This window comes from Pseudomonas sp. GW821-FHT02H09, from assembly GCF_059421425.1.
In genome coordinates, this window is the sequence record NZ_JBWKVA010000005.1 from 1 (window position 1) to 57671 (window position 57671).

Genomic DNA, 57671 nt, shown 5'->3' on the forward strand with positions numbered 1-57671 from the left:
ACTCAGCAGTGAAACGATGCATCGCCGATGGTAGTGTGGGGTTTCCCCATGTGAGAGTAGGTCATCGTCAAGATTAAATTCCAAAACCCCTGTCTGCGTGAGCAGACAGGGGTTTTGTTTTTGGGTTGAAGCAAAAAAAGCCCGCTGCGGGGATGACCCGCAGCGGGCTTTTTCATGTTCAGGCAAACAGTTTGAGCACGTTGTTCATCGAGTCATCGGCAAAGCCCTGAACGAAGTCCTTGAAGCCAGGCAAGGCATCGACGCCGCCTTGAGTCGGTTCGGCAATGATGGTCCAGGTCGCTCGGGATTTGCTCTTGCCCAGCGGCTCGACGGTCATGGCGGCCCACAGGTTGGCGACGCCCAAGGTGTTGTAGATCGTCGTCCAGGTCATGCTCAGTGCCTGATCGTCCCGCGAGTTGAGTTGCTCGACCACCAGATTACCGTCCTTGAAGAACTTCTTGCGCAGCGAGGTCACGCCTTCACCGGTCATCTCGATGTGCGACAACGCGGGGATGAATTTATCGAAGCCGGCGAAGTTGCCGACCACGTCCCACACACGCGGTGCGTCGGCAGGAACCTCTACCGAGGACACAACGTGGCAGCCATGGGGATTTTTGATCAGGGTGTCAGGTTGCAGAATAGTCATGGTGTGCTCCAGTTTGGTTGGGGGTGATGAATCAGATGAAGTCGATTTCTTTCAGGTAATCGCAGCCCTTGCGCAGCAGCGCAGGGGATTTTTGCGGGTAGTGCTCGCCCATCAACCGGACGCCGGCCTGGGCGTTATCGTGGCCGATCATCGAAATGTCGCCGATGTCTTCCTCGAATCCGTTTAGATAAAAACCCAGCACACCGAACAGCGCGTTTTCGCTGTCGACCCGGCCCAGTTGCTGTTGCCAGTCGGCGACGCTGACCATGCGGAACTCACGGCCGGCCTCGCGAAAGGACGCCACGTATGCGTCCCAGCTCAGCGGCTCGGGGTTGTGCAGGTTGAACACAGCCTGCTCGGGCTGATAGCGGCTGGCATGAAAGGCGATGAAACGGGCGAGAAAATCCACCGGCATCAAGTCGAAGTTCAGGGCGAACTCTGGCACCTGCCCCAGTTGAATCGAGCCTTTGAGCATCAGCATCAGGCGGTTTTTGTGGGGTTGGCAGACACCGGTGAGGCTGTTGAAACTGATGTTGCCCGGCCGATAGAGATTGACCCGAACCCCTCGCTCGCGAGCGCGTTCGAGAATCCGTTCGCCGACCCACTTGGACAGGTTGTAGCCGTTCTTGATGTAAATCGGCGGCGTCTGCGCAGCAGGCTGTTCGAGGACCCGGCCATTGGCGTCGATGGTGCTGGAGGCCGAGAGCGTGGAGACGAAATTGAAGACCTTCTTGCTGCGCCCTTCGCACAATCGCAGGCATTCGAAAATCGGCTCGACGTTGTCCCGGGCCAGCGACTCGTAATCCATGACGTGATTGACGTTGGCGGCGTTGTGCACCAAGGCGCCGAACTCCCGGTCGAGCCGTTCGTAAACCTCGGGCGCAAGCCCCAGCTCAGGCCGGGTGATATCCGCCGCGTAGACTCGTACCCGGCTCATATCCAGATGCTCCAGACGGTTCTCGTGCAAGGAATGGGCAAAACGCTCGGCGGCCGTTTGCCTGGCACCATCACGCACCAGGCACGCCACTTCGGTCGCGCCCCAGGCCAGCAGCGCTTCGACGATGTGTACGCCGACGAAGCTGTTGGCTCCGGTGACGATCACTTTGTGCACGTCGCCCATCCGGCTGACCGGCAAGACCTGCACATCCAGTTCGCGGAAAGCATCGGCCATGGCCTTTTCGCTGAGCACCTCTTCGGTGCCGCTGCCTCTGACCAGTGTCGCCAGCTTGGCAATGGTCGGCACTTCTATGAAGCGGTTGATCGAGATGCTGCGCCCGAATTGTTCGCGTAAACGCAGGAGCATTCGTGACAAGAGAATCGAATGGCCGCCGAGGTTGAAGAAGCTTTCGTCGGTGGAAATATCGCTGGCCGGCAACTCCAGCAGCTCGGCCCAGAGTTCTAGCAACTGTGCTTCGTCGGCTGTCTCGGGCAGTCGGCGCCGGGTGTTTTCGAGGAAGCTGACGGGTAGTTCCAATAGCGCTTTGCGGTCCACTTTGCCGTTGCTGGCGTAAGGCATGCTCGCCAGTTCGGTCCAGGCGGCTGGCTGCATATAGTCCGGCAGAAACTGCACCGCGTGTGCTTTCAACGCTTCGCGGGCCCTGCCCGGCTGGTCTTCCTCAGGTTGGGCCAGGAAGGCCAGAATCCGCCGGTTACTATCGATGACCACCGCAATCTGACGGTACAAATGGCTGTCGCGCAGGCACCGTTCAATCTCTTCCGGCTCGACCCGGAAGCCGCGAATCTTGACCTGATTGTCTCGCCGGCCGCAGAGCTCAATCCCATGGGCAGTCCACTTCGCCATATCGCCGGTGCGGTAGGCGCGCAGGCTTTGGCCGTCGGGCAGGCGCAAGTCCAGGTAGCGTTCGGCGGTCTGCAGCGGGTTATTCAAATACCCCAGGCAGACCCCCGGCCCGACGATGTACAGCTCGCCAACGGTGAGCTCGGAAACGGGCTGGAAGTCTTCATCGAGAATCAGCACCTGACTGTTGGCAATGGGCGCGCCTAGAGTACGGTTGTTGTCGCCGGCCAGGAGTTGCCGCGCGGTGATCAGCACCGTGGCTTCTGTCGGGCCATAGAGGTTGTACAGTCGACATTGTTGCGTCAGGCGTTCGATCACGTAGGGCTCGCAGACGTCGCCGCCGGTCATCACATGATCGAGACCCAACGGCTGGTCGAGCGGCAGAATGCTCAGTAGCGCCGGAGGCAGGAACCCATGGCTGAGCTGCTGGCGGCGGATCAGCTCGACCAATTGCAGCGGGTCGCGACGCTCATCATCGCTGGGTACGATCAACTCGGCGCCCTGGATCAGCGTGGGGAAGATATCGATCAGCGATGAGTCGAAGCTCAGGGACGAAAACTGCAAGACCCGACTGTGTTCGGTCAGCTGTACATAGGTGGCGTACCAGGCGGTGAAGTGGGCCAGATTGCGTTGGCTGAGTAACACCCCTTTGGGATGGCCGGTGGTGCCCGAGGTATACAGCGCCATGCAAGGCGCGTCGCTGTCAGGGCGCCGACGCATCAACGGTAGCGAGAGATCCGCGTTGCAGGCGTCGATGCGGCTGATGTCCAGCCCGGGCATCTCGGTGCTGAGCGCATGCTGACCATCGTGAAGCAGCAGCACCGCACCTGCATTCTCCAGGATGTACTGCTGGCGTTGCAGCGGATGACCCGGCTCAAGGGGCAGATACACTGCGCCACTGCCGAGAATTGCCAGGATACCTGCGTAAAGGGCGCTGGATTTCGGCAGGCAGATACCCACAACCAGCGACTTGTCGACGGAGCCGTATTGCTCCAGCAGCGGCTGTAATCGCTGCTGGATCGCTCGGCTTTGAGCGTACAGGTCGCCATAGCTGAGGGGCGTGCCTGCAATGTTCAGTGCTGGCCGGCTGGTGAACTCCTTGAGGCTCTGTTCGAGCCTTTCGATGATCGGGGTTTGCGCGCGTAGCAACAGGTCCGGTTGGCTGGTGAGATTGAACCGATGCTCGTAGGCCAACCGCTCCAGCGACAGCAGGTTTTCCTGATGCCCATGGCGGTCAGGTTCGAGCGATGTGGTATCCAGGAAATACCCGGCATCGCGGGAGAAGCGACTGACCAGCACGGCAACACTGTCCACCAGCTCGGCAACGGCTCTGATACGCAGCGCCTGGCCGTTGCCTGATGCTTCATCTGCCACCGGTAACCGGGTAATCAGACGCTGGTTAGCGTCCGAGCCATACCCGCAGAGCACTTCGAGTTGCGGTAAGCCTGATTCGCTCGGCGACCCCACACCCAGTCGCAAGCTCAGCTGCGCGCAGTCGCCAAAGTCCCGCAGACGTTGCGCCGGGATCGTCAGGCTGCCGTCGTCGATCAGCAGGTCGGTGGCGCCGACGGGTTGCTCGTTCAGGGCGCGACTGTCTGTCAGACGAGAAAGTGTGTGGCCATGTTGTTCCAGTTCCAGCGCCAAGTCGTTGAAGGCCTGGCTCTGGCCTATGAGCAGAATGTCGAGACGTCTCATGATGTTCTCCTCGGTTAGACCAAATAAGCGCTCAGGGCGTCCTGCACGCACGGCGAATCCAGCAACGAACTGCTGCGGAAAAACCGCACGATATTGGCGACCAGCGGGTGGTGGCGATTGATCGGAAAGGCCAGCCCGCAGACTTCGCTCTTGAGTGCCAGCCTTGCGGCGTCACTGATCTGCAAGTGCTCGATCAACTGAAAGTCGAAGGCTTTCTGGATGTCGTTTGTCAGGTAATGGGTGATGAATACCGGCAGGATGTGCGCGATGCTTTGGCGGTCGGCTTCGGTTGCGCCGTGCCAGTAGATCCGCACCAACCGCGCCCAAAAACCGGAGTGGCGGCCCTCGTCGAGCAGGTGGTCAGCCATCAGTCCCTTGATCGATTGCTTGACTGTGTCGTCCTTGGCGAATGCTGCGACATCGTTGGTCACGGTGTTCTCGGCAATCGCCACGCAGATCAGCTCCACGGCGGCGCGCAGATGTTCTGGAGCCAGCGCCAATGCCGCGGGAATCGCTCGGCTCAGCTCGATTTCACGCGGCAGTTCTATTGGCGCGATGCCGGTCATGGCGATGGTCTGTTGCATGAAGTCCATCGCCACCAACGCGTGGTAGTCCTCATCCACCACCACGGTCATGGCGTCATACCGACAGGCGAACGGAAAGGGCACCGCGAAGCGATTTTTGGCAATGCTGCGCGCGGTTTTGTCGACGATCTCCGTTTCGAAGATCACGACATCGTTGATGAATTTGTAGAGCGTTTGTACCAGAGCAAAATCCCGCTGCTCGGGGCACTCGCGCAAAAAGGTTTCGCCCAGGACCAAGGGTTGGCGGCTCAGTGGATAGATCAGCTTGTCATCGTTCTCGAGCATGCGCCGTGGGCGGGTGCGGATGGTTGCCCGGCCTTCCCAGGCCTCGGCGAAGGATTGGTAGTCGGCGGCGTTCATGCGCTCACCTCGACGGCTGGTTCACGCATGCTCAAGCGTAAGCCGTCCCACAGTGCGATACGGCTTTGCACGGCGGCGATTGCGGCGGTGTAAACGTCCTCTTCGCGTTGCGGGTCGCCATCGACCAGACGCGCGAGGAGTTTTTCCGCGGCTGGGCCATGGTCTTCAGAATCGACCTCGATATGCCGTTCCAGGTAGTAGCGAAAGGTCGGAGCCTGTTCAATTCCAATACCCCAATCGTCGAGGATGCGCTGGAACATTTGCGGGATGACACTTTCTCGACCATGCAGAAATGCCGCGGCGACGCTATGGGCCGGCGCGTGCAGCGCCGTGTGCAGGGTATGCCTGACGAAGCTTGCCCCCGCCGGGTCAACCTCCACACTTTGCAGGGCGGTGTCGTAGGTCACGCCTTCGCGTTGCAGCGCCACGAAGCGTTCGACCGCAACGGTGCTGGCGCCTACTTCGCGCATTGCATCCAGGTACAACTCGAAATGGCTGTAATGACCGTGATCGACTCGATCATCCGTCTCTTCACCCAAGACGATTTCATTGATCAGCCGAGCCGCTTGAGGGTCTTGTGGAGGAAGCCATGGCAGCTGGACGCAGGTGAGTTCCTGTTGCAGACGTTTGGTCAACGACATGAAGTCCCATACGGCGAACACATGGGTTTCCATGAAACGTTGAAGTATCGGCAGCGAGTTTATTTCAGCAAAAATGGGGTGCGCGCTCAGCTCTGCTTTTTTTAGTTGAAGGAGTTCTTTGTTCGCTTTCATAGGGGTGCCTCTAACTTGTTAGTGTGAGTTGGGCTAATGACATTTTTATAAATAGTGTTGAGTCGGGTTTTAACTTTTTAAAGGGCGAACAAGTGCCTCAAGCAAAAGTTGATGGGGTTTTAAGGTCGAGGCTGATTATGCAAGGCAAGGCCCGGGTTGATAGCCTTGTTCGCCATGGCGTGGGCCTGGCTGTAGATTGCGATTCAGCTTCCGATGCCGGTGATGCAGATCATCTGCCGACATGAAGGTGTTGGGCAAGTTCATGTCGGCGGAGAAAAATTAATACACGGATAAGTAGTGAGCAAGTATTTTTTATATTATTTGAATGGTGCAATTTTTCAGGGGCGAGAAGTTCCACTAAAACTATTGGCATTAGTTTTATCGAGATGAAGTTGCTCCTTCCGGCTTATATAAGTCAGAATTAAAATAAATGAGTGAATGCCTCACTCGAAGCAACTTTCTGGTTGGTGAGTTGGAGTTATTTGATGGTGTAGGAGGGGGGCCGGCCGCAGCCCGATCCTTCCCTTCCTGTGGCACGCCTCCTTTTGTTCGTCCATTGCGCGAGGGCTGTGTGGGCAGATTCGCACGCCGCTCGTCCATTTTTAGTCGACAAACCCAGAGTGGGCCCAAATGGATGGCGCTGCTATCACTGACGTATGGGTAGAGGAGGTTTTAAATGCTGGAAGTGGGAGCTGGTGCTCAGCTTCTGGCGACTGCAGAGGTACGCGTCAGCAGGCGGCTGCAAAAGAAGGACTTTTGCAGATTATTCGCTGAGCAGCCCGAGATGAGTGTTGACGATCTGCAAGAGACGCTGCCGCTGGGGCGTGATGAAAAGATGGTTGCCGGCCACCTCGATAAGTTCGAACTCGCGGCGAGTGAACTCACGCCAATTCACCATGCTTTCAACCGGGGCCTGCGGGTCTTCACTGCCACAAATGGCGGTCAACGGCACGTTCAGGCTAAGGTCTGCCGAAGGCTGTGAGTGCAAGAGCGGCGATATAGGCGGGCTATCAGGGCTGCGGCGACCGGAAATGAACAGATGACGGGTCTGCCCAGGACACTGGGCTTCGCTCAGCCTGGCCAGTTCAAAGGCCAAAATGGCGCCGAGTCCATGACCAAACAAGGCATGCGGCTCGGATAGATAGGGTTTGAGTGCCGTGAATGAGTCCGCGAGCAATGGCGACCATTCAGAGTCGGGTGTTTCATCCTGGCGTTCGCCATGGGTGGGAAGTGTGAATGTGAGCAGTTCGATGTGATCGTTCAGACCTCCCGCCCAAGTGCAGAACAGGTCGGAGCCGGCCCCTGCCTGAGAGAAGCAAATCAACCGGATGTCGGTGGGCTGATCGGTGTTGAACACGGTCAGCCACTTGCTGTCTTGAGTGTGCAAAGCCTTCCCCGCGCGCTTCACTGCGGCGCTTTTTTGCCCAGAGGATCAAGACTGTTCAGGTAGCGGGTAATGACTTCGACACCTCGGTTGAGGTGATTCTCGAGTGCTTTTACACACTGCTCGATGTCCCGTTCTTCGGCTTTTCGAAGCAAGTGGCGATGATCGTCCTGGGAGATTTTTCCCAGGCCCATGGCCTCAAGGTTGAAGCGCAGAAAACGCTCCTCTTCGATCAGACCGCTTTCGACCAGATTCAAGAGCCGGCGGTTGCTGGCCTTGCCATACAGGGTCATGTGGAACAGGCGGTTGAGCGTACCGATTTCGGCGTAATCGGTTTCGGTCTCGAGGGTGTCGATATAGCGCGCGGCCAGGGCGAAATCATCGGCGTCGAGCAAGGGAATCGACAACCGTAGGGCTTCGGATTCCAGGAGGATGCGCAGGGCATAAGTTTCTACGGCATCGCCCTCGACCAATGGCGCGACAATGGCACCTTTGTGTGCGATAACGTGCAGCAACGATTGAGCTTCGAGTTGTCGCAGGGCCTCACGCACCGGCATGCGACTCACCCCGAACAGATCGGCCAGGTCTTGCTGGCGAAGTGCGGTTCCACACGGCAAGCGACCATCGAGGATAGCCGAACGCAGGGTTTCCTCAATAACTGAGCGCGCGAGGTGGGCGGGTATTGGCCCGTTAACCGTAATACTGCTCAAAGGGTTCGGCTTCTGTGCCACGACGACGCTACCCTGTTTCTGAAATGGGTGGGAATTATTGGATCCAATGCACACTAGTGACTGCCCGGGTACTTGTCAAACCGCTTGAGGTTCCCCCGCCAGCAGATATTTTGAACGCCCGGTGCGGCAGTTCGGTACATCTTAACAGTAGCCTTCGCAGGTACTACCACCGCACTCGCTGAACGTCATTGATTCCTCACTCAAGCTTAGCGTTCGCGCTGGCTGTACGCCGACGCGATCGCTGCCAGTTCCTGATCGACATCATCGCCATGGCCGCGCCGCTGTTCGTGATGAACGTCTACCACCGCCTCGTACTGAACGTGGGAATGCCGCCATGGACGCTCCGCGTCCACTGTGACGCAGAGCGTCACGGGATGTATCCCCACGCAGAGCATGGGAACAATCGAGCGCCATTCAACAGGTCATATCGTTATGCGCTAACGGTATTTAAATACTTGTTCTTATATCTATAAAGTCAACCTCCTGCGTACAGGCCGACCAATCGGCGCGCCGCACGAAATGAACGAACACGGGACACCTCCGTGAGTTTCTGATCGACGCGCGCCACTGGGCGTGCTTTGCGTGGGAGTGATGTATGTCTGTACTTTCTGTCTCTGCGATTGCCGCGAGCATCGCGCCACAATCCTTCGAAATTCGCCCGTTCAGCGGCGCGGTGGGTGCCGAAATCATCGGTCTTGATCTGGCCCGCCCACTCAACGACCAAGACTTCGCCCGCATTCACCGCGCGCATCTGGATCATCATGTCGTGGTGTTCCGCGACCAGCGCATCAGCCCCGAACAACAGATCGCCTTCAGTCGTCGCTTCGGCGTGTTGCAGATCCACGTGCTCAAGCAGTTCCTGCTGGCTGGCCACCCGGAAATTCTCGTCGTCTCCAACATCATCCAGAACGGTCAATCCATCGGCCTGGGCGACGCCGGCAAATTCTGGCACTCCGATCTCTCCTACAAAGAACTGCCGAGTCTGGGCTCGATGCTGCACGCCCAGGAACTGCCCTCTGAAGGCGGCGACACGCTGTTCGCCGATATGCACAAAGCGTGGGATAACCTGCCGCAAGCGTTGCGCAATGCGGTCGAAGGGCGCTCGGCCGCGCACTCATACACGGCGCGTTACAGCGAAACCAGATTCGAAGGAAGTTGGCGCCCGACCCTGACCCCGGAGCAGCTCGCTCAGGTCTACGAAGTGGTGCATCCAATCGTTCGCACCCACCCGGAAAATGGCCGCAAGGCGTTGTTTGTCAGCGAAGGTTTCACCACTCGCATCGTGGGTCTGCCGGAAGACGAAAGTCGGCAACTGCTCAATGAGCTCTACGCCCACAGCGTGCTGCCCGACAACATTTACCGTCACCAATGGCAGCCCCACGACCTGGTGTTCTGGGACAACCGCTCGTTGATCCACCTCGCCGCCGGTTGCCCAAGCCATCTGCGACGCAAGCTTTATCGCACCACCATCCAGGGCGATGCCCCGTTCTGATTGACCGCATTCCGGAGAGTGACCATGTCCAAACATATTCAAATCGTGCCGCGAATCGGTCGGCTGGCAACCGCCGTCGGCCTGGGGTTGAGCCTGCTCGCCGGTAGCCTTGTCGCACCGACGGCAGCTCATGCCGAAGGCGAGATCCGCATCGCAGAGCAATTCGGCATTGTGTACTTGCTGCTCAACGTCGTGCGCGATCAAAACCTGATCGAGAAACATGGCAAGGAAGAGGGCGTCGACATCAAGGTCGACTGGACCCAGCTGTCCGGCGGCGCGGCGGTCAACGATGCGTTGCTTTCCGGTTCCATCGATATCGCCGGTGCCGGGGTCGGTCCGCTGCTGACCATCTGGGACCGCACCCACGGCAAGCAGAACGTCAAAGCCGTGGCCTCGCTGGGCAACTTCCCGTACTACCTGGTGAGCAACAATCCGAAGGTCAAAACCATCGCCGACTTCACCGAGCAGGATCGCATTGCCGTGCCTGCAGTCGGCGTTTCGGTACAGTCACGCTTTCTGCAATACGCCGCCGCCAAGCAGTGGGGCGATAAGGAATTCAACCGTCTGGACAAGTACACCATCGCCGTTCCGCACCCCGACGCCACCGCGGCGTTGATCGCCGGCGGCACCGAACTGACCGGGCATTTTTCCAACCCGCCATTCCAGGATCAGGCGCTGCAAAACCCCAATGTGCATGTGGTGCTCAATACCTACGACCTGCTCGGTCCGAATTCGCCGACGGTGCTGTTCGCCACCGAGAAATTCCGCAGCGAGAACCCAAAGACCTACAAAGCCTTCATCGAAGCGCTGACCGAAGCCGCCGAGTTCGCCCAGAACGACAAAGGCGCGGCCGCCGACACCTATATCCGCGTGACCAAGGCAAAAATCGACCGCGCCGACTTGCTGAAAATTATCGACAACCCGCAGTTCGAGTTCAGCGTGACGCCGAAAAACACCTACCCGCTGGCTGATTTCCTCTACCGCGTCGGCGCGCTCAAAAACAAACCCGAGTCATGGAAGGACTACTTCTTCCAGGATGCAAAACCGCTGCAAGGGAGCTGACAGAAATGAATGCACCCCTGCAAGGCCACACGGCCAGCAACCCGATTGCAGCAGCTCCTGCGCTGCTTTCGGTCGATAACGTCAGCCTGGAATACCGCACTGCGCAGCGAGTCGTTCGGGCGACTCACCAGGTGAGTTTTGAGATAGATCCGGCAGACCGTTTTGTCTTGCTCGGCCCTTCGGGTTGCGGAAAATCGACCTTGCTCAAAGCGGTCGCCGGGTTCATCCCGCCGTGTGAAGGCCAGATCCGCCTGCAAGGGCAAACGGTCAGCCAACCGGGGCCGGACCGGATCGTAGTGTTCCAGGAATTCGATCAACTGCCTCCCTGGAAAACCGTCAAACAGAACGTCATGTTCCCCTTGCTCGCCTCCAAAACCCTCAAGCGCCGAGAAGCTGAAGAACGGGCGCAGCACTACCTGGACAAGGTCGGTCTGGCGGCATTTGCCGATGCTTACCCGCACACCTTATCCGGCGGCATGAAAGCCCGCGTGGCGATTGCCCGGGCCTTGGCCATGCAGCCGAAAATCCTGCTGATGGACGAACCCTTCGCAGCCCTCGACGCCCTGACCCGACGCAAGATGCAGGAAGAATTGCTGCTGCTCTGGGAAGAGGTGCGCTTCACCTTGCTGTTCGTCACTCACTCCATCGAAGAGGCGCTGGTGGTCGGCAACCGGATCCTGCTGCTGTCGCCACATCCGGGGCGTGTGCGGGCGGAGATCCACAGTCATCAGTACGACTTGCACAGCCTCGGTGGCGTGGAATTCCAGCAATCGGCGCGGCGCATTCATCGGCTGTTGTTCGACGAAAGTCAGACGCCTGAAACCGAACGCGAATTGAATTTCGCCGATATCCGTATCGCTTATTGAGCTTCAAGAGGATCGCCCGATGAGCCATTCATCATCTGTACGCCAGGAATACGAAGTTGTTCTGGAGCCGCTGCTGACAGTCCCGCCGGAGCGTGAACTGCCCCTCGGTCAGCGTCTCTGGCAACAAGGCTGGTTACGCAAAAGCCTGATCCTGATTCTGCTGGCCGTACTCTGGGAGTTGGTCGCGCGTTACCAGAACAACGACCTGCTGCTGCCCAGCTTCCTGCAAACTGGCAGTGCGCTATACGACGGCCTGCTCAGCGGTGAGTTGCTGGGCAAGGTCGGCATTTCACTGGTGGTGCTGCTCAAGGGTTACGTGATCGGCATCGTCCTGGCCTTCGCCTTGACCACTTTGGCGGTGTCGACCCAGTTCGGTCGCGACCTGCTGAGCACCCTGACCTCGATGTTCAATCCGTTGCCGGCCATTGCCCTGTTGCCGCTGGCCCTGCTGTGGTTCGGGTTGGGGCAGAACAGCCTGATATTCGTGCTGGTGCATTCGGTACTGTGGGCGCTGGCGCTGAACACCTATGGCGGATTTCTCGGCGTCTCGGAAACCCTGCGCATGGCCGGCCGAAATTACGGTCTCAAGGGTATCCGCTTCGTGCTGTTCATCCTGATCCCGGCAGCGCTGCCGTCAATCCTCGCCGGGCTGAAAATAGGCTGGGCCTTCGCCTGGCGCACATTGATCGCCGCCGAACTGGTATTTGGCGCCACCAGCGGCAAGGGCGGGCTGGGCTGGTACATCTTTCAGAACCGTAATGAGCTGTATACCGACAAGGTGTTTGCCGGGTTGGCGGTGGTGATTCTGATTGGGTTGCTGGTGGAGAACCTGGTGTTCGATTCGCTGGAGCGGGTGACGGTGAAGCGGTGGGGGATGCAGCGTTAAGTCTATGGTGAGTGTTTGCAGATAATGCACTCACCAATACTCCGGTTTGATTGCTGGTGCTTTACGTGTTGGCACTCGAATCGGGAATTGATGCGCCTGGAGTTCCGCAGGGGTGCCAGCCAGTAGGCCATAGAAGAGGTTATAACCATCGACGAAGAAAGCAGTACGCACAATTCCAATCCCTGGAAACGAAAAAACCGGCCGATGCCGGTTTTTTCACCCCAACTGCCAGCGAACTTAATCTCTGCATACGGGGTTGATTAGTGGGGCCGATGCTAAGTCGAGTTGGAACGGACGTCGATCGTTGTCTGATAAAAAAACTATTGAGGTCCAGTTAAAACATCAACTTCGCGATGCGCGTTTTTTGCATTTGTGGCAGGTGCTCGTCAAGGTAAGGCTGGCTCTACTCTGTTAGCTTGTATTACGGGTCACCCCCTACCGATTCTGCAAAAACACCACATACCCCCTGAACCACTCACTGTCCTTCAAATACCCCGGCGCCTCCCATTCCCCACCCTGGATCAAACCCACCTTGAAGGGTAATCCCAGGCGGTTCAGCCGCGGCAGATAGGCGCTGTAGTTGGGGATGCTGTGGCGACCTTGATAGGTTTGTACCACCACTTCGTCGATCACACCTTTGAGTTGGCCGATTACTTCGGGGTCGGCGTGGCTGCTCCAGTCCATCAGTCCGGTGATGCTCAGGCGGTACTGAGCAGGCAAGCGCTGGCGCAGGTCTCGCAGGAAGCTGACGTATTCATCCAGGTATCGGGTGCGGGCGTCGAAGTCGATCTGGATGCCGACGACCGGATTGCCCGCTTGTTGCCAGCGTTGCACCTGTCCGAGCAGTTGGCTGTAGACCGCTTCAGGCCAGCGCAAGGTGTGGGCGCGATAGACTACCCAGACTTCGCCTTGGGTCAGGCGTGGAATCGCGATGCCCTGGGCGATGAAGCGCGCGCCGCGCTGGGGATAGCGCTGCGATTCGCTGATCTGGCCTTGCAGGATGTACAAGGTCTTGGCCTGGGCCAGCACCGGTTGCGATTTGACGCCGCTCCATAGCCAGAAGGCGTCATGTTCACTGGCGTCGACGGCGGCCGGTGTCGGGCCGGCCCACAACAGCCAGATCGGCAACAGGCAGCACCAAAAATGCTTCATGGTTTACCAGTAGTACTGCAGCGACTTGCCCCATTGGGTGTCGGCAAAACCGCTTTTCAACTGGCGGAACCAGGCTTTGCGCGTCGCCGGGTCAACGTCCTTGCCACCGCAGCTGTTGTAGCCCGACGGTGCAAAGCAATTGATGGCGCGAAACAGTGCATAGGCGCGGTCGTTGTGGGTTGCCTTGGTGTTCCCGATCACGTGTTGATAACCGTCCAGTCGTGAGTAGACCGGGCCGGTGAACCCTGGCGCGGTGCCGCCCAGGGTATCGGCATCAGGCTTGCGGTCCAGCGGCATGCCATCGAGGCCATTGCGCAGAATGAACTCACCGAAGCAGTTCAATCCCATCGGGCTTTTACTGTCCATCTGCAGCTTCAAAGCGGTTTCAGCGATGCTCGGGCAGCCATAGCCGGACTCAGCCTTTTGCGGTGCCCATTCAAAGAGTTTCAGCGATGGGCCGCCGGTGTAGACATAGCCAAGGCTATTGCCGAGTTTGTCTTCAGGCGGTGCAGCGGGGAGCTGTTTTAGATCCTCAGCGAAGGCGGCGTACTGACCGCGTAACAAGTCCTTGTAGAGCAGCACAAACTGAGCCGTATTGCGTTCCACGGGGTCGGTTGCCTGAGTGATTTGCTGGCGCAGCAGGTCGGCATCGGCCACGTGGCGCAACAGGATGTAGCGCACTTGCGTGCTCTTGATCGGCGAGTCGTTGGCAAACACCCTGGCCAGTTGCTGGCTGCGCTCGTAGTTCATCGCCAGGGCCAGTTCCAGCTGTTCGCGTTGCAGTGGTTGCCTGGTCAGCGGCAGCATTTGCAGCCACAAGGTTTCGGCGCCTTTCCAGTCTTTTTTGGCTTCCAGCACCAGCCCACGCAGGGTCTGCTGACTGAAGGCGAGGTAGTCCAGGTGCTGAGGCAAGTCACCGGGCAGCAGTTTTAGCGCGTTGTCCGGATTCTTGTCGACGTACAGCGCAAATGCCGCCTGCAGATAGTCATACAGCGCCGGTTGCTGGGCGAACACGGCTTTTTGTTTTTGCAATGCGTCCAGGGTCAGCCTCGGCTTGGGCTGTTCACGCATCCACATCAGGTCATTGACCGCCAGTAACAGCGGCGTCTGCACTGGCTCGGCGTTGGTCATCAGCAGTTTGGTGTCGACTTCTTCCACCAGCGCATCGAGCGAAACGTTGCGCTGTGTGCCATGGGTTTGCGTCAACTGCCAGGTGTAGTCTTCGGCGAGCTTGTCCGGGGCGGCACCCAACCAGTGCACCCGGCGCAGCAGTCCTTTGGCGGACACGGCGTAGTCACCTTGTGGATAAGTTGTCAGGTAGCTGTCGAATCCGGTTTCGGCCTGTTGCAGGCTGGACTTATCCACATGCTCGAGCGTCGGCATGCCATATTCGTCGAATGCCTGCTGCTGGGCGGTATTGAGTGCGGTACGGGCGGCCATGTAGAGCGCGGTTTCTTTCAGCCAGGGCTGCGGGCTGTTTTTGAGTGCGGCGTAACCCGTCGCGGCATCGGCGAAGCGCCCACTGTAAAAGTCGGCGGCGGCCTGTAGATAAGTCGTGAAGGCCTTGCCTGTCGGAGACTGAATATCACCGGGCAACAGGCTCGTTTGCTGGGCGTTTTCCCAACTGCAAGCGGCGAGCATTTGCATCCGGCTACGGGCCAATGACTGGCGTTCGGCTGCCGGGATGTCGGCCTCGACCACTTGCCGGATAAACGCTGTGGCGCTGCCGTGCGAGTTGCTTCGGCAACGGCTGCCTTCGCCGGACAGGAACGCATCGCCGGCGGCTTCAGTGGTTTGGCGGGGGATCCCGAGTTTTTCCAGCAGCTCGCCCAGCGTCGCGGTGCTGGAGGCGTCGACCTTATCGGTGACTTCGCCCGAGGCTGCCGGATTGAGGCGATACACCGGGAAGGGTACCGGCCCGTAACCTTCGGCCAGGTCGTCATTGCCCAGCGCATTCGGTGTCAGGGGCAATGCGCCTTTGTCCGCCAGCAACAGGCGCAGGTTCACCCGGCTGTCATTGCCAGGGCTCAGGAATGGCAGGCTGCTGCAGGTATCCAGCGTGTTTTTGAACAGCAACCAGTTCGGGTAACAGGAATCATCGGAACTGGCCTGAGCCTGGCTGGAAACAATGGCGCTCAACGCCAGTGTGAGAGACGACAGAAGACCAATACGCATGAATTGTCCTTAATCCTGAAACGCATGAACTCGGGGGTATTAACGCTAGTGCTGCGATCATACAGCGCTGCGATGAAGGCGGATCCGCGGCAACCCGGTTTTCCAGGCAGTGATGGCTATTTGCTTGACGCTTATCATTGCTGTCGTAGACTCCGCCCATCCGTCAGGGAGTTACGGCTATGCGGCGTTTTCGTGGATTGGGTTTCGGATTAATCTGTCTGGGCGGCCTGGTACAGGCGCAAACGCCCGCACTAGACGATCCGCTGCTGGATAAGAGTTCGGCCACTGCGCCGACGTCGATCACCAACGAGGCGCGCGGCGTGTTGCGTGCACGGGATCAGGCGATGCTGGCGAGTGAGCTTTCCGGGCGCATCGTCGAGTTGCCGTTCAGCGAAGGTGAATCTTTCAATAGGGGCGATACCCTTGCCCGCTTCGATTGCTCGGCCTATCAGGCCCAGCTCAATGCCGCTCAGGCCGCCAGTCGTGGTGCCAATGAAGAGTTGGCGCACAATAAACAGCTGGCTTCGCTGAATTCGGTCGGACGCTTTGAAGTGGCGCGAGCCGAAGCAAAACTCGCCGAAACCCAGGCGCAATCCCAAGTCTATCAAGTTCAAGTCAAGCGCTGTAGCGTGGTTGCGCCGTATGACGGGCAGGTCGTCGAGCGCAAGGTCCAACGCTACGAAAGTGTGGCGGCTGGCTCGCCCTTGCTGGAAATCGTCGACAACCGCACGCTGGAAATCCACCTGCTGGTGCCTTCGCGCTGGATGGGAAAACTCAAGCCCGGACAAACCTTCAGCTTCGTACCCGATGAGACCGGCCAGCCACTCAACGCTACGGTCAAACGCCTCGGCGCGCGAATCGATGAAGGCAGCCAGACGCTGCTGTTGGTGGCGACACTGCCCACCGCCAGCGGTTTACTGTCGGGGATGAGTGGCACGGCGCGTTTCGCGGAGCCCAAATGAACGCGCCGGTGGCGGGCACCGCCGAACGGGTCTTTGCCCGGTTTCTGGACCTGGAACGCCAGACCCGTTCCGCTCGCACCACCGAGCAACTGGCCTACAGCCTGGTCAATGACGGTCAGGCGCTGTTTGGCTTTCGCCATGCGGCATTGCTGATTGCCGGTAAAGTGCGCGCGGTGACCGGCGTCAGCAGCGTGGAGCCGAATGCGCCGTTTGTGGCGTTCGTCGAGCAAGCGGTGGGACAGTTGTTCAAGCTCGATCTGCTGAAACAGGCGCGCGTGATACCGGCGGCGCCGTTGACTGAGCAGGTGCAGGCTGACTGGCAAAGTCTTTCTGCTGCGCAGGTGTTCTGGTTGCCGCTGATCGATCACAAGGGGCAGGTTTTCGGCGGCCTGTGGCTGGCGCGCGATATCCCGTGGACCCCTTCCGAACACGTCTTGCTGTCGCAACTCGGTGACACCTATAGCCATGCCTGGCTGGCCTTGCAACCGCGCCAGCCATGGCGCTTGCACTGGACCCGTAAACGTCAGGCGGCTTTGCTGGCGGTGCTGTTGCTTGGCCTGTTGATTCCGGTGCGCCAATCGGTGCTGGCGCCCGCGGAGGTCGTTCCGCTCGGTGGTCGGGTGATCGCAGCACCGCTGGACGGGGTGATCGCCGAGTTTCTGGTCAAGCCGAACCAGACCGTGAAGACCGGCGACCTGCTGCTACGTTTCGAAAGCACCACCCTCAATGCCCAGGCTGACGTGGCCGCCCGGGCCTTGGGCGTTGCCGAGGCCGAGTTGAAGGCCAATGCCCAGCGTGCCTTTGCCGATGCCGAGTCGAGTTCGAAGATCGATCTGTTGGCGGCTCGGGTCGAGCAAAAACGCGCGGAACGCGATTACGCCCGCGAGCTGCTCAAACGCAGTGAGGTCCGCGCCGAGCGCGACGGTATCGCGGTATTTGCCGACGCCGAACGCTGGACCGGTAAACCGGTGCAGACCGGAGAGCGATTGATGGAAATTGCTGACCCGACCCAGGCCGAATTGCGCATTGAACTGGCGGTCGGCGATGCGATTGCCCTGGAGCCCAACGCGCAGATTGCGTTGTTTCTGGACAGTGATCCGTTGCACCGCTATCTGGCCACCCTCGAACGTGCGGCCTATGAGGCGCAGCCCACCGCCGGCGGGCAGCTGGCTTATCGGCTGGACGCTCGCTTCAACGAGGCTGCGCCGCGCATCGGTCTGCGTGGTACGGCGAAGATTTTCGGCGAACGTGCGCCGCTGGCGTTGTACTTGCTGCGCCGTCCGTTGGCCGGGTTACGTCAGAGCGTGGGCCTGTAGATGACACTTCCCAGCCTGCGGGCGGATTTGCAGTTGTCGGCGGCGGCCCCGGCGCTGGATGGTTCGCCACGCTGGACCTTGGCCGACCCGGTGCGCGGACGCTACTTCAAAGTCGGCGCGGCGGCGATGCGTTTGCTGCGGCATTGGTCGTTGGGCGATGCCGAACAAGTGCTGCACGCGGCCAATCGCGAGCCGGGACTGCCTCTTGGCGGTCAGGAGCTGGATGAGTTGCTGGGATTTCTCCGCGCCCATGATTTGATTGTCGCCCTCGACCCGCAACAACGCGCCAGTTATGGCCAGAAAGCCGCCGCCCAGCGTCAGGCTCTATGGCAAATGCTGCTGCATCAATACCTGTTTTTCCGGATTCCGTTGTGGCGCCCGGATGCCTTTCTCAATCGCGCCTGGCCATGGCTGGAGCGTTTCGGACCACGAATGTTGCGCTATGGCTTGCCCGCAACACTGGGGCTTGGGGTGTTTCTGGTCTCACGGGACTGGCAGCGCTTTCTGGCGACCTTCCCGCACCTGTTCAGTCTCGGTGGCGCGCTGGCGTTTGGCGTCGCGCTGTTCTTCGCCAAGCTGTGTCATGAGTTCGGCCATGCGTTTATGGCCAAGCGTGCGGGGTGTCGGGTGCAGAGCATGGGCGTGGCGTTCATGGTCCTGCTGCCACTGTTTTATACCGATGTCAGCGATGCCTGGCGGGTCAATGATCGCCGCGCCCGCTTGTTGATTGGGGCCGGGGGCGTGTTGGCCGAATTGCTCTTGGCCTGTATCGCATTGCTGGCATGGTCGCTATTGCCGGACGGGCCGGCGCGAACCGCAGCGTTCATGCTGGCCAGCGCGACCTGGTTGACGACCCTTGCGGTCAATCTGAACCCTTTTATGCGCTTCGATGGCTATTTTCTGCTCAGCGATCTGTGGGAAGTGGACAACCTCCAGGGCCGGGCATTTGCGTTGTGCCGCTGGCGCCTGCGTGAAGCGCTGTTCGGCTATGGCGTGCAAGCGCCGGAACCCTGGTCGCCGAAGATGCAGCGACGGTTACTGTGGTGGGGGTATTGCTCCTGGTTTTGGCGCGCGGCGTTGTTTTTCGGCATCGCGTTGGCGGTCTATCACCTGTTCTTCAAGCTACTCGGGATCTTTCTGATGCTGGTTGAGTTGGTGTGGTTCATTTTTCTGCCGATCGCGTGCGAGTGGCGTGAATGGTGGACCCGCCGCGAACAGGCCCATGCACCGCGGGCGTTGCTTAGCGCTGTGAGTTTGCTGGCGCTGGTGTTGTTGCTGGTAATGCCTTGGCGCAGTGCGGTCGAGTTACCAGCCATGCTCGAAGCCGGTAGGGTCAGCGCCTTGCACGCGCCGGTGGCGGCGCGGGTCAAACAGGTCAACGTCACGGATGGCCAGCCGGTGTCCCAGGGGGAGGTGTTGATCGAGCTGGAGTCGCCGGATCTGGATTCGCGACAGGCCATTGTTCGCCGTGAAATCGAAATCCTTCAATTGCAAATGCGCCGTCAGGCCGGGCGCAGCGAAACGGCGGCCGATGCCGGCATCGTCGAGCAACGACTGGCCGAGGCCGTGGCCGAGTACCGTGGCCTGGTGGCGCAGCGTGAGCGTTTGCTACTGCGCGCACCCCAGGCCGGCAAGGTGCGCGATCTGTTGTCGCAATTGAGCGTCGGCCGCTGGTTGTCACCCAAGGACCCGCTGGCCAGGGTGGTTGAGGAGGGCGCACGATTGCGCGGTTATCTGGCGGAGGCTGAGTTGTGGCGGGTTACCCCCGCAGACACGGGGCGTTTTATTGCCGATGATCCGATGCATCCGGCCGTTGAAGTCGAGCTGACGGAAGTGGACACCAACGGTGCTGCGTATGTCGATCAGGAGGCGCTGACCTCAGACCATCACGGTCCGATAGCTGTACGTCGCAATGAGAACAATCGCCCGGAACCGGTGCAGGCACAATATGGGGCGCGCCTGAAAACGCTTGATGACACGCAAACGCCCGCTCAGCCGTTGCGCGGTCTGGTCGTGTTGCAAGGGCGCAGCGAGTCGTTGCTGGGTACTGCCTGGCGGCGCCTGGCAGCATTGGGCGTCAGGGAAAGCGGTTTTTAATGCCGGGAATATTCAAGTGGAACGGCCGACGTTGAGCAACGAATCAACCATCTCTGACGGTTTGTCGGCGCGCTAGTCGCGAGTATCTGACGGGCCGTTTGTGCAATCAGCCGAGTGCATTCATTTCGTGGCCCGATCACGCCAGGGCTGAGCGTGGACGTTGCCGCCGTTCACTGTCGAATGTCGTCTGCGTGCAATCGGTCGGGATCAGCGATTTGCAGAGCGCATACTGTGGCGACCTGTCGTAAAGTTGCAGGTGCTTCAGAGCCCATAGGGGGACTTGGGCGGCTTATAATTTATGTGTATTGGCGGGGGAATGGATGGCGGTGCGCAGAGAAACAGAGCTCGGCGACAAGCGTAACGGGCACTCTGTGGTCAGCTTGATCGAAGGTGTGCAGCGCTTGGTGCAATGGGGTCGTGAACACTGGTTGGTACCTATTCTGGCGCTGGCGGCATTCACGCGCTTTTATGATCTGACCGCAGCGGCTATCTGGGGCGACGAAGGCTCCAGCCTGTTGTTAAGCCAGTACTCGCTGGCCGGGATCTGGTTTCACGCCGCTCATGATGTGCATCCGCCGCTGTATTTTATGCTCCTGCATGGCTGGATCGAGCTGTTTGGCGACGGGATTTTCTCGATTCGCAGTTTTAGCGCACTACCCGGGATTGCCACGGTGGCGCTGGGCATCTGGCTGGTGGGGTTGATCGCCACGCGGCGCGCGGCGGTGCTGGCCGGGGTGCTGTTGGCCCTGCTGCCAACAGCGGTGCGCTATAGCCAGGAAGTGCGCATGTATTCGCTGTTGGGCGTCTTGTTGATCGGCGCGACCATCGCGTTAGTGTATTGGGTCAAACAGCCTCAGCGTTCGCGTTACCTGGTGATCTATGCGCTGTTGATGAGCGCGGCCTTTTATACCCATTACTTCACTGCTCTCTGCGTGCTTTCCCATTGGCTGTATCTGCTGGTGATGCGTCTGCAACCCACCGCAGAGTCTCGGCACATTACCCGCCCCGGCTGGTGGCTCGCTAACGTGGCGATCGTTGTGCTCTTTGTGCCCTGGATTCCGGGATTGATCGATCTGCTGCAGCACATAGACCAACTCAAAGCCAATGGTGACGTGGGCTGGGAACTGCCTGTCACGTTCTCTTCGTTACCGTCGATGATTTGGCTGTTTTTGGTCCAGGACGAGGCGGACAACCTGCCGTGGGTGGTATTTGCCTCAATGCCACTGCTGGTTCTGGTCATTGTGGGTATGACGGCCTGGCGTGATCCAACACCCTATAAGCTTCACACTTTGCCGGTGATTTACACCACGCTTCCGCTGCTGGTGGTCTTCTCGGTGTCGTTCGTCTCGCCTGTCTTCATCGAGCGTTACATGACGGCTTATGCCTTGGGCCTGCCGATGGTGTTGGCGATCGCTATCGACCAGTTGCAAAAGCGCTTTCGGATGTTGGCATTCGCCTTGCTCGCGGTGTTTGTCGGCACAGAGCTGGTGGGACTAAAAATCAACGCTACTGTCGACGTGAATGATCAGGTCAGCGTCATGGTCGATTATGTGAACCAGCGTTATGTCGCGGGCGATCGCATCGTCATCAGCGACATGCTCTGGTACATGAGTTACGTCTACTACAACCGAACCGATGCCCAACCGCTGCTCTACACGCCGCCGTTGCGCAATGGAGTTTCCAGCCGGCCAAACGCCTACGGTTTCGGCACGCTGGTGAATCAGGATGCCGACAAAATCTACCTCGACAGCCTGGCAGAGCTGCCCGCTGGGACCGGGCGAGTGTGGTTGATCAGCACCGGTGATCAACCCGATGAATTCGCGCCGCTGCCCCCCACGTGGCACAAGACTCGCGAATTCGAGGCGGGTAACGCCAAAGCGCGGCTGTTTGTGATGGGCAGCCCTGCACAGCGGCTACAGAGCACGCGGGGACCGAGAAATTTCTGACGGTGTTTTGAGGTTTCTTTGATTTTGGCGCCAGATTAACTTTCGGTTTTTCACGGATTACCGGGAAAAACGTTCTGATCTTCATGAAAAAGAACGTGTTGTCCCGGTCACCGTACACCATCCGTTTGATGCCCTTTGTTCGGTTGTTCATTCCTTCCAACTGACCGGTGTGCATTCGCCAACGCCTGCGAGGCGCTCGCCGCATCAATGCCATGGCCGGCGATTCGCCCAATCAACATCACACTTCTTCCGCGGTTTTGCTTCGATTTGATATCAAAAGACCACTAGTCGGAAGTCCCCTTCATGGACTACGCTTTGTCCTACAAAAGGATGTTGATTACGGTGAAGGGATTGCACGACTTCCACTTTATCTCTGGCTTACCGCGCTCAGGGTCCACCCTGCTCTCAGCCATTCTGCTGCAGAACCCGCGTTTTCATGCTGGCATGACCAGCCCGGTCGGCGCGTTGTTTTCCGGCATTCTCGAACAATGCAGTGCCGGCAGCGAATTTGGTGCCGTCATCGACACCCCACTGCGCCGTCGTCTGTTGCACGGTCTGTTCGATTCCTTCTACGCCGATCAGGCAGACACACCCGTCATCTTCGACACCAATCGCCAATGGTGCGCGCGCCTGCCTGCACTACGGGAACTGTTCCCGAAGGCCAAAACCATTGCCTGTGTGCGCAATGTTGCCTGGGTGATGGACAGCCTTGAGCGTCTGTACCGCGCCAATCCGTTCGAGAACACCAAGCTGTTCAATGACGAAATCGAGCGCAATACCGTTTACAGCCGTTGCGAAACCCTGGCTCAGCGCAATCGTCTGGTGGGTTTTGCCTGGACCGCGTTGAAAGAGGCGTATTACGGCGAAAACGCCGACTCGCTGTTGATCGTTGATTACGATTTGCTGAGCCAGGCCCCTGACCGGGTCATGCGGTTGATCTACGACTTCATCGGCGAACCCTGGTTCGAGCACGATTTCAACAACCTCGCCTATGACGCGCCGGAGTTCGATCAGGCGCTCGGCGTATCGGGGCTGCACAAGGTCAAACGCACGGTCGCACTGGAACCCCGGCGCACGATCCTGCCGCCGGACCTGTTCGATAAATACGCAGAATTGTCTTTTTGGCACGATGGCTCCGCCAGCGCCGCCAACGTTATTCGTATGAAAGCCGAAACCGCGATCAGTTGATTACGGCTTTTTTATTTGCGCGCAAATAAAAGTTCGAATCCGGGTGAGCAATATGTGGTGGAGCAAAGGCAAGTCGCAAACATCCCAAGGCGCACGCGTCCTGGCATCGCCAATGATCATGTCGCTGGAACCGCGAATGCTGTTCGACGGCGCAGTGGCGGCCACGGTTGCCGATACTGCCGCCCAAGCCGACGGCCACGCCACGGCGGACACTGCGAAGTCACCGGTTGCCGACCACCCGGTGGCCAGCAAGGACACCCACGGTCAGGCGGACAACATGTCAGCGGCCACACCCGCGCCTGCTGCGACGCCCACCGCCGTGCCCGGTCAGAGCGTGGTGTTCGTCGATTCGCGTATCAAGGACGCCGATAGCCTGCTCAAAGGTGTGGCGCCCGGCACCCAGGTGGTGCAGCTCGACGGGACCAAGGACGGCTTGCAACAGATCGCTGATTATCTGGATACCCACCATGGCGTGAGTACCGTGGAAATCATCGCCCACGGCAATAGCGGCGACTTGTGGCTGGGCGACACTTACCTGGCGGCCGATAACGTGGCGGCTCGCAGCGCGGTGCTGGCGCGCATCGGTAATGACATGAACGTCGGCGGCGACATTCTGATCTACGCCTGCAACACCGCCGCAGGTGACAAGGGCATCAGCTTTGTCGACTCGCTGGCGCAACTCACCGGGCGCGATATCGTTGCGTCGAACAACCGTACCGGTGTGAGCGGTGACTGGGATCTGGAAATCGCCACCGGCACCATCGAGAGCCATAACGTGCTGTCGGCCCAGTCCATGGCTGCGTATCAGTACAGCCTGGCGACACTGACGGTCACCAACAACGGTGACAGTGGGGTTGGCTCATTGCGTCAGGCGCTGAGCGATGCCGTGGTGGGTGACACGGTGACGTTCAGCACCACCATGACGGTCAATCTGAACGCGCAACTGACCATTACCAAGAACGTCACGCTGGAAGGTGACCTGAACCACGACGGCATTGCCGATGTGACCCTCAACGGTCAGTACAAGACCCGGGTGGTTCAGGTTGCTTCCGGGGTCACTGCGACCTTCGACGGGCTGATCATCAAGCAAGGCCTGGTGGCCGGCAATGGTGCTGCCGCCGGTACGGACGGCACGGGGGCCATGGGCGGCGGTATTTTCAACTCCGGCAACCTGACCCTCAAGAACGTCACCGTGACCAGCAACGCCGCTTCGGGCGGCGGTGGTGGTGGCGGGGTTACCTCACCTTACGTCGGTGGCGCGGTCGGTGGCGGCGGCGGCGGTGGCGGTGCATTGGGCGGGCAAGCCGGCGGTCATGGTGGCACCTCCGGTTTCGGCACGGGTGTGTACGCCGGTACGAGTGGTAGTGCCAACACGGGCGGTAACGGTGGCGGGTACAACCCCAACTACATGGGCGGTCGCGGCGGCGGCAGCAGCGGTGGCGCGGGCGGCCTGGGGGCTGCCAACTACAGCAGCGGTGGCGCGGGCGGTACGGCGAACAACGGCACGATTTCCATCGGCGGTGGCGGTGGCGGCTCCGGTTGGGACAAGCCCGGCAGGGCCGGTGCTTCGGCCGCGGGTGGTATCTATAACGCTTCAACCGGCACCTTGACCGTCGTGGGCACCTCGGTGATTTCCAACAACATCGCCGCCGGTGGTGGCGGTGGTGGCGGTGGCGGCCTGGGCGGCTCCGCCGACCCCGGTGGCGCGGCCGGTAAAGGTGTCGGCGCGATCTGGAACAAAGGTACGGTATTGATGACCGCCGCCAACTTTGCGGCGTTGTCCGGTAACGTCGGTGGCAGCGGCTCCGGCGGTCCGGCGCTGGGCGGCGGTAGTACCGGTGCCAGCGTGGCGGCCGTGAACAATATCTTCAACGACGGCGGTACGGTAAACACCGCCTATGTACCGACACCGAGCGCTACCATCGCGGTGGCGAACAGCGCCCTGCACATCGGCCAGACCTCGCTGGTGACCTTTACCTTCACTGAGGCGGTGACCGGTTTCACCAACGCCGACCTGACGGTCACCAACGGTACCCTGAGCGCGGTGAGCAGCAGCGATGGCGGGGTCACCTGGACAGCGACCTTTACCCCAAATTCAAGCGTCACGGGCAGCACCAACCACATCGTCCTGGACAACACCGGCGTGACAAGCGTGTCGCTGGGCGCTGCCGGGGTCGGCACCAGCACGTCCAACAATTACGCCGTCGACACTGTACGGCCGACGGCAACCGTCGTGGTCGGCAGTCCTGCGCTGAACATCGGCGGCACCTCCACGGTGACCTTCACCTTCAGCGAGGCGGTGACGGGCTTCAGCCTGGCCGACATGACGGCATCCAACGGCACCCTGAGCAACCTGACCACCAGCGACAGTATCACCTGGACCGCGACCCTGACACCGACCGCCGGCAACACCAGCAGCGGCAACGTCATTACCCTGAACAACACCCTCTATACCGATACCGCGACCAACGCCGGTACCGGCACGACCACGTCCAACACCTATACGGTCGACACCGTGCGGCCGACCGCGAGTATCGTGGTGGCCAACAATGCGCTGAACATCGGGGCAACGTCCCTGGTGACGATCACCTTCAGCGAGGCGGTGACCGGTTTCACCAATGCCGACCTGACGGTCGCCGACGGCACGCTGAGTGCGGTCAGCAGCAGCGACGGCGGCATCACCTGGACCGCGACCCTGACCCCGACCTCGTCGGTTTCCAACGCCGGCGACGTGATTACCCTGAATAATGCCGGAGTCAGCGACACGGCAGGCAATGCCGGTAGCGGCACGACCAGCTCGAATGCCTATAGCGTCGACACCGTGCGGCCGACCGCGACCATCATCGTTGCCACGACCACCCTGGGCATCGGCCAGACCTCACCAGTGACCATTACCTTCAGCGAAGCGGTGACCGGTTTCACCAACGCCGACCTGACCGTTTCCAACGGTACCCTGAGCGCGGTGAGCAGCAGCGACGGCGGTATTACCTGGACTGCGACCTTCACTCCGACGACCAATATCACCAACGCCAGCAACCACATCACCCTGAACAACACCGGCGTGCTGGACCTGGTGGGCAACGCCGGCAGCGGCACCACCGACTCCAACAACTTTGCCATCGACACCCAGCGCCCGACGGCGACGATCGTGGTCGCGAACAGGGCTTTAGCCATCGGCCAAACCTCGCTGGTGACCATCACCTTCTCCGAGGCGGTGACCGGCTTCACCAACGCCGACCTGACGATTGCCAACGGCACCCTCAGCGCGGTGAGCAGCAGCGACGGCGGCATCACCTGGACCGCGACCTTCACCCCGGCCGCCAGCATCACCGACACCAGCAACCTGATCACCCTGGATAACACCGGGGTCAGCGACTTTGCCGGAAACACCGGCAGCGGCACCACCGATTCCAACAATTTCGCGATCGACACCGCACGCCCGACGGCCACCATCGTGGTCGCCGACAGCACCCTCACGGTCGGCGAAACCTCACTGGTGACCATCACCTTCTCCGAGGCGGTGAGCGGTTTCACCAACGCCGACCTGACGATTGCCAATGGCAGCCTGAGCGCGGTGAGCAGCAGCGACGGCGGTATCACCTGGACCGCCACCTTTACCCCAACTGTCGGTATCGCCGATGCCACCAACCTGATCACCCTGAACAACACCGGGGTCAGCGACCTGTCCGGCAACACCGGCACCGGCACCACCAGCTCGAACAATTACACTATCGACACCGTTCGGCCGACCGCTACCATCGTGGTGGCGGACAACGCCTTGAAGATCGGCGAAACCTCACGGGTGACCATCACCTTCTCCGAGGCGGTGAGCGGCTTCAGCAATGCCGATCTGACGATTGCCAACGGCACCCTGAGCGCGGTGAGCAGTGGCGACGGCGGCATTACCTGGACGGCCACGTTTACACCGACTGCCAGCATTACCGATGCCACCAACATCATTACCCTGGACAACAGTGGCGTCACCAATGGGTCGGGCAATGCCGGCAGCGGCACCACCGATTCGAACAACTTCGCCATCGACACAGTGCGCCCGACGGCGACCATCGTGGTCGCGGACAGCGCCCTGGGAGTCGGTCAGACCTCACTGGTGACCTTCACCTTCTCCGAGGCAGTGAGCGGTTTCACCAACGCCGACCTGACCATCGATAATGGTACCTTGAGCGCGGTCAGCAGCAGCGATGGCGGCATCACCTGGACCGCCACCCTGACCCCGGTGGCAGGCATTACCAATACCAGCAACTTCATCCAGCTGGACAACACAGGGATCCAGGACCTGTCCGGCAACGCCGGCAGCGGCACCACCGACTCCAACAACTACGCGGTCGACAGCCAGCGCCCGACCGCCACTATCGTCCTGGCCGACCCGGCCCTCAAGGCCGGCGAGACTTCGCTGGTGACCATTACCTTTTCCGAGGCGGTGAGCGGCTTCACCAATGCTGACCTGACGATCGCCAACGGCAGCCTGAGCGCAGTCAGCAGCAGCGACGGCGGCATCACCTGGACCGCCACCTTCACTCCGACCGCGGGCATCACCGATCTGAGCAACGTCATCAGCCTGAACAATAGTGGAGTCGCCGACCTGGCGGGCAATGCGGGGACGGGCATCACCAGTTCGAGTAATTACACTGTCGAAACCCAAGTGCCGACCGCCTCCATCGTGATCGCCGATACGGCGTTGAGGGTCGGTGAAACCACGGTGGTGACCGTCACCTTCTCCGAGGCGGTGAGCGGCTTCAGCAACGCCGATCTGACGATTGCCAACGGCACCTTGAGCGCGGTCAGCAGCAGTGATGGTGGCGTGACCTGGACGGCGACTTTCACCCCGACCAGCAACATCACCGACACCAACAACGTGATTACCCTGGATAACAGCGGTGTCACCAACGCATCGGGCAACACCGGCAATGGCACCACTGACTCCAACAACTACGCCATCGACACGGTGCGCCCGACGGCGACCATCGTCGTCGCCGACAGCGCCCTCGCGGCCGGCGAAACCTCACTGGTGACCATCACCTTCTCCGAGGCGGTGAGCGGTTTCACCAACGCCGACCTGACTATCGCCAACGGCACCTTGAGCGCGGTCAGCAGCAGCGATGGCGGCGTCACCTGGACCGCGACCCTGACCCCGGTAGCGGGCGTCACCGATACCAGCAACCTGATCACCCTGACCAACAGTGGCGTCAGTGATCTGGCGGGTAATGCCGGCACCGGGACGACCGACTCAAATAATTACGCGATTGACACGCAGCGGCCCACAGCCACCATTGTGCTTGCTGACACAACGCTGATTGTGGGCGAAACGTCGCTGGTCACCATTACCTTCTCCGAGGCGGTGACCGGCTTCACCAACGCCGACCTGAGTGTGCCCAACGGCACGTTGAGCCCGGTCAGCTCCAGCGATGGCGGTATTACCTGGACGGCGACCTTTACTCCGACGGCCGGTGTTGCCGACGCCACGAACCTGATTACCCTGAGCAACAGCGGGGTGGCCGATCTGGCGGGCAACGCCGGTACCGGCACCACGGATTCCGGCAACTTCACCATCGACACCGTGCGCCCGACGGCGACCATCGTGGTGGCGGACACCGCGCTGAAAGTCGGTGAAACATCGCAGGTCACCATCACTTTCTCGCAAGCGGTGAGCGGTTTCAGCAACGCCGACCTGACAATCGCCAATGGCACACTCAGCGCGGTCAGCTCCGGCGATGGCGGCATCACCTGGACCGCAACGTTCACGCCAACCAATGCCATTACCGACAGCAGCAACCTGATCACGCTGGACAATAGCGGCGTTCAGAGCGCATCTGGCAATACCGGTGTTGGCACTACCGATTCGAACAACTATGCCATCGATACCGAGCGTCCAACCGCGACTATTGTGGTCGTCAATCCGGTGTTGCCAGTGGGTGAGATCTCTCAGGTGATCATCACCTTCAGCGAAGCGGTGAGCGGGTTCAGCAACGCCGACCTGACGATCGCCAATGGCACACTCAGCGCGGTCAGCAGCAGCGATGGTGGCGTGACCTGGACGGCGACCTTCACTCCGAACGCCAACATCAGCGACGCGACCAACCTCATCACCCTCAACAACAGTGGTGTGAGCGACGCTGCCGGTAACGCCGGAGCGGGGACGACCGACTCCAACAACTACGTTGTTGATACCCAGCGTCCGACCGCGACCATTGTGGTCGCCGACAGCGCACTCAAGATCGGTCAGACCACCACCGTGACCATCACCTTCTCCGAGGCGATCAGTGGTTTTACCAACTCAGACCTGAGCGTCGCCAATGGCACGCTGAGCGCGTTGAGCAGCAGCGATGGCGGTGTCACCTGGACGGCGACGCTTACGCCAACCGGCAATGTCACCGATGCCAGCAACCTGATCACCCTGAACAACGGCGGTGTGAGTGACTTGCTCGGCAACGCCGGGAGTGGCACCACCGACTCGAACAATTACACCGTCGATACCGTGCGCCCGACGGCGACCATCGTGATCGCTAACCCGATTCTGGCGGTGGGCGATTCCTCGACAGTGATCATCACCTTCAGCGAAGCGGTAAGCGGCTTGGACAACAGCGACCTGACGGTGACCAACGGCACGCTGAGCGCGTTGAGCAGCAGCGATGGTGGCGTGACCTGGACAGCGACGTTCACCCCGAACGGCAATGTTAGCGACGCGACCAATCTGATCACCCTCAACAATACCGGAGTCAGTGATCTTGCCGGCAATGCCGGGACGGGGAGCACCGACTCCAACAATTTCATCATTGATACTCAGCGTCCGACGGCGACCATTGTCGTGGGCGACAGCGCTCTGCGCATCGGTCAGACGACCACCGTGACCATCACCTTCTCCGAGGCGATCAGTGGCTTTACCAACTCAGACCTGAGTGTCGCCAACGGTACGCTGAGTGCCCTGAGCAGCAGCGATGGCGGTAAGACCTGGACGGCGACGCTGACTCCGACCGGCAATATCTCCAATACCAATAATCTCATCACGTTGAACAACGGCGGTGTGATTGACTCGGTCGGCAACGCCGGGAGTGGCACCACCCAGTCCAACAACTACGCCATCGACACCACACGTCCAACCGTCACCAGCATCGTGGTGGCTAACCCGGCGTTGACGGTGAATCAGACCTCACGGGTGACCATTACTTTCAGCGAAGCGGTCAGCGGCTTCGATCTGACTGACCTGAGCGCGACCAATGGCACCTTGTCCAACCTTTCCAGCAGCGATGGTGGCAAAACCTGGACGGCGACCCTGACGCCAACGGCCAACGTCAACAACGCCAGCAATCTGGTCAGCCTGAACGGCAGTGGTGTGACCGACCTGGCCGGCAACTCGGGCGTAGGCACTACGGATTCCAATAGTTATTCGGTCAACACCATCGCCACCAGTGGCGACCCGCAATTCAGGGTTGATTCTCCAGTGGTGCTTGCGGACCCACCGAATGTGCCGCTGCAACCCATCGTTTTCACCCCGCCTACGGGCAATCTCGGTTCGCCGCTGGCCTTTACGCCATTGTTCGAGCAGCGTACTTCGGGCGATGGTTTACCTCCGGTGGGCAGCATCTTCATCAATAACGGCGCCCTGGCACCAAGTTTCATCGCTCAGGTGTTCAGCAGCGAAAGCGGCGGGAACGGTGCGGCTCAAGGCTTCCTCGGCTTTGGTGGCGGTGATGGCGGGGTGTTCGGCAGTAGCACGCTGTCGAGCCTGTTCAATCAGGATTCAGGCTCGCAAAGCGGCTCGTTCAATGCCTTCGACAGCCATTCAATACAAGGCGGCGATGTCTCACAAGGCTTGCGCGGGGTGTTCGGCGCGCCGACGTTGGGCCAGCAATTGCAGCAAATGAAAGACACCGAGCAACGGCAGATCCTGGATCTGGCCGCGGCCTTGCAACAGGTCGGCATCAGCGAAATGCAGGCCTGAAACAGACTTAATACAGGGCTGGACCCGGGGGTAAGCCAAGGATGAGAAGAAGTCATAAGTTGTTTGGTGTCAGCCTGCTGGCGGTGATGGTCAGCGGATGCGCAATCAAAAGTGAACCGATTGAACGCAGTGTCAGCGAGCAGCGCGCCAAAAGCGATTTGCTCAGCATGTACAAGGATCAGGAGCCATTAAGCGGTCCTTTGACATTGCATCAGGCCATGGCTCGCGCGGTGAAGTACAACCTCGAAGGCCGGTTGAAAATCATGGAAGAGGCCCTGGCCAAGCGCCAACTGGACCTCGCCAGTTTTGACATGCTGCCGCGCATGGCGCTGGATGCCGGGTACGTGGGGCGTAACAACGTCAGCGGCTCCAGCAGCCAGAGTGTGCAGACCGGCACCCAGTCTCTGGAACCCTCGACCTCTCAGGACCGCGACCGCAGGGTGGCCGACCTGACCATGGTCTGGAACGTGCTCGACTTTGGCGTCAGCTACATCAACGCCAAACAGCAGGGCGACCAACGGTTGATCGTTCAGGAGCGTCGGCGCAAGGTGATCAACACCATCGTCCAGGACGTGCGCTCAGCCTACTGGCGTGCGGTAGCCGCCGAACGCCTGCTCAAGCAGATCGACAGCCTGATGGCGCGGGTCGATACGGCTAAGGTCAACAGTCAGAGCATGAGCGAACAGCGCATCGGTGATCCGATACAAGCCTTGGGTTACCAACGCTCGCTGATCGAAGCCACCCGTCAACTGGAGGAACAGCGCCAGGCACTGTCCCTGGCCAAAACCGAACTGGCGACCCTGATCAACCTGCCGATAGGCACCTCCTTGACCCTGGCGACCCCGGACGATTACGACATTCCCGAGTTGAAAGTCGACCTGGCGAGCCTGGAACAGGAAGCCCTGACCAGCCGCCCCGAACTGCGTGAGCAGGACTACCAGACGCGCATCAGCGCCGCAGAAACCCGCAAGGCCATGCTGCGGTTACTGCCAGGGCTTGAGTTCTCGGCTGGCGGGCACTACGACAGCAACTCGTTTTTGGTCAATGACAAGTGGGCCGACTACGGGGTGAAAGTTACCTGGAACCTGTTCAACGTGATTTCCGCTCCGGCGGCCATCGATGTCGCCAAGGCCGGCGAACAAGTCGCCACGGCGCGCCGTCAGGCGATGTCGATTGCCGTGCTGGCGCAGCTCTATGTGGCCAACGCCAACTACCGTGAAGCGCTGCGTCAGTTCAAAACCAACCAACAACTGGCCAGCATCGACGGGCAAATCGTCGGCCAATTGCGCAATCGCCATCAAGCGGCCGGGTTGGGTGAGCTGGACCTGATCCAGGGCGAACTGAACACCCTGCAGGCAGATTTGCGGCGTGACCTGTCTTATGCCGATCTACGCAACGCGTATGGACAGATCTTCGCCAGCGCCGGGCTTGATCCGCTACCGGATCAGGTGCAGTCGACTCAGGTCGAGTCGATTGCCAACGCCTTGGCCAGCCGTGAAGCCGCCTGGGCGGCGGGGGATATAGCGGTACCTGTGGCGGCTCATGTCGAACGACAGTAAGTGAATTTACAGGGGGATCGTCAAGCTCACGTGCATCACCCATTCGACGATAAGTTCGCCATGCCCTTCAACAATTCGATCGGTAGCGGAAAGACGATGGTCGAGCTCTTGTCACCGGCAATCGCACCCAGGGTCTGCATGTAGCGCAACTGCATCGCGCCAGGCTGACGGCCGAGCATTTCGGCGGCTTGCATGAGCTTTTCCGAGGCCTGCAGTTCGCCTTCGGCGTGGATCACCTTGGCCCGCCGTTCCCGTTCGGCTTCGGCCTGTTTGGCGATAGCACGGATCATCGATTCGTTGAGGTCGACGTGCTTGATCTCGACGTTGGCCACTTTGATTCCCCAGGCATCGGTCTGGGCATCGAGTACTTGCTGGACATCGGTGTTCAGGCGTTCGCGTTCGGCCAGCAGTTCGTCCAGTTCATGTTTGCCCAGCACCGCCCGCAACGTGGTTTGCGCCAATTGGCTGGTGGCCATGAGAAAGTCTTCGACCTGGATGATCGCCTTCTGCGGGTCGAGTACCCGGAAGTACAGCACCGCATTGACCTTCACCGAGACGTTGTCGCGGGTAATCACGTCTTGTGGCGGTATGTCGAGCACCACGGTGCGCAGGTCCACCCTGACCATTTGCTGGACCATCGGAATCAACAGAATCAGTCCGGGACCCTTGACCTGCCAGAAACGTCCGAGCTGGAACACCACCCCGCGTTCATATTCGCGCAGGATCCGAAACGTTAATGCGGCCAACAGAATCAACAGCGCAATTAGCGCGCCAAAACCCAATTCCAGACCCATGATCATTCTCCTCGTGGTGTCGCCTGCGCCGCGGTCACTTCCAGTAGCAGCCCTTTGCGTGCCAACACCTGAACCCGTTGTCCGGGTCGCAGTGGCATTGGGCTCAGGACCTGCCAGTTTTCCCCTTGCAGCTGCACCCAGCCGTTGTAAGGGTTATCAGGTTGCACGGCGGTCACCGGCGTGACGCTGCCCACCAGCCCGGCATCGCCGCTGACGACTTTTCGCTGCCGCGCCCTCATCGCCATGCTCGCCAGTGTCACAAACAGCGCGGAACTGACCACGGCCAGGCCGATGATCAAGGGCAGCGGAATGCCATAACCCGGCACATCGGTGTCCATCAGAATCACTGCGCCCACCACAAAAGAGGCAATTCCGCCGAAGCCGATCACCCCGAACGTCGGTAAGAAGGCTTCCGCCACCATGAACGCGATGCCCAGCAAAATCAGCGCTACACCGGCGTAATTCACCGGCAATAACTGCAAGGCATACAACCCGAGCAACAGGCAGATCCCACCCAGCACGCCGCTGACGCCTGTGCCTGGGCTCATGAGTTCGAAAAACAGTCCATAGATGCCGATCATCATCAGGATCAATGCCACGCTGGGATGGGCGATCACCGACAGCAGTTGCGTGCGCCAGTCCGGGTCATGGTTGATCAACGGGGCGTCGAAGGTGTGCAGTTGCACCTCCTGCCCGGCGACGCTAAAGGTCTTGCCATCAAGCTGTTTGAGCAGACCGTTCAGGTCATTCGCCACGTAGTCGACCACCTTGAGCTTCAGCGCCTCCTGAGCCGACAGGCTGACGGCTTCACGCACCGCTTGCTCGGCCCAGTCGACGTTGCGCCCGCGCAATTGCGCCAGGCCACGGATGTAAGCGGCAGCGTCATTGATCTGTTTGTGGGTCAGAGTGTCTGTGGTGTTTTCAGGCTCTGGATTCTTGTCGGTACGTGGTGCCGCCGGTGGGTTTGGTTGCCCGGGCAGGCCACCGATTTGCACCGGCGTCGCAGCACCCAGGTTGGTGCCTGGCGCCATGGCAGCGACATGGCTGGCATAGAGAATATAGGTCCCGGCACTGGCAGCGCGGGCACCGCTGGGGGCGACGAAACTGGCCACTGGCACGGGGCTGGCGAGGATCGCCTTGATAATCGCTCGCATAGAGGTGTCCAGCCCGCCCGGTGTGTCGATGCCCAGCACCACTAATTGCGCGTGCTCATCGACTGCTTTGCTCAAGCCCCGAACCACATAATCGGCGCTGGCCGGGCTGATCACATCGTTCACCGTAAGCACAATCACCGGGTCCACAGCCCACGCCTGCCCGGTCGGTAACCCGATCAGCAACCACAGCAACACCGCCCGCCATCCACGCTTGTTCATATGACCCTCCCGGAGAGTCATGTGCCATAGGGCCGTCATCTATTCGTTGGCCCTGAACTGGAGTTTAGTTGAGCAATGGGCTGAGCGAATTTTGATCAGTTACGTCGGCAAACCGCTCAGAAGTTTGTTGGGTCAAGAGTGGTCGGTACCCGGTGCACGGCCTAGACTCTTTTAAGGGGAATCAAGTTGTTAACCCACCGTCCGCAAGCAGTTGCTCTGGACACCGAGGTGCATCATGCGTATGGCAAGAACCGTGCATTTGAGCCTGGAACAGGCCCATTGCGAATATGACGTCGTGACTCATCCGCACTCGGCGAGCAGCCTGGAAACCGCCCGGGTGGCGGGTATCCCCGCTGAGCGCGTGGCGAAATCAGTGATACTCGACGACCACCACGGCCACTACCTGATGGCCGTCCTGCCCGCCAGCCGCCATCTGGACCTGAGCAAAGTCCGTGGCAGCAGCGAATGGCAAATCACCCGCGAAAGCACGCTGGCCCATCTGTTCAACGACTGCGAACGCGGGGCCGTGCCTGCTCTGGGCGAATCCTATGGCATGGACATGATCATCGACCCAATGTTGACCCGCCAGAAAGACATCTACCTCGAAGCCGGCAACCACAACAACCTGGTCCACCTGAGCATGGACCAGTACCTGAAAATGGTGCCCCATGCCGAAGTGTGCGAGGTGAGTCATTCATGATGATTGGCAGTATTTGTTATGCAATTTCGCGGGCAAGCCTCGTTCCTGCATCGGACCGTATATTTCCTGCAGGAGCGAGGCTTGCCCGCGATCGATTGCGCAGCAGTCGCAGTAAGGTTGTCCGCTAAATCACTGTCTCCCACCCAATCTCATCCCTGGAGCCTCCCATGGAATCACCCACCCACAGCCTGCCATCCCTGTTCAAACAACTCGGCCTGCCCGACGACCCCGCCAGCATTGATGCCTTCATCGCCACCCACTCGCCGCTAAAACCCGAGCTGCACCTGGCTGACGCCTTCTTCTGGACCAAGTGCCAGGCGGATTTTTTGCGCGATGAAGTGCTGGACGACGCCGATTGGGCAGAGGTGGTGGATCAACTGGATGTGCTGCTGAGGAAGGGGCGGGGGGTGTAAAAAAATCTGAGGAAAACAGGCGAAATGTAAAAAAATCTGGTGAGCGGTAAAAAAATCTTGGGTTAAACCGTATTTGTGAGATTTTTCCGGGTTGCTTAAAAACTATCAGCGGACCAGATTTAAGACCTAAATAGAGGTCTTAAATATGCAAAATGTTCTGGCCGATACGGCCGTCAGTGTGTCCGAGCTGAAGAAAAATCCCTCAGCAGTATTGAGCGGGGCTCATGGTGGGCCGGTTGCGGTGCTGAATCACAATCGTGTCATAGGGTATATGGTTCCGGCCGATGTATTCGAGGCCATGATGGAACGGTTGGATGACCTGGAGCTGGCCGAGCTAGTCCGCGCTCGTAGCCATGAAACGCCGATGCCGGTAAGCCTGGATGACTTGTAAGCTTGAATTCCTGCCATCCGCACGCAAGGAGTGGGACAAGTTGGGGCATACCCTACGCGAGCAGTTCAAAAAGAAGCTGGCTGAACGGCTTGAGTTACCTCGGGTCCAGTCGGATTCATTGCACGGGATGCCTGACTGCCACAAGGTCAAGTTAAAGGCCTCTGGCTACAGGCTGGTTTATCAAGTGATTGACGAGCGCGTGGTCGTCTCGGTGGTAGCCGTTGATAAGCGCGAACGTAGCGCTGTGTACGAACGAGCTAAAAAACGCTAAGAAAAGTCAGCGTCGCGCCCGTTTGGTTGCACACCTCGAACCATCCCCCCTATAGTTCGCCCCGTCGCCGCACATCGGCGACAGGATTTGGCGATCCTCTTTCTATGACGCGTTTCAGCGCACCGATTCCATGCTTGTACCTTATTGGGTAGAGGCATGCTGATCTATGGCGGCTGTGCGCGGGAGACCTTCGAGTCTGCCGGGTTTCGTAGATGACCGGTTCGCCAACCTGCGCACAGCTGCCACCCTTTTTCGTTTGGCGACGATGAATGGAGGCTCCCAAAAAACTATCTACGAGATATACCCAATGACTCCATATCGTCCCCTGACATCCAACCCCACCGCCGCCTCCGTTCTAGCCTTCAACACCCTCGCGGCGACTCATCTTCTGCACGAAACAGCCTGTAGCCGTGTGCGCATTGGCACCGATCTGCTGGAAACCCTCACCTCAGTCACCATCCGCGATATCGACGATCAGGATCTTTATCGCTTGGTCAACGCGGCGTTTGTGTCGTTGCGTGATGGCCTGGACATAATGGAAGAAGTGCAGCATCGCCTGACCGCCCAAGCGTTGAAGGCGACCTGACGTTACCTCTGATCGTTCCCACGCTCCCGCGTGGGAATGCAGCCCGTGACGCTCCGCGTCACTGCCGAAGCGGACGCGGAGCGTCCAATGAGGCATTCCCACGCAGAGCGTGGGAACGATCGGTCGGTCTGCTTTACCAATTTGTTTCAAAACTTGACTGAATTTATTCTTCGGGCCATATTGATAGTTAGCAAACTAACAGTATGCGAGTTTCCTTTTGTCAAAAAATCTCGACGCTCTCCAGATGAACATCAGCATTGGCATGGTGGTCGCTTCGCGGCATTGGCGGCGGATCTGTCAGACCACGCTGGTCAACTATGGCGTCTCCGAAGCCTGTGCCGTCCCGTTGTTGATGATCGGGCGCCTGGGTGAGGGCGTGCGTCAGGTAACGGTGGCCCAGGCGGTGGGGATGGAGAGTCCGTCTCTGGTGCGTTTGCTCGATCAGCTGTGCAAGGCCGGCTACGTTTGCCGTACTGAAGATGCCCATGATCGTCGCGCCAAATGCTTGAGCCTGACCCAGAGCGGTCGCGAACTGGTGCAGGCGGTCGAGGCGCAGCTGGCGCGCTTGCGCCGTGAGGTGCTCGAAGGTATCGATCCCGCGGATCTAGAGGCTGCGTTGCGGGTGATCCGCGCGTTTGAATCGGCCACTCATTTACCAGTGACGACGTCTTGAACGGATTTTTTGCCGGCATGCCACCTGCGCGGGACTGGTTTTATGGCGTGCGCACCTTCGCCGCGTCGATGATCGCGCTGTACATCGCCTTGTTGATGCAGATGCCGCGCCCGTATTGGGCGATGGCCACGGTTTATATCGTTTCCAGCCCTTTCGTCGGCCCCACCAGTTCCAAGGCGCTGTACCGCGCCGTCGGTACTTTTCTTGGTGCGGCGGCGGCGTTGTTTTTTGTGCCGATGTTTGTGCAGGCGCCGCTGTTACTGGCGGTGGTGATTGCGCTCTGGACCGGCATTCTGCTGTTCCTTTCCTTGCACCTGCGCACGGCCAACAGCTACGCGCTGATGCTCGCCGGTTACACCTTGCCATTGATCGCCCTGCCGGTTGTGGATAACCCCCTGGCGGTGTGGGACGTCGCAGAAGCGCGAACCGAGGAAATTTTCCTCGGCATCGTCTGCGCTGCGGTGATCGGCAGCATGTTTTGGCCACGGCGCCTGGCGCCGGTATTCGTCGATTCGACGGGCAAGTGGTTTGCCGATGCGGCGACCTACAGCCAGCGCTTTCTGAGCCGTGCGGTGCAACCCGAGGAAGTCAGCGCCCTGCGTTCCTCGATGGTCGCAACCTTCAACAGCCTCGAACCGATGATCGGCCAATTGCCCCACGAGGGCGCGCGGCCGCAAACGGTGCGCAATACCAAAGAGTTGCGCGGACGGATGATTCACCTGTTGCCGGTGGTGGATGCGCTGGACGATGCCTTGTATGCCCTTGAGCGGCGTACGCCAGAGCTTGTGGATAAGTTCGCGGCGCTTTTGCTTGCAACGAATGAATGGCTTGAAAACACCGTCAATGACGCGTCTGTCGAGCGCTGGCAAACGTTGCGCAGTCAGCTCCAAGCCTTGCAACCGAGCCTGGATGCGCTGGACGACCGCCGCCAGTTGTTGTTTTCCAACGCGTTGTATCGCCTCGGCGAGTGGATCGATTTGTGGCAAGACTGCCGCAGCCTACAACAGGCGATTCACAGCGAAAGCCAGGATATCTGGCGCGCGGTCTATCGCCATTGGCGCCTGGGACGGTTGACGCCGTTTCTCGATCACGGGCTGATGCTGTATTCGGTGGCGTCGACCATTACCGCAATCATCGTCGCTTCGGTGTTGTGGATGTTGCTGGGCTGGACCGACGGTGGCAGCGCGGTGATTCTGGCAGCGGTGGCCTGTAGCTTTTTCGCCTCGATGGACGACCCGGCGCCGCAGATTTACCGGTTCTTTTTCTGGACCGCGATGTCAGTGCTGTTCGCCAGCCTTTACCTGTTTTTGATCCTGCCCAATCTGCATGACTTTCCGATGCTGGTGCTGGCGTTCGCCGTGCCGTTTATCTGTGTTGGCACGCTCACGGTGCAGCCGCGTTTTTACCTCGGCATGCTGCTGACCATCGTCAACACCTCATCGTTTATCAGCATCCAGGGCGCTTACGACGCGGATTTCCTGAGCTTCGCCAATTCCAATCTGGCAGGCCCCATCGGGTTGCTGTTCGCGTTCGTCTGGACCCTGATCGCCCGGCCATTTGGCTCGGAGCTGGCGGCCAAACGCCTGACCCGCTTCAACTGGCGCGAAATTGTCAGCCTGACTGAACCGGCGACCCTGGCCGAGCATCGACACATGGGCGTGCTGGTGCTCGACCGGCTGATGCAGCACTTGCCGCGTCTGGCGATGACCGGTCAGGACACCGGCGTCGCCCTGCGCGAAGTGCGGGTGGCGTTGAATCTGCTGGACTTGCTGGCCTACATGCCACGGGTATCGGGTGCGCCGCAAGCCTTGCTGCGCCAGGTGGTGGCCGAGGTCGGCGAGTACTTCAAGGCGTGCCTGAAGGCCGGTGAACGTTTGCCGGCGCCGAGTCCGCTGTTGATGACGCTTGATCGAACACGCCGTTCTCTGAGCAGCCAAGGCTTGCCAGGCGATGGCGAAACCCGTCTGCATTTGTTGCACGCACTGAGCGGTTTGCGGCTGGCGCTGTTGCCGGGCGTGGAATTCGTTGGCGCTGGCGACCTCGAAGAACCGCTTCCCCATGGCATCGATGGAGCGCCTTTATGATCGGTGATCTGGATATCAGCGGGGTGTTCCTGCCCACGTTGCTGGTGCTGATGGGCATTACGTATGTGTTGTACCTGCTGGTGCACGGGTTGCTGACGCGCTTGCACTTTTATCGTCTGGTCTGGCACCGGGCATTGTTCAACGTTGGTCTCTACGCTTTGTTGCTCGGCGCCGTGGACTCACTCAGTCGATACCTGATGACATGAAAAAACCTTTATTGACCCTCGGTCGCGTGGTTCTGACTCTGTTAGTGGTGACCTTTGCCTGTGTCGTGGTCTGGCGCATGGTGATGTATTACATGTTTGCACCGTGGACGCGGGACGGGCATATCCGGGCCGACATCGTGCAGATTGCGCCTGACGTCTCGGGCCTGATCCAGCAAGTGCAAGTGCGCGATAACCAACTGGTGACGCGTGGTCAGGTGTTATTCAGCATCGACCAGGACCGTTTCAAACTGGCCCTGCGCCAGGCCAAGGCTGCCGTCGCCGACCGCCAGGAAACCCTGGCTCAGGCCCAGCGCGAGGCCAAACGCAACGGTGGCCTCGGCAACCTGGTGCCTCGCGAGCAATTGGAAGAAAGCCAGTCTCGGGTCGCCCGTGCGCAATCGGCGCTGGCCGAGGCACAGGTGACGGTGGACAGCGCGCAGCTGAACCTCGACCGATCGGTGATCCGCAGTCCGGTGGACGGCTACATCAATGACCGCGCGCCACGAGCCCAGGAATTCGTCACGGCCGGGCGGCCGGTGTTGTCGGTGGTGGACAGCAATTCCTTCCACATCGACGGTTATTTCGAAGAGACTAAACTCGACGGCATTCATGTAGGCCAGAGCGTCGATATTCGGGTGATCGGCGACCGGGCGCGGCTGCGCGGGCATGTCGAAAGCATCGTCGCCGGTATCGAGGACCGCGACCGCAGCAGCGGCTCTAACCTGCTGCCCAACGTTAACCCGGCCTTCAGCTGGGTGCGGTTGGCGCAGCGGATCCCGGTGCGTATTGCCTTCGATGAAGTGCCGGAGGATTTCCGCATGATCGCCGGGCGTACCGCTACGGTTTCGATTATCGGTGACACGCCCGAGTCGGGAGCCAGGCCATGAAATCGGCGGTGCGCTTGGCAGTGGCCGGGCTCGGCTTACTGCTTTCGGCCTGTCAGGTCGTCGGGCCGGATTATCATCTGCCGGACAATGCGGCAGTGCGCCGCGAAGACCTGCAAGGCGATCTGGCGGGGGCGGACAGTAATGTGGTCTCTGCACCGGTACCGAGCGATTGGTGGCGGCTGTATCAGGATCCGCGTCTGGATGAACTGGTGCGTCAGGCCATGGCGTCGAATACTGACTTGCGGGTGGCGGCGGCCAACCTGTCCCGGGCTCGCGCTCAGGTCGACGAAGCTCAGTCGGCCGGTGGCTGGAGCGGTGGGGTGAAGATGGGCGCGCAGCGCTTGCAGGAGTCCGGCGAGGCGTTTTTGCTGGCCGATAAAGTGCCGGTGACCAACGTCGGCGATATCGGGATCAGCACCTCGTATCAATTCGACTTGTTCGGCACCTTGCAGCGCGGGATCGAAGCGGCCAAGGCCAACGCCGATGCCACCCAAGCGGCAGCGGACACCGCGCGGATCACGTTGGTCGCGGACGTTGTACGGGCTTACACCCAGATCTGCGCCGCCAACGAAGAACGGGAAATCGCCGAACATTCGCTGGACCTGCAAGCTCAAAGCACCACGCTCACTCAGCGTTTGCGTGACGCCGGGCGTGGTGACGAAACCCAGGTCACCCGTTCGCAAACCCAATTCAAATCCCTGCGCGCCGAACTCCCTCGGTACGAGGCGGCACGTCAGGCCGGGCTGTTCCGGTTGTCGATGCTGCTGGCCAAACCGGTGGAGCAATTGCCTGCCGGTACCAACAGCTGCGCGGAGCTGCCGCACATTGCACAATTGTTACCAGTCGGTGACGGCGCGACACTGCTCAAGCGTCGGCCGGACGTGCGCCAGGCTGAACGTCGCCTGGCGGCTGCGACGGCCGGGATCGGCATCGCCACCGGCGAGCTGTACCCGAATATCAGCATCGGTGCGTCCATCGGCACGGTTGGTATTCTGGAAAATCTGGGCAAACCGGCGACCAACCGCTGGGGCTTCGGCCCGTTGCTGAGCTGGACCGTGCCGTCCAATGGCTCTCGTGCACGGATCCGTGAGGCCGAAGCGTCGACCCAGGGCGCCCTGGCGCATTTTGACGGCGTGGTGCTCAACGCCATCCGCGAAACCCAGACCGGTCTGGCGCAGTATTCCGCCGTCCTGCAGCGCCGCGATGCTCTGGCCGATGCCGAGCAATCGGCACAACTGGCGGCGGATCAGACTCACCGCTTCTTCCAGGCCGGCCGTGCGTCGTTTCTGGCTGACCTGCAAGCGACCCGGACTTACACCGATGTCCGCGCCCAGCTGGCCTCGGCCAACACTCAGGTTGCCATCAGCCAGATCGATTTGTTCCTGGCGCTGGGCGGTGGTTGGGAAAGCGGACGAACGCAAGGTTCTGAGCACGCGAAACCCTGAGGCCGTTGCTATGCTTTGAACAGTTGGGTTCGCACACCTCGATTGCGCGAATTCACCGATCAAGGCTTGCGATGGTCATGGGGATTTGAATGATGAAAAGCCCTTATGCTCCCGGCTTCTGGTGCGCCATCGCTGCGGTGGTGCTGCTTTCTGCTACCTATTTCTACGGCATCATGCTGGCCCATCAGATCGACAAGGCGCTGCTTTTTCTCGACAGTGTCATCGCGTTGATCGCCGTACTGTCCATCGTGATGGTCGCCTGGGCCATGTTTCAGGGCCAGCGGGTCAAGAAAAAACAGCTCGAACAAGGCAAAACCCTGGTACTTATCTGGGATACCAAGGTTGCGTTGCGCCGGGTCGAAACGGTGTTTGACCGTTACTTCTGGGGCAGTTACTGGCAACCGGGGCGCACCTTCCAGGAGGTCATGGGAGAACTCACCGGCACACCGCTGGAAAAAAGCCTCGAGGCCCTGAAACACCAATGTCTGGTCCTGGACAAGCAAATCGCTGACGGTCGGCACTGGCTGAACAATGCCCGCGAACTCTCCGACGTCGCCACCGCCATGGCCCGGGAACGCTATCAACTGGATTTCTGCGACCCGCGCTCGGAGTCGCCCAGCGGGGCGGTGATCAATCGGGACTTTGAAGTGCTGGTGTACACCTGGACTGCGCGGCTCAAGAGCTTTGATCATCAACTGGATGAAATTGAAGTTCAGTATTCCTGAGGGAATGAGGGCCCCGAAGATCGCAACCTTCGATAGCTTCTATGGCAAACGAGTACACCCCTGTAGGCGCGGGCGTACGCAAAACCCGGAGCTGGCGTAGGTTGCGATCTTTTTGCGTTTTCAATAGAGCCTCACCAGCTCCCGTAGGGGATGCCGAAGCGTTCGATATAGCGTTTGGAGGCGGCTTTGATGCTGACGTAATACCCTTCGTACATCCCTTGATCCGGCCCCAATGGCTCGATGCCGACCACGGCGCGGTCGGTTTTGTTGGCGTGGAAGCAGTCGTCCCAGACCCAGACCTGAATGATTCCGCCGGGGGCCAGGCCCAGGTTTAAAGATGCGCTGAATCTAGAGGTGTACTCCGGGTATTTGTGACAGCGTCGTGCCGTAGAGTTGCGCATGATTTGTCGGGTTTCTTCCGAGATATCGATCCAGCCGCTGTAGGTTTTTCGCTCGACAATTGATTGCCAGCGCACGTAAATCCGCTTGGGCAGATCGGCGCCGATGACCGGCATGCTTGGGCTGCCCACCCCCACCCAGCCTCGTGCGACCTCAGTTCCGTCTTCGCGTGCACTGCCACCGGCTGTTCCTGCGGCGACATCGTGAAACAGCCGGCCTTGAATATCTTCGACTGAGGAAGTTTCTACCCACACGGTCATATGGGCTGGCTCGGTAAAACCTATGTTCCACCAGCGGGCCTTGGGGTCATTTTCTGCCGAGAGCGGGTCCGGTGTCTGGCATCCGCTCAGAGCTAACAGCGCTAGAAGCAAAAAAGGGTGTTTCATGGCTACAGCATCCATTCCGGTACATGAGGGTGTTGCACCCGCACGGCGTCCGCCGTCGGAGCGTTGACATAGATCAGCTCGAGCTTGCTGGTGCGCGGTCCGGCGAGCAGGCCCGGCGTCCAGTGGGCAGACCTATGGATGTAGCGGTGCCTGAGCAGCTTCTCTTCGGCGGGCGTCATGCTGTAGTCGCCCGAGATAAAACGGTCGCATAGCGTTTGCAGTTCAGAAGGCGGACGTAACCCCGGTCTTTCATTGATCTCTTCAAACTGCACACCGTGCTTTTTCGCCGCCTCGTACATCACCCGCAAATACACCTTCGCCAGCCCGGCGCTGACCTTACGCTGGAGCAATAAGCTGACAAAAACCCTTTTGTGTTTCTGGCCCATACGGTCCTGTGAGTCGGCCGGTAGTAATTCGGGTTCGGGGGTCACAATTCTCAACATGTCCATCGGCCAGCCCTTGGCGTGCCACTGGGCTTGCGCTCGTTGGGCGTCGCGGTAGATCGAGGTAGTTTTCACATCGGAATGCACAGGCACGTCCAGTGCCTGCAGCGGGATGAGCATCACCCGTTCTTCGGCCTCGTCCCGGTAGCCACCGCCGAGGTCCGAATGGGCGCCGGGCAGGCTGATTTCCGTGTGATCCGGGCCCAGGCGGTTCAGGGCGAAGTTGGCACGGTATTCGTCTCGCGCCACCAGATGCAGCACATGGGGAAAGAACTTCGGGTGCAAATGCAGTTTGACCCCCGGCGCGGCCGGGCTGCGCACATAACCCAGGTTGCTCCAGCCGCCCACCGAGGCCACGGTGTCGAACAGCCCGATAAACCCGGTGTGCACGCTTTCGCCGTAGATTTTGCTGAAACCGTTGGCGAAGAGTTTTTTGGGCAGGGCCAGAGTTTCGTACAAGGGGCTGCCGATTCTCGCCATCGACAGGTTCGCGAAGTGCCGCGCGGCGGCGGCGCCGCGGCTGAAGCCGAATATGTCAATGATGAGGGAATGGATCTGGAGCTCGGGGTTTTCATCGTGGAAGTTGAAAAGCCTTTGTTTGACCTCACGAAAGGCTTGAAACACCCGGGCCTCGATACCCGTCTCACCCCGACCCAAAGCCGAGCCCAGCAAGTTGTCTGGCTCACCGGCCGTGGTGCCGATTCCCTCAACGTAAACTTTTTTAAAGGTCAGCTTTTGCTGAATGATTTCCTCGCGGTCAGTTGATAGCTTGTACAGGTCATGCAGCCTTTTCACATTCGTCACCTCATTCCCATAACTCCCGCTCGGATCCTGCATGTACGGCTTGCAACTCCCATCCAGATCCTGCGGGGCGATCGGATGATGAGCGCCACAACGCTGGCCCAGCTCCACGTTGAACGGGTTGTTGCCCGTGCCATCGAAAAACACGCCGATGCGCAAGGTGACGGTGACTTGTCGGCGTTGTTCTTCGGCCTGTTTCTCTTCCCATCGACGATTGCATTCGTCTTCATGGGCCTGTTGCCGGGCCAGCATGGCGGCGTTCTGCTGTTGCGCCGTCTCGGCGCAGAAGGCTCTGTCCTTGGTTCGTTCCGCCCGTTGTGTTGCCAACGCCTGATCACGGCACACGGCGCAATGGTATCCATCGACTTCATTTTTCATTCGGCATCCCTTTTTCAGTCGACCCATCCTTGGGCCGGAAGCCCAATGGCAGGCTTCAAGCTAAAAATGCGCCCCAAACGGTAAGGCCGGATGCCAGTTGCGGATTGATAGTCTGTGGGAAGTGCGCTGAATTCGCTGCACCTGGAGCTGACAGAAAAAACGCACTCTAAAACGAGGTTTGGCATAAATCCGGGCGAGAGGGACCAGGAGCGTCAGTTCTTATCGTCTGAACCAGGCCCGAGCCTTCGGCAGTGACTACAGGGGAAGTGACGGGGAGGGATTTTTCCGACAGTGTTTTGAGGTTGCGTTGATTTTGCGCGCGGCTAACCTTCGCGGGTCGCTGCCAATTCAGTGATCGGGTGTGGCAGCCCGGATACTTCATAAACCCAGAAGGCCGCAGGGCGTTTTTCTGTGCTGGCTGCTTTGTGGCGGCTGTGCGTGGGAGGCTTCGGCCTTTGAGCTCGAAGGCTCACGTCGCAGCGTGGGACCGATCGTCGAATGGTTGGTATTACCTTCAAAGGTTCGGTTGGCCCGTACGGCAAATGCTAATCTCCTATCACTTTTAGCGGAGTCGAGCCGCAACCCGTCAAGGGTTCAGGGAAGACCACCACACTTTCAACAACGGACATTGATCGGGCCAAACATGAACAAATCAGCAGGCGTACTGTTAGGAATCGTTGTCGCGATAGGTGCAATCAGCGCCGGCGGCGGCTGGTACACCGGCACCAAACTGGAAGGGGCGCTGCAAGCCTCGATTTCCGATGCCAACAAAGAGCTGCAAACCGCAATGGTCGGCTCCAACGGTACCGCGACCCTGGAATTGGTATCGCTGGATCGCCAGTTGTTCAGCAGTACCGCGCACTATCGCCTCAAAGGTCAGGGCGAAATGTTCGGTGCGGCCCCTGAAGGCGTTGAATTTCTATTCGTCGACCATATCGAACACGGCCCGCTGCCGTTCTCGCGTCTGATGTCGCTGAAGCTGTACCCGGTCATGGCGACCAGTCGCTACGAGCTGGAGAAGACCCCGTTCACCGAAAAATGGTTCGCCGCCACCAAGGATGCTTCCCCGCTCAAGGGCGTGCTCAACATGGGTTACGACCGTTCTACCAACGGCACGTTCGAACTGTTGCCGCTGGAGCTGGCGCTGGACGACAAATCCAACCTGAAATTCTCCGGTATGAATGTCGATATTTCTGCCAGTGCCCAGGCGCAGAAGGTCAAAGCCAATGGCTACATGGACAGCCTCAACCTGTCGACGGTCGCTGAGGATCAGACTCCGGTTCAGGTCGAGCTCAACGGCCTGACGCTGGCCAGTAATCTTACCAAGAGCAGCTACGGCTTTTATCTGGGCCAGAACACCCTTGAGTTGACCAGCGCCAAGACGACCTTTGGCGAGAAGCAATCGGTGCTGACCCTTAAGAACTCCGAAGCAAAAAGCTCCTCTGACGAGTCCGGCACGAGCCTGGCGGGGCGCGCCGACTACAAAATTGGCGAAATCGCCTACAACGGCAAGGCTGTTGGCACGGCCAACATGGCCTGGAGCATGAAGAACGTCGATATTCCTTCTGCGATGTCGCTGATGCAGGTTTACCAGAACAAGCTGCGACCCTACGAGGCTGCCGCCGCCGCAGCGGCTGCCGCGGGTGAGCAGGCGCCAGAGCTGAAGCTGACCGTTGCCGAGCAGGCTCAGGTCCAGGCTGATCTGGATAAACTGCTGGCCGCCAAACCGCGGATTGCCCTGGAAAACCTCTCGCTCAATACCGCCAACGGTGAAGGCCGCGTGAGCCTGGTCGTCGACCTGACCAAACCGCAATCGATGGAGCTGCCGCCAATGGAAGTGGGCAAGCAGCTTGTTTCGCTATTGGATTTCAATCTGCTGCTGTCCAAGCCGATGATCGCCGACGTGGCCAGTGTGCAAGCGCAGATGGACGGTCAGACCGATGCCAAGACCATTGCCGACCAAGGGGCCACGACCAGTGAAATGGTCAGCAGCATGGCGGTCGGGACTGAACTGGCAAAACTGGACGGCAACAACATCGTCTCCAAGTTGCACTACGCCAACAATCAGGTGGATTTCAACGGCCAGAAAATGACCGTCGAGCAGTTTGTCGGTTTCGTGATGAGCAAGTTCAGCGGCTCTGTCGTCGCTCAATAAGTCGTCTGTCGAGTCAGCAGCAACTGTCTTAAGCACGCAGGTTCAAGTCGAACGCCCGGTCACCGCATCAGCGGATCGACTGGGCGTTTTGCTTTGCAGGGCGAATCTGAAGGAATGTGCGGATTTGTCTTTTCCCCGTAGTCACCATGGAAGACGGCGTCGTAGGAAAGCATGGCTGGGTCATATGGCGCCGGCCGCCAGCCCTCATTCACTGGCAGCGGCTGCTTTGTGCACTCAGAGAACATCATCTCCACTGCCACCTTACGAACAGTCCAGATATAGTCGTCAGGCCGACGACGGCCCCATCAGCGTAAGGTGCTTTGGTATGACCCGATTTGCTCTCAACCCTTGGTTTGCGGCCGTTGCAGCTGCCCTCTGCCTGCAACTGCCCGCGCAAGCCCAGGAACGCTTCACCCTCAGCATTCCCGGTGTATCGGACAACCGCCTGTTCACCCACTCAGCCGCCAGTGACGCCAGAGGCTGCGGTGGACAAAACGCTTCCCCGGCCCTGAGCTGGAATGCAGGCCCTGAAGGCACCCTCAGCTATGCCTTCGTCATGTACGACCCGGACGGCCAGAAAGGCCAGGGTGTCGATCACTGGGTACATTACGGGATCAAGGCCACCACTCACCGTATTGCGCCTGGTGTCGGCGCAAAATCTGCCCTCGAGGGGGTTGGCGGAACCAACAGCAAAAACACCACCACTTACGTCGGCCCCTGCCCACCCGTCGGCGACAGCGCTCACCACTACATCATCCAGCTCTACGCCCTGGACCTGGCCCCGGACGCCTTGCCCGCCGGCCTGACCCGCGCCCAGTTGATGGAGAAGATCAAAGACCATGTGCTGAGCAACAGCAGCGTGGTGCGGCGTTATCGGCGCTGAGGGATCATTTTTCGGCGCGTTGGAGGTGAGCCATGACGCAACGATTTGACGGCATCTCCAAACTGAAAAACTGCCCGACAATGGGCGAGGACATACGCAGAGCCATTGCTGCAAGCCGTAAGGTAGTGCATCCGGTGCAAGCGCAGGATGAGGAGACTGTTGAGTCTGAGCAGGTCGACAGGACCGAAAATGCGAGTGACCTGCCTGCGAAAAAGCCCCGCCTCTGCTGAAGATCAGTCAGAAGGTGTAAACCTTGTTCAGGACAGGGCTGCTTGGCGATCATGCGGCTAATGCTATATAGCTCATGGTACTATGCCGGTGCGGCCACAGGCCGCAATCAGGTAACACGAACTGGCACGAAAGACCCCATCGTACGTGTCCATGCGCGGTGGCCAAACCTCGAAGGCTTCCCGTAGAAGCCGACGGGCGCGGTTTTAGTGAGCGGGTCGGATCTATCTTTCCTGCGTCCAATGACGTACCAACAGAATCAATGTCACCTAAGTAGCTGAGCCAATAATCAACAAGAAGTCAGCGCAGGAGGGACATGAAAGTGAGGTCGATAGTGTCCTGTCGGCCTTGTATCCACCCTCTATTCCTTCTGAGTGCGGGAGTCTATGGCATATGGCATTGCATGCCGTGAGCCAGGACACCTCATGATTAAGGATTGCGGGCGGATGGCGTTCTATCTTAGGGATCACCGTATGTTGAAAAAAATGAACACGGCTCTGCTGGGCCTTGCGATGTCGATGACGCTCGTGCCCGCTCACGCGGCCGAGGCAAAAAAAGTGGATGTGCTACTCATTGGCGGCGGCATCATGAGTTCGACCCTGGGGGTTGGGCTCAATGAACTCGAACCCGGCTGGTCAATGGAAATGGTTGAACGCCTCGATGGCGTCGCCCAGGAAAGCTCGAACGGCTGGAACAATGCCGGTACCGGCCATTCTGCCCTGGCTGAGTTGAACTACACGCCAGAAGACAAGAATGGCAAGGTCGATATCTCCAAGGCCATTGAAATCAATGAGTTCTTCCAGATCACGCGTCAATTCTGGGCATGGCAAGTCAATAACAACGTCCTGAAGAATCCCCATTCCTTCATCAACTCCACGCCGCACATGAGCTTCTTGTGGGGCGATGACAATATCCAGTTCTTGAAGAAGCGCTACGACGCTCTCCAGACCAGTCCGCTGTTCGGGGGCATGCAGTATTCCGAAGACCCGGAACAAATCAAGAAATGGGTTCCGCTGATGATGGAGGGACGTGACCCGAAGCAAAAGGTCGCGGCTACCTGGACCCCAATCGGTACGGATGTCAATTTCGGCGAGATCACACGCCAGTTCGTCGGGTATCTGCAAACCAAGCCTAACTTCAACCTGAAGCTTTCGAGTGAAGTGCAAGACATCACGCGCAATAAAGACGGTTCCTGGCGTGTTTCCTACAAGAACCTGAAAGACGGCTCTGAAACCCAAACTGACGCCAAGTTCGTGTTTATTGGCGCGGGCGGCGGTGCACTGCATCTGCTGCAGAAGTCGGGCATTCCTGAAGCCAAGGAATATGCAGGCTTCCCGGTAGGCGGCTCCTTCCTGGTGACCGATAACCCGGCGATCGCTGAACAGCATATGGCCAAGGCTTATGGCAAGGCTTCCGTTGGCGCACCGCCCATGTCGGTCCCGCACCTGGATACCCGCGTGCTGGATGGCAAGCGCGTGATCCTGTTTGGCCCTTTCGCGACCTTCTCCACGAAGTTCCTGAAAGAAGGCTCCTACTTCGATCTGCTGACGAGCACGACCGCACACAACATCTGGCCTATGACCAAGGTCGGCATCGAGCAATATCCATTGGTTGAATACCTGGCCGGCCAGCTCATGCTGTCGGATGATGACCGCTTCAATGCCCTGAAGGAATACTTCCCCAACGCCAAGAAGGAAGACTGGCGTCTGTGGCAAGCAGGCCAGCGTGTCCAGATCATCAAGCGCGATGAGGAAAAGGGCGGCGTACTGAAACTGGGAACCCAGGTTGTCAGCTCCCAGGACGGCAGCATTGCAGGTTTGCTGGGTGCATCGCCAGGCGCGTCTACCGCGGTTCCGATCATGCTGAACGTGCTTGAGAGCGTGTTCAAGGACAAGGTCGCCACCCCTGCCTGGCAGGAGAAGCTGCATCAGATCATTCCGAGTTACGGTACCAAGCTCAACGATAGCGCCGATCGCGTTCATCAAGAGTGGGCGTATACCAGTCAAGTCCTCCAACTTAATCCCCCACCCGTGATCGATCAGGCGGGTGCTCCACAAAACCTTGCTCCAGCTCAGGCGAAACCTCAGCACGAGAGTAATCCCGCAGCTGATATGGCCCTGTAAAATAAAGCCCCACCAAACACAGTTTGGTGGGGCTTCTACACGGCTGGCACTATTCAAAGACTGGAGGGAAATATTCCTCAGGGCTTTGCGCTCCGGATCTGCGATCCAGGCTCACATTTTTCCAGTGCAGTTCAAAAATCTCACCACGACGCATAGCGGTCGATTTCGCTTTCGATCATGCGCGCGCAGGCTTGGGTGTCGGTTCTGGTTTCGAAGGTTTGGCGTCGGACTGGATAGCCCTTGCGGCGGATTTGCGCTTCCCACTGATACTCGCCGCGATTCCTGATTGTTGCCATTTCGACCATTCCCGCCACGTTCACGTGTGGAAAAATTCTGGCAAAAACGACTTTCAGGACCAGGACAGGTTTCTTTCAGGAGCGCTATCCCCTTGTCATGCAAGGGAAAGAAGATGGTGCACCAGGCGGGATTCGAACCCACGACCCCTGCCTTCGGAGGGCAGTACTCTATCCAGCTGAGCTACTGGTGCAGTGCGGGCGCCATGATACTCATATGCATCGCGGGCGTCCATGCCGCTGAATCGCCTGATTTTTCTGGGCCGCTATACGGCCGTTTGCTACGTTGATCAGAAAATTTCAGCAAAAGCGGCGTTTTCGTTCTTTTTTTCGAACAACCTATTGTCCTTTACCCCCTTTGATCCTAGGATTCGTTTGAGATTTCAAACGCTCTTGTCTGGGTGCTGAACCGCGCGAGTTTCATTATGTGCGCTATTTATGTGCTTCGGCCCGGTGAATGAATTTCCTGACGGCAGCCCTTGAGGCGCCTTTCTACAATCAATAATTCGCTCCGCTCCGCGCGGTGCTGTTAAGGAAAAGCCCACATGCAGCTCAAAGACACCCAGTTGTTCCGCCAGCAAGCCTATATCGATGGCGCTTGGGTCGATGCGGACAATGGTCAGACGATCAAGGTTAACAACCCGGCAACGGGCGAAATTCTGGGTACGGTGCCGAAAATGGGTGCTGCCGAAACCCGTCGTGCCATCGAAGCTGCTGACAAAGCGCTGCCGGCCTGGCGTGCACTGACCGCCAAAGAGCGTGCGAACAAGCTGCGTCGCTGGTTCGAACTGTTGATTGAAAACCAGGACGACCTCGGTCGCCTGATGACCCTCGAGCAAGGCAAGCCATTGGCCGAAGCCAAAGGCGAAATCGTTTACGCCGCGTCGTTCATCGAGTGGTTCGCCGAAGAAGCCAAGCGCATTTACGGTGACGTGATTCCTGGCCACCAGCCGGACAAGCGCCTGATCGTGATCAAGCAGCCGATTGGTGTCACCGCCGCGATCACCCCGTGGAACTTCCCGGCCGCGATGATCACCCGTAAAGCCGGCCCGGCTCTGGCCGCCGGTTGCACCATGGTGATCAAACCTGCTTCGCAAACCCCGTTCTCCGCTCTGGCGCTGGTTGAGCTGGCACACCGTGCCGGTATCCCGAAAGGCGTGCTGAGCGTGGTCACCGGCAGCGCTGGCGATATCGGCGGCGAGCTGACCAGCAACCCGATCGTACGCAAACTGTCCTTCACCGGCTCGACCGAAATCGGTCGTCAGCTGATGGCTGAATGCGCCAAGGACATCAAGAAAGTTTCCCTGGAACTGGGCGGCAACGCGCCGTTCATCGTGTTCGACGATGCCGATCTGGATAAGGCAGTCGAAGGCGCGATCATTTCCAAGTACCGCAACAATGGCCAGACCTGCGTCTGCGCTAACCGTCTGTACATTCAGGATTCGGTCTACGACGCGTTCGCCGAAAAGCTGAAAGTGGCTGTGGCCAAGCTGAAAATCGGTAACGGTCTGGAAGACGGCACCACCACCGGTCCCCTGATCGACGAAAAAGCCGTGGCCAAGGTTCAGGAGCACATTGCTGACGCCCTCAGCAAAGGCGCGACCCTGCTGGCCGGTGGCAAGGTCATGGAAGGTAACTTCTTTGAACCGACCATCCTGACTAACGTGCCGAAAAGTGCCGCTGTGGCGAAGGAAGAAACCTTCGGTCCATTGGCGCCACTGTTCCGCTTCAAAGACGAAGCCGAAGTGATCGCGATGTCCAACGACACCGAGTTCGGTCTGGCCTCGTATTTCTATGCTCGTGACCTGGGTCGTGTGTTCCGTGTGGCTGAAGCCCTGGAATACGGCATGGTCGGCGTCAACACCGGGTTGATCTCCAACGAAGTCGCGCCGTTCGGCGGCATCAAGGCCTCGGGCCTGGGCCGTGAAGGCTCCAAGTACGGCATCGAAGATTACCTGGAAATCAAATACCTCTGCCTGGGCATCTAACCCCGGCAAAGCGTTGAGCGGAGAGGGGCACGAGAGCGCTGTCCCTTTCTGGTTTCAAACGATTTTTCTCTGTGGCCGGGAACGCTGTGGCAGTCGATCATCGCATGCTGCCGTAGTTGCCTCCCCGTCACGTATTCCTTGGACCACGCCGACCGATGAGCGGCGAATGAGGACATTATGAGCAAGACGAACGCTTCCCTGATGAAACGCCGTGAAGCCGCTGTACCACGCGGTGTTGGCCAGATTCACCCGATCTTCGCCGAGTCGGCGAAGAACGCCACCGTGACCGACGTTGAAGGTCGTGAGTTCATCGACTTCGCGGGCGGCATCGCGGTACTCAATACCGGTCACCTGCACCCGAAAGTTATCGCAGCCGTGACCGCGCAGCTGAACAAGCTGACTCACACCTGCTTTCAGGTTCTGGCCTACGAGCCGTACGTGGAACTGTGCGAAAAGATTAACGCCAAGGTTCCGGGTGACTTCGCCAAGAAAACCCTGCTGGTCACCACCGGTTCCGAAGCTGTCGAAAACGCTGTGAAAATCGCTCGTGCCGCTACTGGCCGTGCTGGCGTGATTGCCTTCACCGGCGCTTACCACGGTCGCACCATGATGACCCTGGGCCTGACCGGTAAAGTCGTGCCTTACTCGGCCGGCATGGGTCTGATGCCAGGCGGCATCTTCCGCGCGCTGTACCCGAACGAACTGCATGGCGTGAGCATCGACGATTCGATCGCCAGCATCGAGCGCATCTTCAAGAACGACGCCGAGCCTCGTGACATCGCTGCGATCATCATCGAGCCAGTCCAGGGCGAAGGCGGTTTCTACGTCGCGCCGAAGGCGTTCATGGCCCGTCTGCGTGCCCTGTGCGACCAGCACGGCATTCTGTTGATCGCTGACGAAGTGCAAACCGGCGCAGGCCGTACCGGCACTTTCTTCGCCATGGAACAGATGGGCGTCGCTGCCGACCTGACCACCTTCGCCAAATCCATCGCTGGCGGCTTCCCGTTGGCCGGTGTTTGCGGCAAGGCTGAGTACATGGATGCCATCGCTCCAGGCGGCCTGGGCGGCACCTACGCGGGTAGCCCGATTGCTTGCGCTGCGGCTTTGGCCGTGATGGAAGTGTTCGAAGAAGAGCACCTGCTGGATCGTTGCAAAGCGGTCGGCGAGCGTCTGGTGACTGGCCTGAAGGCCATTCAGGCCAAATACCCGGTCATCGGCGAAGTGCGTGCACTGGGCGCGATGATCGCGGTCGAGCTGTTCGAAAACGGCGACAGCCACAAGCCGAACGCCGCTGCTGTGGCTCAGGTTGTGGCCAAGGCACGCGACAAGGGGCTGATCCTGCTGTCGTGCGGTACTTACGGCAACGTGTTGCGCGTACTGGTGCCTCTGACTTCGCCGGACGAGCAACTGGACAAAGGTCTGGCAATCATTGAAGAGTGCTTCTCTGAGCTCTGATTGCAGTCTGTGATCTGATCGACAAAAAACCCGCTTCGGCGGGTTTTTTTATGGGTTTGTCGGCGCACCCCGGTTTTTGCGCTGTATCGAAGTGCCCGCCTTGGCTAAGGTGCGAGCATTGCCTTTGGAGCGTGCAGATGACTGCGGTTGATTTACCTGCTGTACCACGAGTGTTGATTGCCGAGGCGGACCCTTGGTCTCGTGACCTGCTCAAACAGGTGTTGTTGAACGTGCGCTGCGACGCCAGGCTGGATGTGTGTGCTGACGGGCAAAAGGCGCTGGAGCTTTTGAGCGAAAACCCTTATGACCTGGTGATCGCCGATTGGGAGTTGTCGGGCGTCGATGGCCTTGGCTTGCTGCGTAGCGTGCGTCAGCGTCGGCGTAACCCAGTGCTGCCGTTTATCCTCATGAGCAGCCGCAATGACAGCGCCAGCGTGCGTGAGGTCTTGCCGTTGGCGCCTACGGCTTATTTGACCAAGCCCTTGAACATGGAAAGCCTGAGCCAGCGTCTGCAGGATCTGCTGCTGAGCGCAGGTCAGTCAGTCTCGTGTGAGCCTGCGGCGTTGGCGCCTGGCATGAGCTTGTCGGTTTTTCTTGAGCACCGACGTGAAGTGTCTGATGGCGCGCCATTGCTGGCCGACGTGCAGTTGGCGATCAAACGCAGTCTCAACCCGGACGGGCTGGACCTGAAACGACTGGAAGAGGAAGTCCGCACTGATCCGCAAATTACTGCGGTGCTGATCGCCGCTGCCAATAGTGCTGCGCAGCATCATGGCGACTCTGTGCAGACCCTGTCCCAGGCGTTGCACAGGCTGGGCACAGGACAAAGCATGAACCTGATTCTCGGCCTGGCGCTCAAGCGCAGTGCCCGCCTCAGTGACCCCGCGCTGGTCGATTACGCCGAGCGTTATTGGGAGCTGTCGCTGCACACGGCGCAATACGGTCGTACGCTCGCGCGCTTGCTGGACCTGGATCAGGAGCGCTGCTATTGCGCCGGCATGCTGCATCGCCTGGGTGATCTGGCGTTGCTGCGGTGCTTGCAAGAATGGAAGCAGGCTGGCGGCGAGCTGGATGATCAAGAACAGATCGGCGACGCGCTCGAAGCGTTCGGCGCCGCCTACGGATCGGCACTGCGCACGCGCTGGCGTTTACCGCTGGAGCTGCGCGAGCTGATCGCGGCGGTCTACCAGCTCGGTGGCGGGGTGTATTCGCGCGAAGCGCTGGTAATGAATATCTCGGCACAACTGGCCCGCCTGAGGCCTTCAGAGGGTCTTGAGAATATTGCCAAAAGCAAGACTGCACGCTTGCTCAAGATTGGGCTACCGGAACTTATGCGGCTACGCAAAGGCTAAAAGATCGCAGTCTGCGGCAGCGACGCAGAACCTGTAGGACGAGCCGGGCGAAACTCACCGCGAACTCCTCACCGCCAATGCGCCTGAACAGATCGCCGGGGCGCAAGACTGCACGGCCACTTTGGATGGCGAATTATTCCTTGATGTAGGGGGCAGCCAGGTTCCGCAGGGTGCGCCCGCAAACGGGGCGCACCGATCAACGGTGTCAGGCGGAGGCGGGGCGCAACGAGTAGGTTTTCAACTGGTGGGCGAAGTCGCGCAGCGATTGAATCCCGCTGGCTTCGGCTTCGTGAACCCACTCCTTGATCGCAGCCAGCATGTCATGACCATTGGAACTGGTCTTGACCCAGATCTGTTGCAAGGCGAGGCGTTTCTCGTAAATTACCTTCAGCGCCTGGCTGTGTTCGAGCATGGTCTGAATGCGCAGGTGGTGCTTGTCATCCAGCAGGCTGGTTTCTCGCGAGAGCAGACGTTTGGCCCGGTGGAACTGGTGACGGACCGAGTGATCGACCTTTTCCAGTTCTTGTTTGACCAGCGGTGCGATGACCAATTTGCGGTACTGGGCCATGATCTGGAAGCGATTGTTGAGGATCGCCATGGCAGTGTCCATGTCCAGATGGCCTTTACCTTCGACCCGGTGGGCGATCGGCGCGACCCGCTGAACCTTGGCCAGACGCAGGAAACTGAAGACCTGGATCCAGGCCCAGCCGAGGTCGAACTCCCATTTCTTCACTGACAGTTTGGCGGAGTTAGGGTAGGTGTGATGGTTGTTGTGCAGTTCTTCGCCACCGACCAGGATGCCCCAGGGCACCAGATTGGTCGCCGCGTCGCGACATTCGAAGTTACGGTAGCCGACGGCGTGGCCCAGACCGTTGATGACGCCGGCGGCCCAGACCGGAATCCACATCATCTGGATCGCCCAGACGGTGATGCCGATGGTGCCGAACAGCAGCAGGTCGATGACGCCCATGATCGCCACGCCCAGCAGCGGGTAGCGGGTGTAGAGGTTGCGTTCGATCCAGTCGTCCGGGCAGTTCTTGCCATAGATGCGCAGCGTCTCGGGGTTTTCGGCTTCAGCGCGATACAGCTCGGCGCCCTTGCGCAAAACGGTGGAGAGACCTTTGATCACCGGGCTGTGCGGGTCATCGACGGTTTCGCATTTGGCGTGGTGCTTGCGGTGGATCGCAGTCCACTCGCGGGTGTTCTGCGCCGTGGTCAGCCACAGCCAGAAGCGGAAGAAGTGTTTCAGGCCAGCATTGAGCTCCAGAGAGCGATGGGCTGAATAGCGGTGCAGATAGACCGTGACGCCGACAATGGTCACGTGGGTCATCAACAGGGTGACTGCCACCAGTTGCCAAGGCGACAAGTCGAGAAAACCGTTGTACCACATAGGCTGTATGGCCCTCGATAAAATAAAAAACAGCGAGCGCATTATCCCTCAGCGTACAGATAAAACCAGTCACCCTTTCAGATAAGAGTGGGGGAATGTTTCTTCCGCTATAATCCCTAGCCTTTTGTAGGGATATTGACTGCCTTATGTCAGCTTCTTATCGCGCCGCTCTGCGTGCGGCGCTGCTCTATCTACTGCTGTCTGTTCTCTGGCTGCAGTT

The 57671-nt window shown here is 59.4% G+C and carries 45 protein-coding genes, 1 tRNA gene and 2 pseudogenes (1 of these 48 running past the window's edge); 30 read left to right on the top strand and 18 right to left on the bottom strand.

Annotated elements, in window-relative coordinates; genetic code table 11:
* Window positions 1-178: 178 nt before the first annotated feature.
* The 7 genes from AC07VR_RS07850 to AC07VR_RS07880 all read right to left on the bottom strand — a co-directional run bounded on the left by AC07VR_RS07850 (window position 179) and on the right by AC07VR_RS07880 (window position 8342).
* The gene (locus AC07VR_RS07850; RefSeq protein ID WP_495010932.1) at window positions 179-646 is read right to left on the bottom strand and encodes an SRPBCC family protein; all 468 of its coding nucleotides are present in this window, start codon (window positions 644-646) and stop codon (window positions 179-181) included.
* A gap of 31 nt (window positions 647-677) precedes the next feature.
* Window positions 678-4139, bottom strand: a complete 3462-nt coding sequence (locus AC07VR_RS07855) for a non-ribosomal peptide synthetase (RefSeq protein ID WP_495010933.1) — start codon at window positions 4137-4139, stop codon at window positions 678-680.
* A 14-nt stretch (window positions 4140-4153) separates the two neighbouring features.
* Window positions 4154-5083 carry a diiron oxygenase gene (locus tag AC07VR_RS07860; RefSeq protein ID WP_494995696.1) on the bottom strand — a complete coding sequence of 310 codons (930 nt, stop codon included), beginning with the start codon at window positions 5081-5083 and terminating at the stop codon, window positions 4154-4156.
* Complete coding sequence (locus AC07VR_RS07865; RefSeq protein WP_494995697.1) at window positions 5080-5856, bottom strand: DUF3050 domain-containing protein; 777 nt, start codon at window positions 5854-5856, stop codon at window positions 5080-5082. Before AC07VR_RS07865 ends, AC07VR_RS07860 begins: the two co-directional genes overlap by 4 nt.
* Before the next feature lie 763 nt (window positions 5857-6619).
* Window positions 6620-7243 carry a thioesterase II family protein gene (locus AC07VR_RS07870; protein WP_495010934.1) on the bottom strand — a complete coding sequence of 208 codons (624 nt, stop codon included), beginning with the start codon at window positions 7241-7243 and terminating at the stop codon, window positions 6620-6622.
* A gap of 17 nt (window positions 7244-7260) precedes the next feature.
* Window positions 7261-7971, bottom strand: coding sequence for a GntR family transcriptional regulator (locus AC07VR_RS07875; protein ID WP_494995699.1), 711 nt, complete (start codon window positions 7969-7971; stop codon window positions 7261-7263).
* Window positions 7972-8177: 206 nt separating this feature from the next.
* Window positions 8178-8342 carry a hypothetical protein gene (locus AC07VR_RS07880; RefSeq protein ID WP_495011090.1) on the bottom strand — a complete coding sequence of 55 codons (165 nt, stop codon included), beginning with the start codon at window positions 8340-8342 and terminating at the stop codon, window positions 8178-8180.
* 224 nt (window positions 8343-8566) lie between these two features.
* On the opposite strand from AC07VR_RS07880, the gene AC07VR_RS07885 reads away from it, so the two are divergent.
* From AC07VR_RS07885 to AC07VR_RS07900, 4 genes are read left to right on the top strand one after another with little or no spacing between them, the layout of a single operon-like run.
* Entirely contained in the window at window positions 8567-9463 is an 897-nt protein-coding gene (locus AC07VR_RS07885; protein WP_495010935.1) for a TauD/TfdA dioxygenase family protein, read from the top strand.
* Window positions 9464-9487: 24 nt separating this feature from the next.
* Window positions 9488-10525, top strand: coding sequence for an ABC transporter substrate-binding protein (locus tag AC07VR_RS07890; protein ID WP_495010936.1), 1038 nt, complete (start codon window positions 9488-9490; stop codon window positions 10523-10525).
* Between the two features lie 5 nt (window positions 10526-10530).
* Entirely contained in the window at window positions 10531-11391 is an 861-nt protein-coding gene (locus tag AC07VR_RS07895) for an ABC transporter ATP-binding protein (protein WP_495010937.1), read from the top strand.
* 19 nt (window positions 11392-11410) lie between these two features.
* Window positions 11411-12277 carry an ABC transporter permease gene (locus AC07VR_RS07900; protein ID WP_494995703.1) on the top strand — a complete coding sequence of 289 codons (867 nt, stop codon included), beginning with the start codon at window positions 11411-11413 and terminating at the stop codon, window positions 12275-12277.
* 108 nt (window positions 12278-12385) lie between these two features.
* Here the strand turns inward: AC07VR_RS07900 and AC07VR_RS07905 are convergent.
* The 3 genes and pseudogenes from AC07VR_RS07905 to AC07VR_RS07915 all read right to left on the bottom strand — a co-directional run.
* A pseudogene (locus AC07VR_RS07905) lies at window positions 12386-12448 on the bottom strand (NYN domain-containing protein); the annotation flags it as partial.
* 264 nt (window positions 12449-12712) lie between these two features.
* Window positions 12713-13429 (bottom strand): DUF3142 domain-containing protein, encoded by a 717-nt coding sequence (locus AC07VR_RS07910; protein ID WP_495010938.1) that lies wholly within the window; start codon window positions 13427-13429, stop codon window positions 12713-12715.
* Window positions 13430-13432: 3 nt separating this feature from the next.
* Complete coding sequence (locus AC07VR_RS07915) at window positions 13433-15604, bottom strand: PA5441 family protein (protein WP_495010939.1); 2172 nt, start codon at window positions 15602-15604, stop codon at window positions 13433-13435.
* 179 nt (window positions 15605-15783) lie between these two features.
* Between AC07VR_RS07915 and AC07VR_RS07920 the strand changes: the two genes are divergently transcribed.
* From AC07VR_RS07920 to AC07VR_RS07950, 7 genes are all read left to right on the top strand, one after another.
* On the top strand, window positions 15784-16566 hold the full coding sequence (locus tag AC07VR_RS07920; RefSeq protein WP_494995706.1) for an efflux RND transporter periplasmic adaptor subunit: 783 nt from the start codon (window positions 15784-15786) through the stop codon (window positions 16564-16566).
* On the top strand, window positions 16563-17882 hold the full coding sequence (locus AC07VR_RS07925; RefSeq protein WP_494995707.1) for an efflux RND transporter periplasmic adaptor subunit: 1320 nt from the start codon (window positions 16563-16565) through the stop codon (window positions 17880-17882). The genes AC07VR_RS07920 and AC07VR_RS07925 overlap by 4 nt, the downstream gene beginning before the upstream one ends.
* A complete protein-coding gene (locus AC07VR_RS07930; protein WP_495010940.1) occupies window positions 17883-19979 on the top strand; it encodes an efflux RND transporter periplasmic adaptor subunit in 2097 nt (698 codons plus the stop codon).
* A gap of 320 nt (window positions 19980-20299) precedes the next feature.
* Window positions 20300-21925, top strand: coding sequence for a glycosyltransferase family 39 protein (locus AC07VR_RS07935; RefSeq protein WP_495010941.1), 1626 nt, complete (start codon window positions 20300-20302; stop codon window positions 21923-21925).
* Between the two features lie 303 nt (window positions 21926-22228).
* Window positions 22229-23113 (top strand): sulfotransferase family protein, encoded by an 885-nt coding sequence (locus AC07VR_RS07940; RefSeq protein ID WP_494995710.1) that lies wholly within the window; start codon window positions 22229-22231, stop codon window positions 23111-23113.
* Window positions 23114-23165: 52 nt separating this feature from the next.
* Window positions 23166-31070, top strand: coding sequence for an Ig-like domain-containing protein (locus tag AC07VR_RS07945; protein ID WP_495010942.1), 7905 nt, complete (start codon window positions 23166-23168; stop codon window positions 31068-31070).
* Between the two features lie 41 nt (window positions 31071-31111).
* A complete protein-coding gene (locus AC07VR_RS07950; RefSeq protein WP_495010943.1) occupies window positions 31112-32629 on the top strand; it encodes a TolC family protein in 1518 nt (505 codons plus the stop codon).
* 35 nt (window positions 32630-32664) lie between these two features.
* Here the strand turns inward: AC07VR_RS07950 and AC07VR_RS07955 are convergent, their stop codons facing one another.
* Both AC07VR_RS07955 and AC07VR_RS07960 read right to left on the bottom strand, forming a co-directional pair.
* Window positions 32665-33426 (bottom strand): slipin family protein, encoded by a 762-nt coding sequence (locus tag AC07VR_RS07955; RefSeq protein WP_495011082.1) that lies wholly within the window; start codon window positions 33424-33426, stop codon window positions 32665-32667.
* The gene (locus AC07VR_RS07960; RefSeq protein ID WP_495010944.1) at window positions 33426-34796 is read right to left on the bottom strand and encodes an NfeD family protein; all 1371 of its coding nucleotides are present in this window, start codon (window positions 34794-34796) and stop codon (window positions 33426-33428) included. The genes AC07VR_RS07955 and AC07VR_RS07960 overlap by 1 nt, the downstream gene beginning before the upstream one ends.
* 235 nt (window positions 34797-35031) lie before the next feature.
* Between AC07VR_RS07960 and AC07VR_RS07965 the strand changes: the two genes are divergently transcribed.
* From AC07VR_RS07965 to AC07VR_RS08015, 11 genes are all read left to right on the top strand, one after another.
* Entirely contained in the window at window positions 35032-35496 is a 465-nt protein-coding gene (locus AC07VR_RS07965) for an aminoacyl-tRNA deacylase (RefSeq protein WP_494995714.1), read from the top strand.
* Window positions 35497-35663: 167 nt separating this feature from the next.
* A complete protein-coding gene (locus AC07VR_RS07970; RefSeq protein ID WP_495010945.1) occupies window positions 35664-35909 on the top strand; it encodes a DUF2789 domain-containing protein in 246 nt (81 codons plus the stop codon).
* Between the two features lie 145 nt (window positions 35910-36054).
* The gene (locus AC07VR_RS07975) at window positions 36055-36300 is read left to right on the top strand and encodes a type II toxin-antitoxin system Phd/YefM family antitoxin (protein WP_494995716.1); all 246 of its coding nucleotides are present in this window, start codon (window positions 36055-36057) and stop codon (window positions 36298-36300) included.
* Entirely contained in the window at window positions 36290-36571 is a 282-nt protein-coding gene (locus tag AC07VR_RS07980; RefSeq protein WP_494995717.1) for a type II toxin-antitoxin system RelE family toxin, read from the top strand. The genes AC07VR_RS07975 and AC07VR_RS07980 overlap by 11 nt, the downstream gene beginning before the upstream one ends.
* A gap of 307 nt (window positions 36572-36878) precedes the next feature.
* A complete protein-coding gene (locus AC07VR_RS07985) occupies window positions 36879-37157 on the top strand; it encodes a hypothetical protein (protein WP_494994481.1) in 279 nt (92 codons plus the stop codon).
* A gap of 244 nt (window positions 37158-37401) precedes the next feature.
* Complete coding sequence (locus tag AC07VR_RS07990) at window positions 37402-37830, top strand: MarR family winged helix-turn-helix transcriptional regulator (protein WP_494994480.1); 429 nt, start codon at window positions 37402-37404, stop codon at window positions 37828-37830.
* Window positions 37827-39914 (top strand): FUSC family protein, encoded by a 2088-nt coding sequence (locus tag AC07VR_RS07995; RefSeq protein WP_495010946.1) that lies wholly within the window; start codon window positions 37827-37829, stop codon window positions 39912-39914. The genes AC07VR_RS07990 and AC07VR_RS07995 overlap by 4 nt, the downstream gene beginning before the upstream one ends.
* Window positions 39911-40120, top strand: a complete 210-nt coding sequence (locus tag AC07VR_RS08000) for a DUF1656 domain-containing protein (protein ID WP_030128598.1) — start codon at window positions 39911-39913, stop codon at window positions 40118-40120. The genes AC07VR_RS07995 and AC07VR_RS08000 overlap by 4 nt, the downstream gene beginning before the upstream one ends.
* On the top strand, window positions 40117-41007 hold the full coding sequence (locus tag AC07VR_RS08005; protein WP_494994478.1) for an efflux RND transporter periplasmic adaptor subunit: 891 nt from the start codon (window positions 40117-40119) through the stop codon (window positions 41005-41007). The genes AC07VR_RS08000 and AC07VR_RS08005 overlap by 4 nt, the downstream gene beginning before the upstream one ends.
* Window positions 41004-42452 (top strand): efflux transporter outer membrane subunit, encoded by a 1449-nt coding sequence (locus AC07VR_RS08010; protein WP_494994477.1) that lies wholly within the window; start codon window positions 41004-41006, stop codon window positions 42450-42452. Before AC07VR_RS08005 ends, AC07VR_RS08010 begins: the two co-directional genes overlap by 4 nt.
* A 92-nt stretch (window positions 42453-42544) precedes the next feature.
* Complete coding sequence (locus AC07VR_RS08015; protein ID WP_494994476.1) at window positions 42545-43177, top strand: NADH:ubiquinone oxidoreductase subunit N; 633 nt, start codon at window positions 42545-42547, stop codon at window positions 43175-43177.
* Window positions 43178-43308: 131 nt separating this feature from the next.
* On the opposite strand, the gene AC07VR_RS08020 is transcribed toward AC07VR_RS08015, so the two are convergent.
* Window positions 43309-43962, bottom strand: coding sequence for a DUF2931 family protein (locus AC07VR_RS08020; RefSeq protein ID WP_495010947.1), 654 nt, complete (start codon window positions 43960-43962; stop codon window positions 43309-43311).
* A gap of 2 nt (window positions 43963-43964) precedes the next feature.
* The gene (locus AC07VR_RS08025; protein ID WP_495010948.1) at window positions 43965-45584 is read right to left on the bottom strand and encodes a T6SS phospholipase effector Tle1-like catalytic domain-containing protein; all 1620 of its coding nucleotides are present in this window, start codon (window positions 45582-45584) and stop codon (window positions 43965-43967) included.
* 643 nt (window positions 45585-46227) lie between these two features.
* Between AC07VR_RS08025 and AC07VR_RS08030 the strand changes: the two genes are divergently transcribed.
* From AC07VR_RS08030 to mqo, 4 genes are all read left to right on the top strand, one after another.
* Entirely contained in the window at window positions 46228-47739 is a 1512-nt protein-coding gene (locus tag AC07VR_RS08030; RefSeq protein ID WP_495010949.1) for a YdgA family protein, read from the top strand.
* A gap of 325 nt (window positions 47740-48064) precedes the next feature.
* Window positions 48065-48622 (top strand): YbhB/YbcL family Raf kinase inhibitor-like protein, encoded by a 558-nt coding sequence (locus tag AC07VR_RS08035; RefSeq protein WP_495010950.1) that lies wholly within the window; start codon window positions 48065-48067, stop codon window positions 48620-48622.
* A gap of 32 nt (window positions 48623-48654) precedes the next feature.
* Window positions 48655-48852 (top strand): hypothetical protein, encoded by a 198-nt coding sequence (locus AC07VR_RS08040; RefSeq protein WP_495010951.1) that lies wholly within the window; start codon window positions 48655-48657, stop codon window positions 48850-48852.
* A 471-nt stretch (window positions 48853-49323) separates the two neighbouring features.
* Window positions 49324-50973 carry a malate dehydrogenase (quinone) gene (gene mqo, locus AC07VR_RS08045; protein WP_495010952.1) on the top strand — a complete coding sequence of 550 codons (1650 nt, stop codon included), beginning with the start codon at window positions 49324-49326 and terminating at the stop codon, window positions 50971-50973.
* 140 nt (window positions 50974-51113) lie between these two features.
* Here the strand turns inward: mqo and AC07VR_RS08050 are convergent, their stop codons facing one another.
* Window positions 51114-51269: a hypothetical protein gene (locus tag AC07VR_RS08050; protein WP_495010953.1), complete on the bottom strand. Its 156-nt coding sequence runs from the start codon at window positions 51267-51269 to the stop codon at window positions 51114-51116.
* A 114-nt stretch (window positions 51270-51383) separates the two neighbouring features.
* Window positions 51384-51460, bottom strand: a tRNA-Arg gene (locus AC07VR_RS08055).
* Window positions 51461-51811: 351 nt separating this feature from the next.
* Here AC07VR_RS08055 and gabD point away from each other — a divergent pair.
* The 3 genes from gabD to AC07VR_RS08070 all read left to right on the top strand — a co-directional run bounded on the left by gabD (window position 51812) and on the right by AC07VR_RS08070 (window position 56061).
* Complete coding sequence (gene gabD, locus AC07VR_RS08060; RefSeq protein WP_495010954.1) at window positions 51812-53254, top strand: NADP-dependent succinate-semialdehyde dehydrogenase; 1443 nt, start codon at window positions 51812-51814, stop codon at window positions 53252-53254.
* Window positions 53255-53431: 177 nt separating this feature from the next.
* Window positions 53432-54709 (top strand): 4-aminobutyrate--2-oxoglutarate transaminase, encoded by a 1278-nt coding sequence (gabT, locus tag AC07VR_RS08065; RefSeq protein WP_494994468.1) that lies wholly within the window; start codon window positions 53432-53434, stop codon window positions 54707-54709.
* A gap of 137 nt (window positions 54710-54846) precedes the next feature.
* The gene (locus tag AC07VR_RS08070; RefSeq protein WP_495010955.1) at window positions 54847-56061 is read left to right on the top strand and encodes an HDOD domain-containing protein; all 1215 of its coding nucleotides are present in this window, start codon (window positions 54847-54849) and stop codon (window positions 56059-56061) included.
* A gap of 10 nt (window positions 56062-56071) precedes the next feature.
* Here the strand turns inward: AC07VR_RS08070 and AC07VR_RS08075 are convergent.
* Both AC07VR_RS08075 and desA read right to left on the bottom strand, forming a co-directional pair.
* Window positions 56072-56182: pseudogene (locus AC07VR_RS08075) on the bottom strand (diguanylate cyclase); the annotation flags it as partial.
* Window positions 56183-56266: 84 nt separating this feature from the next.
* The gene (gene desA / locus AC07VR_RS08080; protein ID WP_494994466.1) at window positions 56267-57451 is read right to left on the bottom strand and encodes a delta-9 fatty acid desaturase DesA; all 1185 of its coding nucleotides are present in this window, start codon (window positions 57449-57451) and stop codon (window positions 56267-56269) included.
* A gap of 146 nt (window positions 57452-57597) precedes the next feature.
* Between desA and dibA the strand changes: the two genes are divergently transcribed.
* Window positions 57598-57671, top strand: the start of a protein-coding gene (dibA, locus tag AC07VR_RS08085) for a phosphodiesterase DibA (protein WP_495010956.1). Its footprint extends 1846 nt past the window's final position; the window shows 74 of its 1920 coding nt (coding positions 1-74); the start codon lies at window positions 57598-57600; its stop codon lies off the right edge, out of view.

What these genes read in the sequence shown, in the direction of transcription:
- AC07VR_RS07850 (WP_495010932.1), bottom strand. Translation starts at nt 646, where the DNA reads ATGACTATTCTGCAACCTGACACCCTGATCAAAAATCCCCATGGCTGC.
- AC07VR_RS07855 (WP_495010933.1), bottom strand. Translation starts at nt 4,139, where the DNA reads ATGAGACGTCTCGACATTCTGCTCATAGGCCAGAGCCAGGCCTTCAAC.
- AC07VR_RS07860 (WP_494995696.1), bottom strand. Translation starts at nt 5,083, where the DNA reads ATGAACGCCGCCGACTACCAATCCTTCGCCGAGGCCTGGGAAGGCCGG.
- AC07VR_RS07865 (WP_494995697.1), bottom strand. Translation starts at nt 5,856, where the DNA reads ATGAAAGCGAACAAAGAACTCCTTCAACTAAAAAAAGCAGAGCTGAGC.
- AC07VR_RS07885 (WP_495010935.1), top strand. Translation starts at nt 8,567, where the DNA reads ATGTCTGTACTTTCTGTCTCTGCGATTGCCGCGAGCATCGCGCCACAA.
- AC07VR_RS07890 (WP_495010936.1), top strand. Translation starts at nt 9,488, where the DNA reads ATGTCCAAACATATTCAAATCGTGCCGCGAATCGGTCGGCTGGCAACC.
- AC07VR_RS07895 (WP_495010937.1), top strand. Translation starts at nt 10,531, where the DNA reads ATGAATGCACCCCTGCAAGGCCACACGGCCAGCAACCCGATTGCAGCA.
- AC07VR_RS07900 (WP_494995703.1), top strand. Translation starts at nt 11,411, where the DNA reads ATGAGCCATTCATCATCTGTACGCCAGGAATACGAAGTTGTTCTGGAG.
- AC07VR_RS07910 (WP_495010938.1), bottom strand. Translation starts at nt 13,429, where the DNA reads ATGAAGCATTTTTGGTGCTGCCTGTTGCCGATCTGGCTGTTGTGGGCC.
- AC07VR_RS07915 (WP_495010939.1), bottom strand. Translation starts at nt 15,604, where the DNA reads ATGCGTATTGGTCTTCTGTCGTCTCTCACACTGGCGTTGAGCGCCATT.
- AC07VR_RS07920 (WP_494995706.1), top strand. Translation starts at nt 15,784, where the DNA reads ATGCGGCGTTTTCGTGGATTGGGTTTCGGATTAATCTGTCTGGGCGGC.
- AC07VR_RS07925 (WP_494995707.1), top strand. Translation starts at nt 16,563, where the DNA reads ATGAACGCGCCGGTGGCGGGCACCGCCGAACGGGTCTTTGCCCGGTTT.
- AC07VR_RS07930 (WP_495010940.1), top strand. Translation starts at nt 17,883, where the DNA reads ATGACACTTCCCAGCCTGCGGGCGGATTTGCAGTTGTCGGCGGCGGCC.
- AC07VR_RS07935 (WP_495010941.1), top strand. Translation starts at nt 20,300, where the DNA reads ATGGCGGTGCGCAGAGAAACAGAGCTCGGCGACAAGCGTAACGGGCAC.
- AC07VR_RS07940 (WP_494995710.1), top strand. Translation starts at nt 22,229, where the DNA reads ATGGACTACGCTTTGTCCTACAAAAGGATGTTGATTACGGTGAAGGGA.
- AC07VR_RS07945 (WP_495010942.1), top strand. Translation starts at nt 23,166, where the DNA reads ATGTGGTGGAGCAAAGGCAAGTCGCAAACATCCCAAGGCGCACGCGTC.
- AC07VR_RS07950 (WP_495010943.1), top strand. Translation starts at nt 31,112, where the DNA reads ATGAGAAGAAGTCATAAGTTGTTTGGTGTCAGCCTGCTGGCGGTGATG.
- AC07VR_RS07960 (WP_495010944.1), bottom strand. Translation starts at nt 34,796, where the DNA reads ATGAACAAGCGTGGATGGCGGGCGGTGTTGCTGTGGTTGCTGATCGGG.
- AC07VR_RS07965 (WP_494995714.1), top strand. Translation starts at nt 35,032, where the DNA reads ATGCGTATGGCAAGAACCGTGCATTTGAGCCTGGAACAGGCCCATTGC.
- AC07VR_RS07970 (WP_495010945.1), top strand. Translation starts at nt 35,664, where the DNA reads ATGGAATCACCCACCCACAGCCTGCCATCCCTGTTCAAACAACTCGGC.
- AC07VR_RS07975 (WP_494995716.1), top strand. Translation starts at nt 36,055, where the DNA reads ATGCAAAATGTTCTGGCCGATACGGCCGTCAGTGTGTCCGAGCTGAAG.
- AC07VR_RS07980 (WP_494995717.1), top strand. Translation starts at nt 36,290, where the DNA reads ATGACTTGTAAGCTTGAATTCCTGCCATCCGCACGCAAGGAGTGGGAC.
- AC07VR_RS07985 (WP_494994481.1), top strand. Translation starts at nt 36,879, where the DNA reads ATGACTCCATATCGTCCCCTGACATCCAACCCCACCGCCGCCTCCGTT.
- AC07VR_RS07990 (WP_494994480.1), top strand. Translation starts at nt 37,402, where the DNA reads ATGAACATCAGCATTGGCATGGTGGTCGCTTCGCGGCATTGGCGGCGG.
- AC07VR_RS08000 (WP_030128598.1), top strand. Translation starts at nt 39,911, where the DNA reads ATGATCGGTGATCTGGATATCAGCGGGGTGTTCCTGCCCACGTTGCTG.
- AC07VR_RS08005 (WP_494994478.1), top strand. Translation starts at nt 40,117, where the DNA reads ATGAAAAAACCTTTATTGACCCTCGGTCGCGTGGTTCTGACTCTGTTA.
- AC07VR_RS08010 (WP_494994477.1), top strand. Translation starts at nt 41,004, where the DNA reads ATGAAATCGGCGGTGCGCTTGGCAGTGGCCGGGCTCGGCTTACTGCTT.
- AC07VR_RS08015 (WP_494994476.1), top strand. Translation starts at nt 42,545, where the DNA reads ATGAAAAGCCCTTATGCTCCCGGCTTCTGGTGCGCCATCGCTGCGGTG.
- AC07VR_RS08020 (WP_495010947.1), bottom strand. Translation starts at nt 43,962, where the DNA reads ATGAAACACCCTTTTTTGCTTCTAGCGCTGTTAGCTCTGAGCGGATGC.
- AC07VR_RS08025 (WP_495010948.1), bottom strand. Translation starts at nt 45,584, where the DNA reads ATGAAAAATGAAGTCGATGGATACCATTGCGCCGTGTGCCGTGATCAG.
- AC07VR_RS08030 (WP_495010949.1), top strand. Translation starts at nt 46,228, where the DNA reads ATGAACAAATCAGCAGGCGTACTGTTAGGAATCGTTGTCGCGATAGGT.
- AC07VR_RS08035 (WP_495010950.1), top strand. Translation starts at nt 48,065, where the DNA reads ATGACCCGATTTGCTCTCAACCCTTGGTTTGCGGCCGTTGCAGCTGCC.
- AC07VR_RS08040 (WP_495010951.1), top strand. Translation starts at nt 48,655, where the DNA reads ATGACGCAACGATTTGACGGCATCTCCAAACTGAAAAACTGCCCGACA.
- mqo (WP_495010952.1), top strand. Translation starts at nt 49,324, where the DNA reads ATGTTGAAAAAAATGAACACGGCTCTGCTGGGCCTTGCGATGTCGATG.
- AC07VR_RS08050 (WP_495010953.1), bottom strand. Translation starts at nt 51,269, where the DNA reads ATGGCAACAATCAGGAATCGCGGCGAGTATCAGTGGGAAGCGCAAATC.
- gabD (WP_495010954.1), top strand. Translation starts at nt 51,812, where the DNA reads ATGCAGCTCAAAGACACCCAGTTGTTCCGCCAGCAAGCCTATATCGAT.
- gabT (WP_494994468.1), top strand. Translation starts at nt 53,432, where the DNA reads ATGAGCAAGACGAACGCTTCCCTGATGAAACGCCGTGAAGCCGCTGTA.
- AC07VR_RS08070 (WP_495010955.1), top strand. Translation starts at nt 54,847, where the DNA reads ATGACTGCGGTTGATTTACCTGCTGTACCACGAGTGTTGATTGCCGAG.
- desA (WP_494994466.1), bottom strand. Translation starts at nt 57,451, where the DNA reads ATGTGGTACAACGGTTTTCTCGACTTGTCGCCTTGGCAACTGGTGGCA.